The following is a 46,829-nucleotide window of genomic DNA, read 5'->3' on the forward strand; positions in this document are numbered from 1 at the left end:
ACGGGCGGGGACTGGCCACCAGCACGTGGACGGCGACGGTGTCCGCCACGAGCTTCACCACCGGCGGCGGCACGTCCGCCGAGACGATCACCACCTCGAATGTCTCGTACTGGTCCGGGGCCGCGACGAACACGAACGGAACCGTGACGGTAACCCCGGGGGAGAGCAGTGCCTCGGCCGCACAGTCGCTCAGCAGTTCGAGAACCGCCTTCGCCTCCACCGGCAGCGGGAACAACTCCACGAGCTGGGCCCCCACACTCGTGGTCAACGTCCCCGCCGCTGCCGTGCGCGGCACCTACACGGCCACCGTGACCCACTCCGTCGCCTGATGCCGCCATCCCCTGCCGGTGAACGCATTCGGGCCCGCCAGGTTCAGCGGACATCCGCGGTCGTGCGCCACAGGCCGGCTGGGCTACGCGACCGAATGAGTCACCGTCCCGGTGTAGGTGCCGTTCACCGCAGCGGCGGGGATCGCGACGACGAGCGTGGGGTTCCATGTCGCGGAGTTGTTGCCGGTACCCGCGGTGAGGCTGTAGGCGGTGCGGCTGACGTTGAGGCTCTGGGCCTGGGCCGACGTGGCCTGGCCGGGCGTGAAGACACCCACCCCGGTGGTGGAGCTCGCGGTCCCCGACCAGTAGGAGACCGAGCCGGCCGGGACCGTCTCCGGAGTCGTGCCGCCGCCCGTCGTGAAGCTGGTGGAGATCGCGGACGCGGTCCAGGCGGCCGTGAGCAGAGCTCGGGAGTCGGTGACCGTGACATTGCCCAGTTGTCCGCTGACGGAGTTTCCGGGCAGTCCGCTCCCCAGACCCACCGGACCGGCGGGGACCGAGATCGCTAACGAACCACCCGAGACAGAGAACGTGACCGCCGTGTCTCCGGGCGCGGCACCGGCCACTCCGGCGTTGGCGACAGCCATCGCGGCTGCGGCGGCTACGGAATATCGGATACGCATGGGCTCTCCTTCGTCGTCCAAGCCCGGAACGGCAACCGTCCGGGCGACGCGCACTGCGGCGAGTGGCCGAGCCGGCCATTGGTCCGGGCGTACTGAGCCCGTGTCAACGATCAGGCTGAGTCCTCGTCGGCTCCTCCAGCGGGCTGGGCCCGAGACCGCGCGTCTTGTCAGGGAGGCAGCCCCGGGGCCCAAAGTCATAAGATAGTGATGGTGCATGCAACGCCTCTTGGGACACTCCGCCCCGAGTCACCGGGTCACCCGATGAGTGGCTCCCGGTCTCACCGGAAGACCTGCGGACCCCGAGGCCCGCCACGTCCACAAGACCCGCACCCACCGCCAGGACGGCTACAAGGCCCACCTCGCCGTCGAGCCCGAGACCACGACCTACACCGACGTCGAGCTGACCCCCGGCAACGGGGGCGAGCACCACGAGGCCCAGGTCGCCCTCGACTTGCTCGCCGACGAGCCTGAACCGGTGGACGCGTTCGGCGATACTGCCTACTCCATGGGGCCGACCCGCAGGGCCCTGCGGGAAGCAGGGCACCGGCTGTTCCTCAAACCCCGCCCCACTGACGACCGCCGTCCCGGGCGGTTTCAGCCTCGACGACTTTGCCATCGACACCGCGGCCGGCACAGCGACCTGCCCCGCCGGTCACACCGTAGCCTTGTCCGCACCGTCCGGCCGACACATGCAGCGCAAGGCGGTCTTCACCCGGCCGTTGCACCGGATGTCCCCTACGCGAACGGTGCAGCCGGGCCAAGGCCGGCCGGATCGTCACCATCCGCCCCGACCACGACCTCATGTCCCAAGCCCGCCAGGCGGCGGGCACACCCGACTGGCAAGCTACCTACCGCCGCCGGCGCCCACCCGTGGAACGCGCCGTCGCCTGGCTCGTCGGCCACGGCAACCGGCGCCTGCGCTACCGGGGAACGATCAAGAACAACGCCTGGCTCCACACCCGCGCCGCAGCCTTCAACCTCCGGGCCCTGATCAACCTCGGACTCACCCACAACGGCACCACCTGGCAGATCGGGGCTGCCGCCTGATGACGGCAGCCCCGACCACAGCAAGATCTTCATCAGCCTTCTAGGTCTGTTGCGAAAGTGGATCAAGGTTTTCCTTCCGGAAATGCCCGGTCCGTCCAGCCTCGTGACAGCCCGAGAAGTGAAGTTCCACCCTGCGGTTGGACACTCTCCGTCTACGCTGCGAGGGTGTGACCTTGCCGGTGCCGCTGGCGGGTCTCGAGTGGCGTGAGGTAGCCCCACTCGGGGTGTTTGCGTAGGCGCCTGCGGTTGTAGAAGGTCTCGATGAAAGAGAAAACCTCCGCCCGGGCCGTGGCGCGATCGGGCCAGACCCGGGTGCCGATCTCCTCCTTCAGTACGGCGAAGAAGCTCTCGGCAACGGCATTATCGTAACAGGAGCCAACCCTTCCCATCGACTGCCTCATGTCCAACTTACTTATCTCAGTGCGGAATTCACTCGACGTATATTCGCTGCCGCGATCCGTGTGGAAGACGCAGCCGCGCTCAAGGGCGCCTCGGCCGGCGGCCATCCGCAGCGCGGCCACCGGCAGTTCGGCGCGGTGGTGGTCGGCCATCGCGTAGCCGACCACCTCGCGGGTGGCCAGGTCGATGCAGGTGGCCAGGTAGAGCCAGCCCTCCTCGGTCGGCAGGAAGGTCATGTCGCCGACCAGCCGCATCCCCGGGGGGGCGGTGAAATCGCGCCCGATAAGGTCCGGGGCGAACACCGGCTTGCGGGCCTGGCGGGTCAGACCACGACGCCGGCGGCGGGTGACGCCCGTGATCCCGCGCTCGCGCATGATCCGTTCCACCTTCTTCCGGTTCACCGCCCGGCCCTGGCGGCGAAGTTCCGCGTGAACGCGCGGGACCCCGTACGCGCCCCGCGAGGCGAGGTGGATCACGGTGATCTCGGCGGCGAGGAGGTCTTCGGCCCGTTCGCGGGCATGACGGTCCTGCTCGCCGGCCCGCCAGGCGTAGAAGGAGGAGCGGGCGATCCCCAGCGCCCGGCAGATCCGCTTGACGCCGAAGGCGTCGTGGTGGTCCTCAACGAAACGGAAGCGGATCACCGATTCGTCTCGGCCGCGAAATAGGCGGCCGCCTTGCGCAGAATCTCGATCGTCTTCTGCTGCTCGAGGTTCTGCCGACGAAGCCGGGCGAGTTCCTCGCGCTCGGGGCTGGTCAGGTCACCGGGCCGGCCCTCGCCCCGATCGGTGCGGTCCTGCTTGACCCAGCCCCTCAGCCCCTCCGGGCTGACCCCCAGCTCCCGGGCGATCTCGATGACATTCCGGTGCGGAGAAGACCGGACGAGCGCGACCGCGTCCCTCTTGAACTCCACCGTGTACCGCTTACTCATGTTGCTGTTGCTTCCCACCTGAAACTGCTTCCTCCGGGCTCACATGTCCCAGTCTCCAGGTGTCCAGCCCCAGGGTGGAACTTCAATGGTGGTCTTCCCCGAGCAACTGGAACCCGTCAGTTTGAGCAGCACCCGGCCAGAGTGGCAGGTCACCGCTGGACATTCCATGTGTTTCCCGGCTCCGCCCCGTCCTGCTCACAAGCCATTCGTTGATGACCGCGACCAGGACCGTCGCCTTGCAGCGCACGGCGAGCTGCGGTGAGCACGCCTGTGCCATCTCATGACATTGGGTCCTCGCGGTCAGGCTCGGCGGGCGTAGGACGTCAGGCGATCGGCGAGCGCGACGACGAGGTCGCGCAGCTCAGCGGGGCGCTCGATGACGAACGGCCGGTCGAGTGAGGCGAGTACCGGAGGCAACCGGTCGAGCCGCTCCGCCCGCAGCTCGACGCGCAGCCAGCGCTCAGTCGCCGGGCTGATCGGTGAAGGCGAGAGCTTCCAGGAGTATGTCGAGCCGGCGGGCGATGTGCTCGGGCAGCACTCGCCGGATCTTCGCCGATGCCGTCTCGTTTGCCGTGTGCTCCGTCGTCGTCAACCCTGCTCGGCGGCCGACGACCAGGCCGAGCAGCACGGCCAGTGCCTCGTCGTCGCTGAGCATGAGCGGAGGCAAGCGGTACCCGGGGGCGAGCCGGTAGCCGCCGTAGCGGCCGCGCGCACCGATTCCACGGGCACGTCGAGGTCGATCAGCTGGTCCACATACCGGCGCACGGTGCGCCCTTCGACGCCGAGCCGGTCGGCGAGTTCGGCCACTGTCCGGGTGCCGCCCGACTGCAGCAGCTCCAGGAGTGTCAGTACGCGGCCGGTGGGGCCAGGCATGTTCGCAGCCCCATGCGAATACAGGACCGATTCTGTCCACTATTTCTCCTAGCCTACGGCGTGCACGCTTTCAGCACAGCCAAGGAGATTCCCATGGACTTCGTCTCGATCCGCATCATCACCGGCGACGTGGCGCGCCTCGTCGAGTTCTACGAGCGAGCCACAGGGGCACGGGCGACGTGGGCCACCGAGGACTTCGCCGAACTCAGGACCGCGGGCGCCACCCTCGCGATCGCCGGGACCCGCACCGTCCCGCTGTTCGCCCCGGGCTCTGCCCATCCGGCGGACAACCACAGCGTGATCACCGAGTTCCTCGTCGACGACGTGGACCGCGTTCACCGGAACCTGACCGGCTTCGTCACCGACTTCGTCACCGAGCCCACCACGATGCCCTGGGGCAACCGGTCACTGTTGTTCCGCGACCCCGACGGCAACCTCGTCAACTTCTTCACCCCCGTCACCCCGGCGGCCATCGAAAAGTTCGCCCGCTGACGCCACGCACAGCCGCTCGCGCGGGAGCCCTGAGATCCCAGGGCTCCCGGTGAACGCGGCCGCCGAGTCCAGGAGCGCCACCAGCCGTGTACATCGGAACGCACCGCTGACCCCCGAAGGACGTCTGCGCTTGTGTCATCGGGTCCACGCCGGACGTCCGATCGCGCACGTCGCTGCGGGAGCCGGGATCTCCCGCCGCTGCCTGGCCAAGTGGTACGCCCGCTGGCGCGCGCACGGCGAGAACGGCCTGCTCGACCATCCCTCCCGCCCCGCCACCAGTGCCGCCCGCACCTCCGAGGACATCGCTGACCTGATGGAGGCGCTGCGGCGGCAGACCAAGCACGGACCAGCCCGGCTCGCCGCCGACCTACAGCGGCTGCACGGCGTCACACTCGCGCCGGCGACCGTGCACCGCATCCTGGCGAGGCGAGGACTCAACCGGCTCCGGGACCTGGATCCACCGACCGGCGAGCAGCTGCGCGAGGTCATCCGCCACGAGCACGACCGGGTCGGCGACCTGGTCCACGTCGACACCAAAAAGCTCGGACGCATCCCGACCGGCGGCGGCCGGCGTATGCACGGCATCGGCACCGAGTCCGCCCGCGCCTCCGAACGCACCGGTCCCGGCACCGGCAAGGTCGGATACACGTACCTGCATTCGGCGCTCGACGACCACTCCCGGCTCGCCTACACCGAGGCCCTGGACGATGAGAAGGCTGTCACCGCGGTCGCCTTCTGGCACCGGGCCGTTTCCTTCTTTGCCGCCCACAGCATCACACCGATCCGCCGCTGCCTCACCCACAACGGCGCGTGCTACCGGTCTACGACCTGGGCTGACGCCCTCGCCGCGACCGGTACGAAGCACAAGCGGACCAGGCCGTACAGGCCGCGCACGAACGGGAAGTATCACGGGACGCTCACACGCGAGTGGGCGAGGACTTCGCGTAACCAAGGTTCCGAGACACCACAGTTCGGTCGGCAGGGAGACATTGGTTGCTTCGGGGCGGCTCAGGGGTCAGGGCCTGGACGTAGGGCGTCACCTGTTTTTGCCGAATCGGCATGAGGCTTTGCCGGATCGTGGTGTCGGGTCGCAGGGTGGTGTCATGAGCGAACGAGAGATGATGCGAGTGGACGGGACTGACTGGGACGTGGTGGTGATCGGGGGCGGCGCGGCCGGCCTGTCGGCGGCGTTGACGCTGGGCCGGGTGCGTCGGTCTGTGCTGGTGATCGACGCGGGTGAGCCGCGCAATGCTCCGGCCGTCGGGGTCGGCGCGCACGGCATTTTGGGCCGGGAGGGCATTTCGCCGCTGGAGCTGCTGCGCCTCGGGCGGGAGGAGGTCGCCGCTTACGGCGGGCAGGTCGTCTCGGGCCGGGTTGCTCAGGTGCATCGGGACGGCGAGGAGTTCTCGGTGGTGACCGAGGGCTGGCAGCGGGTGCGGGCGCGGCGGGTGCTGGTGACCACGGGGCTGGTCGACGAGCTGCCGGATGTGCCCGGGTTGGCCGCGCGGTGGGGGCGCGACGTCCTGCACTGCGTGTACTGCCACGGCTGGGAGGTGCGGGACCGGGCGATCGGCGTCCTCGGCAGTTTCCACCAGGCGCTGCTGTTCCGGCAGCTGTCCGCGGACGTCACCCTGTTCCTGCACGCGGGCACGGAGCTGACGCAGGAGCAGTGGGAGCAGCTGGCCGGGTTGGGCGTCGGTGTGGTCGAGGGGCGGGTCGGCGGCCTGGTGGTCGACTCGGAGCAGGACCGGCTGACGGGGGTGCGTCTTGTGTCGGGTGTGACGGTGCCGGTTCAGGAACTGGTGGTGGCGCCGCGGTTCGTGGCACGGGCCGGGTTCCTCAGCGGACTGGGCCTGACGGTGCAGGAGCACCCCATGGGGATCGGCGAGCAGGTGAGGGCGGACGGTTCCGGCTTCACGGGGGTCGCCGGGGTGTGGGCGGCGGGCAACGTCAGCGACGTGCTGGCCGGTGTCCCGCAGGCCATGGCGGCCGGGGTCGGCGCGGCGGCGGCGATCAACATGAATCTGCTGCTGGACGACGCGGGCCGTGCGGCGGAGTCCCGTGCTGCGGTCCCCAGTGCCGACGTGTTCAGCGGGGCCATGGAGGCCGAGGTGTCGCGGCGGGTGCTGGGCACTCGTGTGCACGGGTTGGACGGCCTCGTGGACGGTGGCTGAGCGGCATTGTCGCTTCTGGTGCGGGAGGGAATCAGGTGGTGCGGGCCTTGAGATGGGCCCGCTCTCCCTGGCTGCCGAACAGGATGAGGAGCTCCACGGTGCGCTCGTCGTCGGAGCCGAGCCAGTGCGGGACGTGGGTGTCGAACTCGGCGGCTTCGCCGGGCTTGAGGATCACGGTCTCGTCGCCGAGCAGCAGGCGCAGGCGGCCTGCGAGGACGTAGACCCATTCGAAGCCCTCATGCGTCCTCAGGCGGGGTTCGGTGTCGGGTCGGGGCGGGATGAGCAGTTTGTGGGCCTGGACGCCGCCGGGTCGGCTCAGTGGCACGTAGGTCATGCCGTTGCGGGTGACGGGCTTGAGGTGGATGCGGGGGTCTCCGGTACGGGGGGCGCCGACGAGTTCGTCCAGGGGCACGGCGTAGACCTCGGCGAGTGGCAGGAGCATCTCCAGGGTCGGTTTGCGGGTGCCGCCTTCGAGGCGGGAGAGCGTGCTCTCGTTGATCCCGGTCTGTTCGGCGAGGCCGGCCAGAGTCAGTCCGTGACGTCGGCGCAGCTCTCGCAGCCGCGGCCCGACCGCGGCCAGCCGGTCCTTCTTCTCGGTGTGCTGTGCGGTGCTCATATCCATCATCATGCTGAAACGGCATGAGGTTTTGCAACTTCGGCAGGTGCTGTCGCAGTGTAGTGGCAGCGGGCCGACCCGGTGCCTGCCGACCGCCCCTGTCAAGGGCATCACCAGCCAGCTCCACACGCAGCGACACGACCTCGCCCAGTCGTTCCCCAACGGCACCTACGACCTGGTCACCGCCACCTACACCCACACCCCGGTCGCCATCTCCCGCGACCACGTCCTGACCCGCGCCACCCAGGCCGTCGCACCCGGCGGCCTGCTGATCGTGATCGAACACGCCTCCACCGCCCCCTGGTCCTGGCAGGGCATCCACTACCCCGCACCGCAGGACGTCGTCTCCTCGCTACAGCTCGACGACGCCTGGCACCTCCTACGGGCCGACGCACCCCAACGCACCGCCCCCGGCCCCGCCGGGCAGACCGCGGCCGTCACCGACACGGTCATTGCCGTACGTCGCCTCGCCTGACCTTCCGCACCCCGCGCACACTGCGCAACTCGCTTCAGGAGTTACCTTCATGACTGACCTCTTCGCGCCCGTCACGGTAGGCAAGTGGACGCTGAACAACCGCATCGTCATGGCCCCCATGACCCGCAACCGGGCCATCCCCGACGGCATCCCCACCAGCCTCATGGCGACCTACTACACCCAGCGGGCCACCGCCGGACTGATCGTTACCGAAGGGGTGCAGCCCAGTGCGGTCGGACAGGGCTACATGAACTCGCCGGGCCTGCACACCAGCGAACAGATCGAAGCCTGGCGCACCGTCGCCGCCGGCGTGCACCAGGCGGGCGGCCGAATCGTGGCCCAGCTCATGCACGCCGGACGCATCTCCCACCCCGACAACAAGCACCAGGCCGAAACCGTCGCCCCCAGTGCGATCGCCGCACCGGGCGAGATGTTCACCGCCGTCGGCCCCCAGCCCCACCCCACCCCGCGCGCCCTGGCCACCGAGGACATCCCCGCCGTCATCGACGAATTCACCCGCGCCGCCCGCGCCGCCACCGACGCCGGCCTGGACGGCATCGAACTGCACAGCGCCAACGGCTACCTCCTGCACCAATTCCTCGCCCCCTCCACCAACCAGCGCACCGACCACTACGGCGGTTCCCCCCAGGCCCGTGCCCGCTTCGTCATCGAGGTGGCACAGGCTGTCAGCGACGCCATCGGCAGCGAACGCGTCGGCATCCGCATCTCCCCCGCCATCAACCTCCACGGCGCGCTGGAGACCGACCCCCACCACACCGCGGCCACGTACCGCACCCTCGTCGACGCGCTGTCCGGGATGGGCCTGGCCTACCTGCACACCATCGGCGACCCCGCCTCCCCGCTGCTCACCGACCTCGCAGAGCGCTTCGGCGGTTCCCACATCGTCAGCAACGGCTGGGACCCCGTCACCGACGTCACCGCCGCACAGGAACTGGTCACCACCGGACAGGCCGACCTTGTCGCGGTCGGGCGTGCCTTCATCGCCAACCCCGACCTGGTACAGCGCTGGCAGACCGGAGCCCCGCTCAACCAGCCCGACAGCACCACCTTCTACGGCGGTGACCACCGTGGCTACACCGACTACCCACATTTGGCGCAGGGCGCCGACCTCTGATCCGCCTGGGATGCGCGCAGCTGCTCACGCATCCTGCACCGCCGAACATCCGGCGGTGCAGGAAAACGCACCGCGGCCCTCGCACTGCGCGGCGGGGAGCAGGCCCGGCGGACTCGTCCGAGCGTTCGCAGTAGCCGGTTCTGACAGGCCACAAGGCGCCGGTCACCTGGTGGCCGACGCCTTGTCCTGTTCCTGCTCGCGGAGCAGGCGCGAGGTCAGAGGGTCTAGCGTGCCTCTTCGGACGCGGCGGTCCGGACGAAGGCGTCGACGTCGAGGGCAGGGCGTCGGGGCCGCCACCACTGACCCAGTGGATGTTGGAGGCGAGCCAGCCGGCGGTGAAGTCCGTCGGAATGCCGTACCGGTTCAGGGCCGTGTAGGCGATCCCGCAGTGCGTCAGCGACCGGGAGGTGGAGGAACTGGGCCCGCTGGTGCTGCCTGCCCCCACCAAGCGCGAGCAGATGGCCGCCCTGGTCTCCGCCCCCACTGACCCGGGGTGGGAGGGCCGGCCGGTGCCTCCGCGAGGGTCGGGGGCACCGGCCGGCCGGCTCGGGCGATCAGGTGGAGAAGGTCGTCAGCGGCTCCAGGTCGTAGGTGCGGGCGTAGCCGTTCTCGGTGCCCACCAGGAGGTCGACGACGTCGAAGTAGCGGTCCCAGAACGGGGTTTCGCGCAGCGCGTCGATCAGCAGCCGGTAGGCGTTGTGGTCGTCGGCCTCCCAGACCCAGACGTCGGTGACCCGCGCCGAGTAGAACTCGGTGTCGTAGAAGCGGGAGCGGACGCCGCTGGTGCGGGCCTCGATCACCGGGACGACCTGGCTGGTGAAGGCGTGGACGCGCTCGGCGACGGACATCGCCAGCCACTCCGGCGTGGTCTTGACCAGCATGAACGCGGTGACCGGCGGTTCGGTTCGGTCAGTGGACATCGGTCACCCCCGGGGTGGCGAGGACGGCGGGCCTGAGGGTCTGCGCGCACCACCGGGCGAAGTCGATGCCCGCCAGCGGCGAGTGCTCGACGCCGGCGTCCAGGCCCTCGTCCTTGGCCCGCTTCATGTCGACGATGCCCTCGACAAACTCCGCGTTGAGGCCGTAGCCGAGCAGGGTGGCGCGCAGCTCGTCGAGCGGCTGGCGCTGGTAGCGGACCGGACGGCCCAGCTCCTCGGACATGATGCGCGCCAGGTCGTTCGGCGACAGGTCCTGCGGGCCGACCACCGGCACGCTGCCGACGCCGGTCCAGGAGCGGTCCAGCAGCAGTTCGGCCGCCGTCGCGGCGATGTCGGCGACGGCCACCATCGGGGCCGCCCGGTCGGCGGCCACGGTGTCGGTGAAGACGCCGTGCTCGCGGATCGAGTCGGCCTCCTCCAGCAGGTTCTCGTAGAACGAGGGGTTGGCCAGGGCGCGGTAGGCGACCCCGGAGTCGGCGATCAGGTCGTCCATGGCGAGGGATGCGGTGACCAGACCGGCCCGAGCGGCCTGCGGGGTGCCGCGGCCGAGCGCCGAGACGCCGACCACGTGGCCGACGCCGTGGGCGGCGAACGCCCGCGCGGCGGGGCGGGTGAAGTCGGTCCACACCGCCTCGGGCGTGGCCGAGGCGTCCGGCGGCACCAGCCAGAAGACGGCGTCGGCCCCGGCGAAGGCGCGCTCGACGGTCGCGGCGTCGCCGTGCGAGCCGACGACCACCTCGACCTGCCCGCGGACGGCCGCGGGGAGCCGGGCCGGGTCGCGGACCACGACCCGCAGCTCCTCCCCGCGCGCCGGCGCGGCCTCGACCAGCAGGGACAGCAGCCGGCGGCCGATGTTCCCGGTGGGGGCGGTAATGACGATCATGAAAACCTCACGGTCTGGATGCGGATCGGTACGACCCCCTCATCGTGTCGACCTGGGCGTCATTGCCACAATAGGAACCTCAGCAACCAATCATTGCCAGAAATGGAATAACGCCGGTGACCAGCCCAGACCCGAACCTCGACGCCAACCTCGCCGTCGCACTCGATGCCCTGCTGACCGAGCAGAGCGTCACCCGCGCCGCCGCGCGGCTGCACACCTCGCCCGCCGCGATGAGCCGTACCCTGGCCCGGCTGCGCCGGGTGCTGCAGGATCCGCTGCTGGTGCGGGCGGGTCAGGCGATGGTGCCGACCCCGCGGGCCGAGGCGCTGCGGGACGAGGCTGCCGCGGTGGTGCGCCGGCTGGAGGCGCTGCTCACCCCGAGCGGCGGGATCGACCCCACCGCGCTGCGGCGCACCTTCACCGTGCAGACCGCCGACCTGGTCGGCGCGGCGCTCGCGCCGGGCCTGCTCGGGCTGGCCCGGCGCCGGGCGCCGGGCGTCTCGCTGCGGGTGCTGGCCGAGGAGTGGGAGGCGGGCCCAGCGCTGCGCGAGGGCCGGGTCGACCTGGAGGTCGGATCGATCGGCCACGTCGACCCGGAGACCCGGGTCGAGGACCTGGTCACGCTCCGGATGGCCGCTGCCGTCCGGGCCGGGCACCCGCTCGCCGAGGCACCCCTGACCCCCGAAGGGCTTGCCGCGGCCGAGCACGTGGCGGTCAGCCGCCGGGGCCGCTTCACCGGCCCGCTCGACGCCGCGCTGGCCGAGCAGGGGCTCAGCCGCAGGGTCGGCGCGGTCCTGCCCGGCCACCTGGCCGCGATGGCCCTGGCCGCGACCGGCGACGCGGTCTGCCTGGTCCCCACCGCGCTGCCCGGCGAGCCCCCCTCCCCGCTCGGCGACGCGGCCCGCGCCATGGGCCTGGTCCTGCTGGAGATCCCGCTTCCGCTGCCACCCCTGACGATCGGTATGGCCTGGCACCCCCGCCACACCGCCGACGGCGCTCACCAGTGGCTCCGCGCCGCCGTCCGCCGCGTCCTGCGCCCGCCCGGGCCCGCGTAACCCGACGCAGCCGGGGCGCGCACCGAACCATCCTTCGGCCGCGGGCCCGCACCGCACCCGGTCCCCTGCCGCGCGGCGCGGCCCGCTGCGCCATCGCCATGCCGCGATTCTCGCGCACCAAGACCCGCTCTGTTCGACCGCCCCATGAGGCACCTGGACATCGACTCGACGGCATCGCACCGTGAGGTGTCTTGATGCCGCACACCCCGACCCGACCGCCGCTGTGCCCTACTGCTCCCAGGCCCCTCACAGGGGCCGTGTGTGGTCGGTGAGGGTGTGCCACACCGCCGCGCAGGTGCCGTGCTGCTCCAGATCGGCCAGGCGGGCCGCGCTGGCGGCGAAGCCGACCCGTCGTTCCGGCCCGGCACCTGGCTGGCAAGCAGGACAAGGCCCACACGGAGGGAAGGCTGACCGACCATCAGGCTGCGCTTCTGGACGCCCTCCACCGGCAGGCCGAGACCGTCGCCGGCTGACCCACCGCACGCCGATCCCGCGGTCTCGGCCCGGGACGGCCCACTTACCGGAGGAGTCGAATGACCACACCTACGACCCAGTCGCCCAGGGGCTCCTGGTACGCCCAGTGAGAATGCGGCGCCTGCGGCGACGGCGGCGACGCGCTGTTCGAGGACGGCACCCTGGTCGACGCTGATCACGACTGCGACAGCGACGACGGACCCGAGATCGGCTGGGACGGCCGCGCCGAATGCGGTGCCTGCGGCTGGGCCCTGGACACCCAGTTCGCCGACGGCGACTACGTCGAGGCCGACCACGACTGCACCACCGACCATTAGCACCATTGCCCCGGGGCGGCCCGCACATCGGGCCGCCCGCTGCTCGCTCTCGTGAAGGCCGCGCTGCACGGCTACGGCCGCACCCTGCTGACCCGGCTTCCACCTCACGCCGTCGAAACCGTTCGACTCCCCTCGCCAGCTTCACCTCGACCCGCTCGACCTGGCCGGCGCCCACGGCGGGCCTGCCCGCGCCGTCCACGGCTACGCCTTCGACGGATCGTCGGCGGTGACCGCGCTGAGCGGCGTGGCCAGCGATTCCAGGCTGCGCTGCTCGGCCTTGACCCCGATGACGGCCTCCACCAGCCCCGCCACGGTCATCAGCCCCGCGCCGATGCAGAACGCGAGGGTGGTGTCCGAGACCTTGCCGCTGCTCACCAGTCCGTTGAACAGCAGCGGCCCGCTGATGCCGCCGACGGCGGTACCGACCGCGTAGAAGAAGGCGATCGACAGGCCCCGGGTCTCCAGCGGGAAGATCTCGCTCACCGTCAGGTAGGCCGAGCTGGCGCCGGCGGAGGCGAGGAAGAGCACGCCCGTCCAGCAGGCCGTCATCGTCGTGGCGGAGAGGTCGCCGTGCTGGAACAGGGCGGCGGTGGCGAACAGCAGGAGGCCGGAGCCGATGTAGGTGCCCGCGATCATCGGTTTGCGGCCGACCGAGTCGAAGAGGTGGCCGAGCAGCAGCGGTCCGAGGAAGTTGCCGACGGCGATCACCGCGAAGTAGTAGCCGGTGTCGCCCTTCGCCACGCCGAAGTAGGTGGTCAGGATGACGGCGTAGCCGAAGGTGATCGCGTTGTAGAGGAACGCCTGGCCGATGAAGAGGGCCAGGCCGAGCGTGGTGCGGCGAGGGTAGCGGGCGACCACGGTGCGCACGACGGTGCCGAAGCCGAGAGCCGCCCGCTCGCGGATCCGGATCGGCTCACCGGTGACGGGAGGCAGCGGCCGTCCGGTCGAGCGCTCCTCGGCCTCCTCCGCCTCGGCCACGACCTCCTCGGCCTCCTCCGCCCGGCAGTGGGTGAACAGCCAGCGCGGGCTCTCCGGGACGTGCCGGCGCACCAGCAGGATCACCAGGCCCAGCACCACGCCGATCCCGAAGGCCAGCCGCCAGCCGAGGTCGGTGGCGAACAGCGAGGTGTCGAGCAGTGCGATGGACGCGAAGGCGCCGAGCGCCGCGCCCACCCAGAAGCTGCCGTTGATGACCAGATCGATGCGTCCGCGCACCCGGGCCGGGATCAGCTCGTCGATGGCCGAGTTGATGGCCGCGTACTCGCCGCCGATGCCGAAGCCGGTGAAGAAGCGGCAGAGGAAGAAGAACCAGGCCGTCCAGGAGAATGCCGTCAGCGCTGTCGCGGCGAGGTAGACGGCGAGTGTGATCATGAACAGTCTCTTGCGTCCCAGCCGGTCCGTCAGCCAGCCGAAGAACAGGGCCCCGGAGCAGGCGCCGGCCACGTAGACGGCGGCGGCGATGGTGGTGACCTGCGTGGTGGAGATGGCGATGCCGCTGCCGTGCTCGGCCAGCCGGGCCGCCAGGTTGCCGACGATCGTCACCTCCAGGCCGTCGAGGATCCAGACCGTGCCCAGGCCGATGACGATCCGCCAGTGCCAGGCGGACCACGGCAGCCGGTCGAGCCTGGCCGGTACGGAGGTCTCGACCACCCCTGGCTCCTGATCTCCCCGGACCGCCGTCGACTTCGCCGGATCCGCCATGACGGGTCTCCCTCCGCTCGTCCTGCCCCGCTCGCGAGTGCCCACCCGCCCCGGCACCGCTCGGCGAGCAGGTGACCGCGTGGACGTCACGGCCGCCGCACGGCGACCGTCAAGCCGACTGCGGGGCGGGGTGGTTGGGGTGACGTGGTCACCGCCCCGGGGTCGCGTATGCCCCGCACGGCACGTCCCATGCCCAGACGGTCCCGGCGGGGGCAGCGTCGCCGGGAGGGCCGGACCGGCCAGGCCGCGTTCCTTGCCGAGGGCTCGGCGGTCGGCGCGGCGCAGTACGGCCACCTGGCGATCCCGGCGACTGCGAAGCTGTACGACCCTGCGGTGGGCGCGTGGATGCGCCGCCAGCGCTAGGGCGGCAGCCTGACCCCCGACCAGGTCGCCAAGCTCGACGCGCTGGACGAGCTGTGGCGCCTGGAGCCGGACTGGAACCACTCCTACCGGCCTCTGCTCGCCTACCTCGCCGCCGGCGGCACCCTCGACGGCCCCGCCAACCGCACCGGCGGCGAGGCGGACCCGGCCTTCCGGCCCGGCACCCGGCTGCGCAGACGGGCAGGGGCCCGTACCGAGGGCGAACTGACCGACCAGCAGACCGCACTCCTGGACACGCTCACCCGCCACTCCGAGACCGTCGTCGGCTGACCAACGATCTTCGGTGCACGGGCCGGGCCGGATCCGAGCGCCGGGCGGTCGCGGTCACTGCCCGGAGGACTCCTGGGCGCCTGGCGCGGGGCTGTGGTGGCCGTCGGTGGGTGTCCGCAGGAGGGTGGCGAGGAGTTCGGCGACGGTGGGGCCGGCGTCGGCTGGGTGGCGCAGCTGTTTGGCGGCCAGGACGCTGTAGTGGTTGGTGCGGCCGCGGCGTTCGTGGCTGAGGTATTCGGCCTGTTCGAGGTCGGTGATGATGCGCTGGACGGCGCGTTCGGTGAGCAGGCAGCGGACGGCGATGTCCCGTACGCGGACGCCGGGGTCGCGGGCGATCTGGACCAGGACGCGGGCGTGGTTGGTCAGGAAGGTCCACTGTCGTTCCGTCGGTGCTGTGCCGTTGTCCATGCCCCCACGATAAGACCTTGGTTCATGACCGACGAAACACGACAGAAGATTCGTGCTTTGGTTGACAGGCCCGGCTGCGGGGGCGAACAGTAGAGGTACCGCAGCCCGCACAGGTGTCCGTGACGGGCTGTGCTTGATGACCCCTTCGGCGGGAGTGGTGTGCGTGGACTCGATGAGCAGGGAAGGCCTGGAGCGGCTGGCCGTCGCTCTGGCAGAGCGGATCGGCGCGCCCTGTGAGAGCGGGGAGGATGCCGGCCGGGCGGAGCCGCTGCGCCGGCAGGTGCGTCATGCGGTGACCGGCATAGATGCCTACCTCAGCGCGGTGGAGGCGGGCAACTGCTCCGCCGTGGGACTACGTGAGCGCGCCCTGGACCTCTGGGATGGGCTGGAGCGGATCGTGTCCGCCTTTCCCGCGCACGACACCGCCGGCACTGCGGGAGCAGACGTCCGTGAAGGCGGGAACCGGGTGCCCGTGCAGCCCGCCCCGTTGCCCTGAGGAGGAGGCCGTGTTGCCCCACCCCCTGCTGAACTCGGAGACCCTGCGGGTCGGCGGCGCGCTGGTGTGCACCTTCACCGGGGACATGACCCTCGACAGCGGACCCGTCGCCGACCAGACGCTGAACGCTGCCCTGGACCAGTGCCCCGTCCTGCTCGCCGTCGACCTGGCCGGCGTCGAGTTCCTCGCCTCCACCGGCCTCAACGTGCTTCTGACCGCCCGCCGGCGCGCCCTGGCCGAGGGAATCCCGCTCGTGCTGATCGCGCCCCCGCCCCAGACGTTGCAAGGTCCTCGATCTCACCGACACCACCGCGCTGTTCACCGTCTACGCCACCACCGAAGACGCTCTGCGGCACCACGCGCCACGCACACCTTTTATCTGAGCGCGTCGCCAAGGTCCCATCGGGTACCCGCCCGGGTCCGGGACGAGACCCGCCGAAGCGAGTAGCCCGGCACGACCGATACGCACCACCGACTCCCCTCCCGCACGCCGCCACCGCCGCCTGGCCCTCGCCACCACCCTGCCCGTGAGCGAGGGCCTCGCTGAACGCAATCCCTCGGGCGGGTCGTCAGCGGTGCGACCAGTACGGGTCGTCGGCGGTCGGGGGCACCACGGTCAGCTGGTGCGAGTAGTCGTCCAACTGGTGGCCGGGCTGGGAAGGGTCCTTGCCGTACACCTCGGTGCCCGCGTAGTGGACTCCCTCCATGGAGGCCTGGAGGCTCACGCCCGGGGTGTCCATCTCCAGGGTGATGAAGACGCCGTCGGGCGACGTGGCGGAGATCTGGCGCTCGTCGGTCACGAGGGTGTGGGTATTGGCACCGACAAAGTTCTGGAACGGCCCCACGCTGTAGCCGTGCGCCTTCCAGTACTGGGCGAGCTGGTCGGCGAGGATCTTGTACTTCGACTGGTCGATCCCCCGGGGGGGGCTCCAGCGCACCTTGGGCGGCGTGAGCTGCACGTTCGATTCTGGGGGTGTGGAGACGACGATCAGCGCCCTGGCGGCCCAGCTCCAGCCGCCCCGGCCGACACCTGCGGTGCCGGTCCTGCCTGCCCTGCGGGAGCTGCTCCCCGACCGCGGGCTCCGCCCGGGCACGGCGGTGCGGGTGGGCGGCAGCACGGCGCTGACCCTGGCGCTGCTCGCGGCAGCCACGACGGCCGGCACGTGGTGCGCGGCAATCGGCTGCGAGGGCCTGGGCCTGGTGGCCGCCGCAGAGATCGGCGTCGCGCTGGGGCTCCCGGATGCCGACGGCCGGGTCCGTCTCGACGACCCGACAGAGCGCCTGCACGGTGCCCGGGCGGGACGCGCACAGCTGGGGTCGCGCGATGACCGGCTCCGAGGTCGCGGCCGATTCGACGCGTGCCTCCGCACGCGGATGGGGCCAGACCGGGGCTCGCCCAAGACGCTCGTGACGCTCGTTCAGGTGGTCGGGCCGGGCCGGCCGGTGACCGGCGGCCGGGATTGAAGGTTCTGCAGGTGACCTTTCTCGTCGGAGACCTCCTGGAGGACCCCGGTGCGTCTTCGCCCCGTGCTCGCGGCCACCTTGGCCGTCACCGCCGCCCTGCTTCCCACCGCGCCGGCCCAGGCCGCTCCGGCGCTCCACCGGGTGGGGGAGACGGTGCGGGCGAGGATCGACTTCAAGCACACGCTCGCGCTGGAGCTGGGCGATGGTGGCCGCGCTGGTAGCGGTGGTCGTGGGTGTAGGGGCGATCGGGGCGGGTGGCAGTTCACCACATGCAGGCGGGAAACGCCCTGCCGGATGTCCGGCAGGGCGTTGTGGTGACGGGAAGCCAGGTGTCAGTCAGTGCAGGCTGACACCACCAGGCCCGGCGTGCCCGGTGTGAGGGTCTGCGTCACCGGACCCAGGGGGACGCTGACGGGGGTGCCGCTGGTGGTGGTGCCGGATATCGATCCGCTGACGGTGACGGTGACGGGGACGAGGCTGGTCACCTGCAGCGCCAAGCCCGTGCCGCCGTTGGGGCAGACGGTCGGCAGGAGGAGGACCATGGGCAGCGGGCCGTGCGTCACGGTCGCGGTGGCGGTGAGCGAGGCGCTGGTCAGCGGCGGGGTCGTCACGCAGGAGGAGTCGACGCAGGCGGTGACCGGGACCTGCGGGAGCGAGACCGGTCCGACGGACACGCTCACCGAGTGGCTGTCGGCGAAGGCGGGGGTGGCCGCGGTGAGGGGGATGGCGGCCAGGGCCAGGCTCGCGGTCGTCACGGCGACGCGGTTGGCCAGGCGGGAGAGGGTCATGGCGTTTCCTTCCATGTGATGGTGATCGTGACCCGGTGCGGCTGGTAGGCCGCACCGGGGGTCAGAGGGTCGTCCTCGAGGTGCAGGCCGAGACGGAGGACGAAGGAGATGGGATATGCATATGACAAGGTAGAAATCGCCCACCCGGAGCGATATCGGCCGAATGAGTGAGGGCAGCGCGCATGCCGAGCGCATGCGCGGCGGGCGCACGCCCGCCGGCACGCTGCGCGGAGTCCTCAGGTGATGAAGCTGCGGGCGTTCAACCCGCGCGCATCGAGTGGCAGCGGATGCACGGCCTGGCGACCCCTGTCAGCAAGCTCCACGCTCTGGGTGGTGCACGTGTGTACCCAGGCAGACCCCCGGTGATCACTGCGGCTCAACCGGAGGCCGAGCGCCGCCTGCGCCTGGCCGATCTCCTGGAACAGGACGCCGCCCGCCTCCCGCTACCGCCGCGAGGCCGCCCAGACCCTCCCCGTCCTCGAACCCCTCGCCCCACTCCTGCCCGCCGGCGGCCTCATCCGCGGCACCGCCGCGGAGACCGACGACGCCTCCCTGCTCCTCGCACTCGCCACAGGACCCCTCGCCGCCGACCCCACATGCTGGGCCGCCGCAGTAGACCTGCCCCAGCGCCGGCTCGCCGCCGCAGCCGGCTACGGCCTTCCCCTGCAGCGCCTCCTCCTCGTCGCCGACCAAGTCGGCGAGCAGCACTTCGGCGAGGTCCTCTCCGCCCTCGCCGACACCTGCACCATCCTCATGGTCCACCCACCCGAGCGCCTCGCCCCCGCACCACCACCCGCCTCGAGGCCCACCTGCGCCGCACCGGCACCGTCATGCTCTGCCACAGCCGCCCCTGGCCCTGGGCGAGGACGCGGACCTGCACCTGGCCGGCCTGAGCGACCGACTGCCACGTTCTGGCGTCGGCCGCTGCACGCGATGACCGATGCCTTCACCGCGGCCGGCTTCCGCCTCGTCGCCCTCAGTGAGCCCCAACCCGACCCGGCGGCCCGCGAGTTGTTCCCGAAGGACTTCCGGGCCCTGTCGACGAAGATGAGCTTCCTGGCCTTCGTCGTCGAGGTCCCGCCGGACGCCCCGGCCGAATAGCCGCGGTCAGCGGTCAGCGGTCAGCAGTCAGCGCCCGGCCGCCGCGGGCGCATGTACATGTCGGACGGGTGATCGGCGAGCAGCACCACGACCTCGTCCCCGTCGCGCAGCAGGGTGTCGTAGCGCGGGTCCGCCCCGCTGGTGCCGGTCACGACCCAGCGGGCGTCCTGTTCCTGGTCGGGCTGCAGGGTGGTGGGCACCTTCGGCACGGCGACGCGTACCGGGAGGTCGTCGGGCAGGTCTGCGAGGGCGCGGCGGAGTTCGCCGACGGTCCACTCGGGCACGTCGTGGTCGTAGCGTTCCAGTTCGTCGAGATGCGTCACGACCGGCAGCGTAGCGGCGTGTTCGGGCCGGGCGCAGCCGCCTTCGCCCGGCCGTCAGCAGTCGTCAGCAGCCGTCACGGCTGCTCGCCGGCGCGCAGTTCGACGGCGAGCCGGCGCCGGCCGGCGACCAGGGTCTCCAGGACGACGGCGAGGCCGACCAGCAGGGCGAGGGCTCCGGTGGGGAGCAGGACGGGCAGCGGCGCGGGAGTCAGGGCGTGGCCGACACGGGCGCCGACGAGGGTCGAGAGGTCGAGGGCGGGGCCGAGGAGGGCGACGGCCGCGAGTGCGGCGAGGCCGCCGCCGGCGGTGGCGCTGAGGGTTTCGGGGAGGGCTTCGGCGACGATCAGGGCGAGGCCCTGCCGGGGGCGCAGGCCCATGGTGCGCAGCCGGGCGAGGACGGCGGCGCGGTCGGGTGCGGCGCGCAGCAGTGTCAGGAGGACGGCGAGCAGGGCGAATCCGGCGGCGGCGACGGCGGCGTGGCGGAAGAGCCGGCCTGCGGCCTGCTGGAGGGGGTCGTCGGCGAGTTCGGCGGCGAGTTCGCGGCTGCTGCGGACGGTGTAGCCGGGCGGGAGGTTGTGGGTGCCGCGGCCGGCGGCGGTGGCGTCGGCCTGGATGAGTTCGAGGATGCCGGTGGGCTGGGTGAGGCCGTGTTCGCGCAGCAGGGACCTGACCCGTTCGGGGTCGGGGTCGCCGGCGGCGAGCCAGGTGGTGGCCGGTGCGAGTTCGGGCAGGCGGTGGGTGGCGGGGCCGGCGGGGACGACGACGAACGGCAGACCCGGGTCGGGCAGGGCGGGGGTGGCGGTGACGGTCCCGGCGACGGTGGTGCGCAGGTCGCTGCCGCTGGGCAGGTGCAGGGTGGGCGGGCCGGCGGCGAGGCGGGCGGCCAGGTCGCGGCTGAAGAGCGCGGGCACCGGGGTGTCGGGGCCGCCGGGGGTGCCGGTGAGGGCGGCCGGGTCGAAGGTGCCGGTTCCGGCGGCGCGGGCGAGTTCGGCGTACGCCTGTGGTTCGGCGACCACGGCGATGACCTTGGTGTAGTCGGCGCCCGCGCCGACGAACATGGCCCTGGGTTCGACCCGGACAGCGGTGGCGCTGCGGACGCCGGGCAGGCCGGCGGCGGCGTCGGTGAACGCCGCGGGCAGGGTGGCGTACTCCGGGACGGTGACGGCGATGTCGCCTCCGGTGGCGAGGCGTGCGGCGCGGATCCGGCTGTGGTCGACGGCGTCGAGCACGGTGGTGCCGAAGCCGGTGGCGGTGACGGCGATGAGCAGGGCGAGCAGCGGCAGGGCGGAGGGCCGGCGGCGGCCGGTGGTGCCGCGGGCGGCGCGGGCGAGGCCGAGGAAGCCGATCAGGCCGCGGCCCCGGCGGGCGAGTGCGGCCAGTCGGCCGACCAGCAGGGGGTGGAGGCGGGCCAGCAGCAGCCCGACGGTGACGGCGAGCAGCAGGGGCGCGGCGATCAGCAGCGGGTCGGATTCGGCGCCGGGGTGGCCGAGGCCGCGGCGGCGGGCTTCGGCCACGGCGACGGCGGTCACGGCCAGCACGGTGAGTTCGCCGACCAGCCGGCGCCGCCCGCCGACCGCCCACACACACGCCCACGAACGCGAACGCGGCAGGGAACCGGAACGCGACCGGGACGGCGGCCGGGACCACAGCAGCGCGGCCCGGACGGGGAAGGCCAGCAGGGCGAGCAGGCTCGCGGCGAGCGCGGCCGTCACCGCGTGGCCCCAGCGCGGGGTGGGCAGCAGCACCAGGGCGAGTGCGGTGCCGAGCGCCGCCGCGGGCAGGACGGTCACCGCGCCCTCGCCGAGGAGTCGCAGCAGGACGCCGCCGCGCGAGCCGCCTCGGGCGCGCAGCAGTTGGATCTCGGCTCGGCGCCGGTCGGTGGTGAGCGCGGCGGCCAGGCACAGCACCACGGCGGCGGCGCCCGCGACGCCGGCCGGGCCGATGGCGCCCAGCGGCATGGCGGCGCGGTAGCGGGCGTCGGCGCGGTCGAGGGTGTCCGGCAGGTAGGAGGCGGTGCGCAGGTCGGTGCGGCCGGTCGCGGCGACCAGAGTCTTGGCGTCGCGCCCGCTCAGGAAGGAGCGGACGGCGGCGCGGGTGCGGTCGAGCCGGTCGGCGCGCAGGGCGGCGGGGTCGACGGGCAGCCGCCAGAAGTCCTCGGCGCCCGCGCCCCAGCGGGCGAGGGCGGGCAGGTCGTCGGCGCCGGTGAAACCGGTGGTCTGCCACCAGTCGTGGCCCTCGCCGTCGAGGCGCAGGCAGGCGCGGTCGGGGCAGCCGAGGTCGTCCCAGAACGGGTCGGCCGGGTCGTTGACCCGGTAGAAGCCGACCACCGAAGTGCTGTGTGGCGCACCGGACTTGTCGGTGCCGTTGTCGATGGTGTCGCCGAGCCTGATGCCGATGGTGTCGGCGGCGCGGCGGTTCAGGACGATCGGCAGCGGGCCGTCCGCGGCGGCCGGTCCGGGCCAGGTGCCGTCGGTGAGGGTGACGCGGTCGGCGAGGCCGTGCAGGTAGAGCAGGTCCATCGTCGGGGCGGTGCCCGGGACGATCCGGGCGTAGCCCGGGTTGTTCAGCGGGGCCTGGCCGCCGGCCCGGGCGCCGTGGGCCTCGCCGGAGGGGGACAGGGTCAGCGCGGTGCCGAGGCGGTCGGCGAGGGCGTGCCGCATGGTGGCGAGGTCGGCGGCGGTGTCGGCCGGGCGGGTGCGGGAGGTGTACTGCAGGCTGGTCGTGTGGAGGCTGCGGTGGCTCACGTAGTCCTGCAGCGCGGCGTCGGCGCCGCGGTCCTGGAGCCGTGGGAAGGCCGCCGCGAGGAACACAGTGACAAGGGCGAGGGCCGCGGTGAGCAGCGCGGCCGGGAGGTCGGCGCGCAGTCTGGTGCGGACCCATCGCACGGGCCGGCCGGGCCGGGCGGGTCTGCCCGGGGCCTCGGTGGCGGGCGCGGTGGCCCGGGTGGGGCTGGTGGTCATGTCTCCTCCGGCCCCGTCCGGGCGCGATGGGGCCGCGCGTGGGCGTTCGGCGGCATGCTGAGGGCCCGTCGGGCGCGGGCCGCCGGCGGCGGTTCGCCGGACAGCGGACGATGCTGTCAGACTCGGCCGCGGAACGGAAGGGTCGTGTCCACACCGGCGGCGGGTCGACAGCGGGCCGTGCGGTGTCCGCAACTGTGCCGGTCCACCGGCAGTTTGGTTTCGTCGGGGAAAATTCGCCGGTGCGGTGAACCCGCTGGGCCGTGGCGGCCGTGGACAGGGGTGGAGCGGGTTCGCGGGCGTCGGCGTGCTGAGGGGCCGACGGACGCCCGGGGGCTTCCCGTACCGGCGCCCACACCCCTGAGGGCGCCGGTACGGGGACGAGGGCCCGTCACCGGCGGGGGCGAAGGAGGCTACGAGGGCTCCGGGCTCCGAGCGGGCCGCAGGCGCGAGATCGCCGGGGCGGCGGCGAGGAACGGCAGGGTGGTCAGCACGAAACGGCGCGGTCAGCACGGGCAGGCGCCGGGGGGGGCGGAGGCCGGCGGCCGGGTGCGGGCGCGGGTGTCGACCAAGGCCCCGCGGATCGCGGACCTGGTCGCCGCCGCGCGGCCGGGCGAGCCGGTCACCGTGTACGCCACCTACGCGTCCCTGGAACGCATCGTCCAGGCACAGGGGGAGTGCGGCCTGCCCGCCTGGGACTTGGTCGTGGTGGACGAGGCCCACCGCACCGCAGGGTCGCAGGGCAAGGCCTGGGCCGCCGTGCACGACGACGCCCAGGTCCCCGCCGCCCGGCGCCTGTACTTCACCGCCACCCCGCGCATCCCCGACGACCGCACCGCCAAGGACGGCCTGGCCGACCTCACCGACACATTGGTGGGGAAGCGGCTGCTGTTGTCCCCGCGGTACGGGTGCGGGGTCAGGGGTGGTGTGCCGCGGCCCGGGAGATCGGGACGACGGTGGCGGGCCGCCTGGCGATCTGTTCGCGGAGGGCGGCGTTCTCGGCGAGGAGGGTCGTGATCACGGTGGCCGCGCTGTCGAGACGCGCCTGGAGTTTGCGCTGTCCGTCCCGGCTGGTGCGGAGCCGGCGGCGCAGTTCGGCGGCCTCGTCGTCGCGGCGGCGGTGGTGGAGGGCGGCCGGGCTGGTGGCGGTTCGGGTGTTCCATTCGGCGAGGGCAGTGGGGGCGCGGTTCATGGTGGCGCGGCTGACGGCGGCCTCGTGGCAGAGATTGTTCTTGGTGAGCCTGCCGTCGGTGCGCTCGGGACGGCCGGCGAGGAGCCGTTCGGCTCCACCGGATGCATCGTCCCGTCCAGCAGGACCGGCATCCCGCGGACGATACCCGGCGGTCGAACAGTTTCTGGAGGTCTGAGTGACCGAGGCCTGGGACGTCCCTTGTTCTCAGGGCCTTCCACTGGTCCGCGAAGAAGAGGTACATGTCATCTCCGAGTGTTCACCCCCACCCAGATGACCAGCAGTTTTACGGACTAATGCAACGTCAGCAAGCGCCCTCGGCTGTTTCGTGTCTGGAGAACCGTCCCACTTCGGTTCCAGGCTCAAGCCGCCGCCGGACGGGAAGCCGGTGACCGGACGGGCGAGGGCGACGTCGTATCTGCGACCACCTGGGGCTGCCCGCACTGGACCGCGGCACCCTGACGGTGGACCACGACCTGATGGCCTCCCACCTCTAGCCGGACTCCCGCTTGGGCCTGGTCCGCTTCCGGAATGCTGTCACCCGGCTGAGTCAACGCCGCGGTTCCGCGGGGTCGTCGACTGAGCCCGGAGCATCGCTCCCTGAGTCGGTCCCGGGGTCCGGCTCAGACGGCACGCCGGACGTAGGGTGAGCTTGCTCCGCTTTGACGGACAACGAAGCCCGACCTTGAGGCGGCCTATGGGGCATCCGGGCAGGCCGATGGCCGGGACCGACGGCAGACCGCATCCAGGGCGGCTGCTGGGGGCCAAGGGCACGGAAGGCACCGAGGCCGCAGCGGTTCGAGCAGCTGGCCTTCGCCGCCGCTGGGAACAAGCCCCGCACGGCCCGGCCGCCCGTCGGGGCACCGCTTTGCGTGTTCGTGTCCATCGCGCCGGCTCCGAAGCACATGCGCGATGCTGGTTACGTCGTTTCGGCACCGGCGGAGGCCCGCGAACGCGGCTCTCGAAGGAGGAGTCGACATGGATCCGCTGCAGCCCGGCCCACTGCGCTGCCTGGTGACCGGTGCGACCGGCTACATTGGCGGCCGACTCGTCCCCGAACTGCTCGCCCACGGGCACACCGTACGGTGTCTGGTACGGGATCCCGGGCGACTGCGCGACCATCCCTGGCGGGCCCGGGTGGAGAGCGCCACCGGTGACGTCACCCGCCCCGCAACCCTCGCCGGGGCCTTCGACGACGTCGACGTCGCCTACTACCTCATCCACTCGCTCGGCACCGGGCCCTCGTTCGAGGCAACCGACCGCGCGGCCGCCCGCGCTTTCGCGGCCGCCGCGGCGGCCGCTGGCGTCACCCGGATCGTCTACCTCGGCGGCCTCGTCCCCGACCACGCGGCCGCCGACCTCTCCCCCCACCTGCGCTCCCGCGCCGAGGTCGGCCGCATGCTCCGAGCCGGCGGTGTCCCCACGGCCGAACTGCGCGCCGCCGTGATCATCGGCTCCGGCAGTGCCTCCTTCGAAATGCTGCGCCACCTCACCGAACGCCTGCCCGCGATGGTCACTCCGCGCTGGGTGTCCACCCGAATCCAGCCGATCGCCGTCCGGGACGTTCTGCGCTACCTGGTCGGCGCCGCTCACCTGCCGCCCGGACTGAACCGCACCTTCGACATCGGCGGCCCCGACGTCCTCACCTACGGACAGATGATGCAGCGCTACGCCCGCATCGCCGGACTGCGCCGCCGCCTCATCCTCCCCGTGCCGCTCCTCACTCCCCGCCTCTCCAGCCTTTGGGTCGGCCTGGTGACTCCAGTCCCGGGCTCCATCGCCCGCCCCCTCGTCGAGTCCCTGCGCCACGAAGTCGTCTGCGGCGAACACGACATCGCCCGATGGGTGCCCGACCCGCCGGAGGGCCTGACCGGCTTCGACCAGGCCGTCACGCTCGCCCTGCACCGGATCAAGGACGCCGACGTCGCCACCCGCTGGTCCTCCGCCTCGCTGCCCGGCGCCCCGAGCGACCCGCTGCCCACCGATCCCGACTGGGCCGGCGGCAGTCTCTACCAGGATGTCCAGGAACGCACCGTGACCGCGTCACCCGCCGCCGTCTGGAGCGTGATCGAAAGCATCGGCGGCGACAACGGCTGGTACTCCTTTCCACTCGCCTGGGCGCTGCGCGGCCGGCTCGACCGCCTGGTCGGCGGCGTCGGACTGCGCCGGGGCCGCCGCGACCCGACCCGACTACGGGTCGGCGACTCCCTCGACTTCTGGCGTGTCGAGGAAATCGAACCCGGCCGACTGCTGCGCCTACGGGCCGAGATGCGCCTGCCCGGGCTGGCCTGGCTCGAACTCTCGGTCACACCGGACGACGATCACGGAACGCAATACCGGCAGCGGGCACTGTTCCACCCCCACGGCCTGGCCGGACACGCGTACTGGTGGGCTGTCGCACCGTTCCACACCGCGGTGTTCGCAGCCATGGCCCGCAACATCACCGAACGCGCCCGCCAGGGGCCGTCGATGAATTAGTGGTGCGTGTCGTGTCAGCTCTCGGGTTGATGTCGTGTTCATGAGGCATCTGGTCGGCTCGCAGGGGTCGATGAGGCGGACGGGCAGGGGGGGGCGGCGCGGTGTCCGTGTCCGTGCAGCAGGGGCCGGGTCTGCTGGAGGAGGGCGCGCATCTGGTTCTCCCCGATGCGCAGGAGGCGGGCGGTCAGCGAGACGGGCAGGAACGCGCTTGGCGGCTGTCAGGAACGCCGGATATCCCTCGAGGGCAACACCGCCACGACCACCGGGAGACGCCCGTGAGCACCCGTCAGCGCCCCGCCGAGCCCGACGACAAACGACGACCAGGCCGACGCCGTCGAACCGGCCGAGCCGTCCCGGCCGGGACGCACCGCGTACCGGCGCGGCGCCGCCGACCCGAACGGGTCGACCACCGGGCTGCGCTCCGACGTCCTCGGCGCGCTCGGCGTCCTCAAGGTCGCCACCGCCGACCAGCTCCAGCGCCTGCTGCGGCCAGGGGCGGCGTCGAACAAGGCGGTCCGGCAGGCGCTCGGCGACCTCGCGCTGCATGGTCTGGGCGCCTCCGACGGCAACACCAGGGACCGGCACAAGACCTGGCGGCTGGAGGGCACGGCCGGGCTGGACGCGGCCGGGCAGGTGCTCGGGAGGGTCCGCTCGGAGATGGGCTCCTCGGCCCGGGGCGCCGGGCGTAGTGGTGCCCGGCACGCGATGGCCGTCAACGAGACGATCGCCGCGTTCGTCCTCGGCGGCAGCGCGCCCGGGGCCGCGGGCGGGGTGGGCACCGTGGCCGACTGGGCGACCGAGGTCGAGTTCCTGCTGCCGGGCGGGCGGCGCAAGGTGCGCCCGGACGCGGTGTGGCAGGCCCCTCAGATCGGGGTGCCGGTGCTGATGGTGGAGGTCGACCGCTCGACGATGTCGCCGGAGCGGGTGGCCGCGAAGTTCACCGCCTACCGCGAGCTGTTCCGCACCAAGGTCAAGAGCACCGACCCGGCGCTGTCCGACGAGGAGCCGGCCGACCGGACGGTGCACTGGTGCAGGGCCTTGAGGTTGCGGCCGTCGATGAGGCGGAGGCGGCCGTTGCGGTGGGCGAAGTCGTAGCCGGCCTTGCCGAACCACGAGGTGGTGACGGGGATTCCGTAGCCGGCGCCCTTGTCGTGCATGACGCCGGCCAAGGCCCGGACGGTGTTCACCGGGACCGCCTTCTTGGAGCACTTGGCCGGGATGGCGAAGACGCGGGAGCCCGTGGGGTCGTTCAGGGCCGCGACGGCGTCCACACCGTCGTCGCGGGAGCCCTGGGCGCGCCAGGCGTTTCACGTCGAGGTGCGTCCGGATCACGGCCAGATAAGCAGAAGTGCCTTCTGAACCGGCACGATGAGACGTGTTCAAGGTCTCCGTCGTACCGGCGGGAAGGCACTTTCTGCGTGCTCGCTACCCGGTCCGCCCCGAGCCCGTCGTCAGCGCTGACGGGCACGGGGTCGCCGGCCATGCCGGCTGGCGCCTGCCGTCGGGTCCGGCTGGGGCACCACGCTGACCGGCGCCTTCTCCGAGGCACTGGGCAGCTGCGCCCGGTGTCGTCGTCCGAGCCGGGCGCGTCCTACGGGTGATGGCTCCGTCGGGCCCAGGAGGGGCCTGTGCCCTGTTCCTCCTGCGGCGCGTACGGCCGGGGGTGGGGGTGGGTGTCCTGGTGCGGCGGCGCGGGCCACTGGGACCAGGGCGGCGACTGCAGTGAGTGCGGTGTGTCCGTGCGGTGCTGGGGGGTGGGCCGGGTGGTCGTGCGTCCGGGGCGCAGGGGCCACCACAGGCTGCGGCCGAGGATCGCGGCCAGGGCGGGCACCAGCACGATGGACAGCAGGAACGCGGAGAGCAGGATGCCGAGCCCGGTGGCGAAGCCGATCTGCTGGGTGGAGGGTTGCGGGGTCACCGCGAGGCTCGCGAAGGAGCCGGCCAGGACGACGCCGGCCGTCGCGATGGCCGGGGCGGTGTGCCGCAGGGCGCGCGAGACTGCTGCCCGGGGCGGCCCGGGGTGTTCCATCTCTTCCCGGATCCGGTCGCTGATCAGGATGTTGTAGTCGGTGCCGAGTGCGACCACGAACAGGAACAGGACCAGGGGCAGTGTGAAGTTGACGCCCGGCTTGTCCATCGCGTGCTGGAACAGCAGGGCGGCCGCGCCGAGGGTGGCCGCGAAGCCGAGGCCGACGGAGAGCATCAGGACCACTGGTGCGAGCAGGCTGCGCAGCAGCAGCAGGAGGATCACCCCGATCAGTACCGCCGCGACCGGGAAGACCAGCCGAAGGTCGCGGCCGACGGCGGTGGAGACGTCGGCGAAGACGGCCGGGGTGCCGCCGACGTGCGCGGTCAGGTCGGCGGGAGTGCTCTGGGCGACGGCTGCGCGGATCGGGCCGGAGACCAGGTCGCGGGCCTGCTGGGACTGCGGGTCATCGGTGAGGAACAGGTCGATCCGCGCGGCCTGCCGGCTCTCGCTCAGGACCGGCTTGGCGACCTGGCCGACGCCGGCGACCCGGGTGAGGCGCTGCGCCAGGCCGTCGAGTGCGCCGGGGGCGAGGGGGCCGGTGTTCTTGGTTTCGACGTAGACGCTGGTCGGGTCCGCCACGCCGGCGGGCAGGGCGCGGGAGATTTCGAGGGCGGTGGTCTGGGACGCGGTGCGTGCGCCGCCGCCCAGGCCGTAGTCCATCTTGATCCCGGCCAGCCCGCCGGCCAGGGCGCCCAGGAGGGCGATCGAGGCGACGACCATGGTCAGCGGCCGGCGGGCCACCAGGTCGGCGAATCGGGCTGTGGCGCCGTCGCGGGGTTCGGCCTTAAGGGCGCGTGAGGGCCAGAAGAGTTTGCGTCCGCAGGCCGCGAGCACGGCTGGCATCAGGGTGAGGCTGGCCAGCAGCATGACCAGGACCGAGACCGCGACGGCCGGGCCGAGCACCCGGAACTGGCCGAAGCTGGCGACCCCGAGGGTGGCGAAGGCGGCGACGATGGTCAGCGCGGCCGAGGTGACCGCGGTGCCGACCTTCTGACCGACCTCGGCGGCGGTGGAGCGGTGGTGGCGATCAGGTCGGATCCGCAGCTGCTCGCGGAAGCGGAACATCAGGAACAGGAAGTAGTCGATGCCGATGCCCAGGAGCACCACGCCGATGAGGCTCGGTACGGAGGGGTCGAGCTTGATGCCGGTAAGCATCGCGGTGCCCACGACCGCGCCGCCGGCCACGCCGCTGACGAGGGCCACCGAGATCAGCGGCAGTAGGGCGGCCAGGAGGCTGCGGAACACGAGGACGTGGAGCAGCACGATCAGGGCGACGGCGCCGGCGGAGGCGACGGTCGCGAGGGTCTTCCCGTCGTCGGCGGAGTCGACCTGCTCGGCGAGCGCGCCGGTGAAGCCGGTTCGCAGGCCCTGGGCGGCGAACTCCGCCCGGGCGTTGTCCCGGAACGTCCGGAAGGTGCTCTCCAGGCCCGGGTCGGCGGGGTTTCCGGTGAGGTTGGCGGAGAGCAGCTCGAAGGTTCCGTCAGGTGCCGCCATGGCCGCACTGATCCGGGGGATCTGCGAGTAGTCCCGCTGAAGGGGCGCCGCGTCCTTGGGCTTGGGCATGGTGACCTTCAAACGGCTCAGCCGCTTCGCCCCGGCGTCGATCTGCTCGTGGTCCGTGGGGGTCAGCGCCCGGCCGTCGGTCCGTGCGACCAGGACGGTCACCGGGTTGGCGTCGGGCTTCGTCCCGAAGTGGTCGTGGGCGATCTCCATGGCGGCGGCCGAGTCGTAGCTCTTCGGCAGGAAGTCGGCCGTCTGCGTTTGGGTCACCCGGTAGATCAAGGTCTGGCTCAGGACGGTCAGGAGTATTCCCAGGACCGCCCATACGGCGATCACCTTCCACGGATTCCTGGTGGAGAATCCGGTCAGGGCGCGGATCACGATGTCCTCCGGCTGTGGTGCTGTAGCCGGGGAGTTCCGGCACGTCTCCAGACCATCACGGCGTACCGGGCGTTCTCGTCCGAGCGGGGGAGGAGAACGCCGTCAGGACCTGGGCCCGGTACGCGGCCCTGACCAGGACCAGGGGCCTGGTCAGGGATCGGTCCCGGGTACCCGCCCGGGTCCGGAATCAGCTGTGAGAATGGACCGCGGACGCTCCCCCCCCGGGGGACCGCGGGCCGTTGCGGGAACAGCACACGGCTCACGGCTCACGGCTCACGGCTCACGGCACACGGACGACGGTCGCGGTGAACCGGCGAAAGGCGGTGCCGACCGGCCACAGAAAGGACCAGCACCAGAATGTCGACGCACCACCGGCCCCTGCCGCCGTCGCCGAGAGCCGACGGCCTGCCCTGGACGGCCAGCGACGCGCTGCTGGCCGTCGGGGCGGCCGCCCTGGACCTCCTCGGCTACACGGTCGACGGTCCGGACGGAAGCCAGCCGATCACCCTGACCGCGCTGGTCCTGCTCGTACTGGCGGCCATGCCGCTGCTCACCAGGCGCCGCTACCCGCTGGCGTCACTGGTGGTTGTGCTGGTCCTCGGCCTGGCACTGAACCTGAGCGGGCCGGTGCCGCACCACTTCAACTGCACGCTGTGCGTCGCGCTGTTCGCCGTGGCCCGCTCCCGCGGCATCGCGGTGGCGGCGCCGGCCGCCCTGGTGGCGGCCGCCGTGCCACTGCTGGGCCGGGGGCATCCGCTGCCCCCTCCGGCAGGGGACGTGGTGGTCAACGTGCTCGCCGCGGCGCTGGTCATCGTCGCGGCCGAGGCGCTGAAGCGCTGGCAGCACGAGGTGGAGGTCAGGCGCAGGCTGCTGGCCGACCGTGCGGTGGCGCAGGAACGGCGCCGTATCGCACGGGAGTTGCACGACATCGTGGCCCACCACATCACCACCATGCAGCTGATGGCCGGCGGTGCCAGAGCGAACCTCGGGGGTGACACCGAGGTGGTGCGCGACGCCCTGGTCACGCTGGAGGGCTCCGGGCGGATGGCGCTGCGCGAGATGCGTCAACTGCTCGACGTGCTCCGGGAGGGCGACGCGCCGGAGGAGGCGGACGGGGCGCCGTCCGCGCCGCAGCCCGGTGTCGGGCACCTCGGAGGGCTCGTCGAGGAGTCCCGCAGGGCCGGTCTGCCCACGGAGTTCGTCGTCCTGGGGGAGGAGCGTCCGCTGGCGCCGAGCACCGGCCTGGCGGTGTTCCGGATCGTCCAGGAGTCTCTCACCAACACCCGCAAGCATGCCGGCCGGGCCGAGGCGCGGGTCCAGCTGACTTACCACCGGGACCGGGTCACCGTCGAGGTGTCCGACAACGGCGCCGCCGCTGCGGCCGACACCCTGGTGGGAGCCCTGACGGGGGCGGGCGGTGCGGCCGGACCGAGGGCGGGCCGCACCGGATACGGTCTGCTCGGCATGCGCGAACGCGTCGCGCTGCAGGGCGGCAGCATCGTGGCCGGCGGCGTCGACGGTGGGGGCTTCCGGGTGCTGGCCAGCCTGCCGGTGGCGCCCGCCGACGGAGAGGAACGGCTCGGATGACGGACACCCCGGAGCGGATCAGGGTGCTGATCGCGGACGACCAGCCGCTGGTGCGGCGGGGCCTGGCCCTGATCCTGGCACCGGACCCGGCGTTCGAGGTGGTGGCCGAGGCGGACGACGGGCAGCGAGCGGTCGACCTCGCACACCGGCACCTGCCGCACGTCGTGGTGATGGACATCCGGATGCCGGTTCTCGACGGAGTCCAGGCGACCGAGCGGATCGCGCGGGAGCTGCCCGCATGCCGGGTCCTGGCGCTGAGCACCTTCGACATGGACGAGTACGTGGTGGCCGCCCTGCGCGCCGGCGCCTACGGGTTCCTGCCCAAGGACGTCTCCCCGGAGGAGCTCTCGGCGGCCGTGCGCACCGTGTACACCGGGGAGGCGGCGGTGGCGCCACGCCTGCTCACCCGGTTGATCTCCACTTACGTCACCGCGCCCTGCCTGCCGCAGTCGCCATCGCCGGTGCCGGTACCGGTGCCGGTTTCCGACCTGGGTGAACTGACGCCTCGTGAGATCGAGGTGTGGCGCCTGCTGGCCACCGGCCTCGACAACGCCGAGATCGCGTCGGCGATGGGCATCAGCGTCTCCACGGTCAAGAATTACATCACCAGCATCTTCGCCAAGCTGAGCGTCCGCGACCGCGCCCAGGCGGTGATCGCGGCCTACGAGTCGGGCCTGGTGGAGGCCCGGTGCGCGAACCCGGCGGGTTGAAGCGGGCCGGGTCAGGCCGGATCGGGCCGGGTTGAGCCGGCCCGGCCGAGAGGTCGCGCAGACAGGCGCCTCGGACGGTCGCGCAGCCAACCGGCTCCTGAGTGGCCCGGTCCGCCCTGACGGAAGCGGGCACAGGTCTCCCCGGCGACCCGGGACCGTCGCAACTCCGTTCTTGCCAAGGCCTGTGCCCGTTCCGCTGTCGGGTGCCGACACCCTGCCTGTCCGAGCGACCTCTCAGGTGATTTCGGCAGCGGTACCTCGCGGACGGCCTCGCGGCCCCGTCCACGGAAGCCGTGAGGCCGTCCGCCCGGTGTCCGGCACCCCGTACACGCCGAGGGGTGGGTCAGCGGCAGAGGGCCGCGTCCAGGGCGTCCGCCATGTGCTGCGCGCCGACCCCGCCCGGGATGGTGGTGACCGTGATGGCGGCGGCGCGACCGTCGTCGGTGGCCCCGTTGCGGGAGCGGTAGCCCGGGGAGGTTCCGCCGTGGCCCCAGGAGAGGCCGCCACAGGAGAGTGGCCTGCTTTGCAGACCCAGCCCGTAGCGGACCCCCGGGCCCAGGAGCTCGGCGGGGACGGTGGTACGCATCTCGGCGAGCTGCGCCGCGGGCAGGAGGCGGCCGCCGAGGAGCGCGGCGAAGAACGAGATGAGATCGGTGTTGGTGGAGACGATCGCCCCCGCCGCCCAGGCCATCGAGGAGTCCATCCCGGTGTAGTCGATCGGAGGCGCGTCCGGCGAGCTGCGGTAGTAGCCCTGAGGGTGGGCCTCGTGGATGCCGGTGTCCCCGGGGGTGGGGAAGTAGGTGTGGCGCAGGCCGATGCGGTCGATGACGCGCTTGGTGATCTCCTCGCCGACGGGCCGTCCGGTGACCTTCTGGATGAGGAGCCCGGCGACGATGTAGTTGGTGTTGCTGTACTCCCAGCTGGTACCCGCGGGGAACCTGGCCTTCTGGGCGAGGGCGCCGTCGAGGAGGTCGCGGGGCTCGAAGTAGCGGTACTGAATCGTGGTGAAGTCCGAGAGCGCGGGGGCGTCCATGTAGTCGGGCAGGCCGCTGGTGTGCTGGAGTAGCTGACGGACGGTGATGTGGCGCCCGTCGATGCCGTCGCCGCGCAGCAGGCCGGGGAGGTAGGTGTCGACGGACGCGTCGAGGCCGATCCTTCCCTCGGCGACGAGCTGGAGGACGACGACGGCGGTGAAGGTCTTGGTGTTGCTGCCGGCGCGTATCTGCCCGTCCACGGGGACCTTGGCCCCGGTGGCGAGGTCGCCGACGCCGGCGGTGTAGTTGCGGGGGCGGCCGTCGCGGCCCGTGACGGCCGCCAGCGCGGCGGGCAGGCCGTCGTCCTTCACCAGCGCGTTCAGGCCCGACTGGACACTGTCCGGCCTACCGCCCGCGAACGCCGCGGTCGGTGCCAGCGCCCCGGCCGCCACGACGCCGGCGGCCACGGAGGCCACGGCCACCGCCAACCCGCGCCGGCCACGGCGGCGTCGGTCGGCCCGGCTGTGCTGTACGTGCTCGTTCACGGAGTAACTCCTCTGCTGGAGGGCGGAAATCGGAAGGGGGGCGGGTTCTGCGCGCAGGTGCGCGCAGAACCCGCTGGTCGTGCCGGTGCGGACACTCAGGCCGGATCGGGGAGGGTCAGCGGCACAGGGCGGAGTCCACCGTGGCCCCCACGTGCTGCTTGGCCTCGTCGCCCGGGATCATGGTCACCGCGATGCTGACGGCGCGGCCGTCATCGGTGGCGCCCCCGGCGGTCTCGTAGCCCGGAATGGTCCCGCCGTGGCCCCAGTACAGGCCGCCGCACGACAGCGGCCGGCTCATCAGGCCCAGCCCGTAGCGGACGCCCGGACCCACCTCGTCGGCGGGGACGGTGGCGCGCATCTGGGCGAGCTGGGCCGCCGGGAGGAGGCGGCCGCCGAGCAGCGCCGTGTAGAAGCGGATGAGGTCGCTGTTGGTGGAGACGACGGCGCCCGCCGCCCAGCCCCAGGACGGGTCCAGTTCGGTGTAGTCGCGGAACGAGCCGTCGGCTTCCCGGTTGTAACCCTTGGGGTGGGCCTCGTGGATACTCATGTCCCCCGGGGTGGGGAAGTAGGTGTGGCGCAGGCCGATGCGGTCGACGATGCGCCGGTTGATCTCCTCGCCGAGCGGCCGCCCGGTGACCTTCTGGATGATCAGGCCCGCCATCAGGTAGTTGGTGTTGCTGTACTCCCAACGCGTGCCCGGGGCGAAGTGAGCCTTCTGGGCGAGGGCCGCGTCGAGCAGTTCACGCGGTTCGTAGTACCGCGTCGGACCGGCGAGGATCGAGTCCTTGTCCACGTATTCGGGCAGGCCGCTGGTGTGCTGGAGCAGCTGACGGACGGTGATGTGGCGCCCGTCGATACCGTCGCCGCGCAGCAGACCCGGCAGGTAGGTGTCAACGGGGGAGTCCAGGCCCACCTTTCCTTCGGCGACGAGTTGGAGCACCACGACGGCGGTGAAGGTCTTGGTGTTGCTTCCGATCCGTATCTGCCCGTCCACGGGGACCTTGGCCCCGGTGGCGAGGTCGCCGACGCCGGCGGTGTAGCTGTGGGGGCGGCCGTCGCGGCCCGTGACGGAGGCCAGTACGCCGGGCAGGCCGTCGTCCTTCACCAGCGCGTTCAGGCCCGACTGGACACTGTCCGGCCTACCGCCCGCGAACGCCGCGGTCGGTGCCAGCGCCCCGGCCGCCATGACCCCGGCGGCCACGGCGGTCACGACCGCGATCGCCCGGTGTCGGCTGCCCCGGCGGGAGAGCGGGAAGCGGCTGTGCGGTGCATGCTCGTACACGAAAGGACCCCTCCGATGAATGGTGCCGGTGATTCCCGGCCTTGATCAAGAGGACCATTCGGGGGCAGGGGAGTTCGTCCACACCGAGGACGAAACCGCACCCAGGAGCAGACTCCGGGAGCCGCCCCCGGCCAGGACCGTACTCCTGGCCATCGGAGCCGATCGGCCCGATGCTCCCCGCCCGCTCCCGTACCACGGCGGCGACCTCGACTTACCTTCCTGGGCCCGTGCCTGGTGGTGGTTGTGGTGGGTGGTTGGGGCGTTGGTCGGTGTGGTCGGGGCGCTGCGCTGTGCTTTTTGTTCTCGTGTCCGGCTGGTGCCGGCCGCTCGTGTGGGCGGGGTGAGGCGGGGGGTCTCCATGGCGTCAGGCGGGCTCTGGGGGGGAATTTTTTGTAGCGGGCGCGGGCGGCGTCCGCGCTGAGTCCGAGCGCCTCGCCGATTGTGGCCCTGTTTTCGACAGGTTGATTGATTGAGAGTCACTGGGTCAGCGAGGACGAGAGCTACCTGCTCCGCTCATGGAGTGACTGTCCGGGCCACCGCTTTCATGATCGGCGGTGAGTTTCGGAGCCACCCTGGTCGAGTGATGTCTCGTCACAACACGACGCGCACGTCCCTGACAGGCATGGCTCGTGAGGACCCGGCTCCGGGTGGCCGCGCTCGAGCGCGCGTCGGCTCCGTCAGCGGTGGTACGGGTGTCGGTTCACTCCATGGTGGCGAGACGGTCGGCGGCGCCGCCGTGCCACTCGATCATGAAAAGGGTGGCGTCGTCGCTGGTGCGCCCGCCTCTTTCTCTCTTCAGCGTGTGGGAGAGATGGCGCAGGTCCGCCCGCATCCCCTCTGACGGCTCTTCCCCCAGGCGGTTGACGCAGCCGATGAGGCGTTCCTCGCCGAACGGCTCCCCGCCGGCGACATGCTCCTCGATAATGCCGTCGGTGTAGCACAGCACCCGGTCGCCGCGCTGGAGCGTGTGCTCTCTGACCCGGGGCGCCTCACCTCCGAAGCCGACAGGCAGCGTTGTGGCGCTCTCCAGCTGCCGCACGACCCGGCCCTCGCGGATCAGCAGCGGCGCGGGGTGGCCCGCGTTGACCAGTTCCATCTCCCCGGTGGAGATGTTCAGGTGCATCAGCTGCGCCGTGACGAAGTGGTCGGGCCCGAACTGCCGGGAGATGGCATCGTCCATGAACGCGTACTTCTCGGACAGGCTGACGAACACACGCCGGGCATGGCGGTAGGCGCCGATGGCGATGGTCGCCATCGCGGCGGCGTCCAGGCTGTGACCCATCGCGTCGATGACGGCCGCGTGCAGGATGTTGTCGTTGAGGGCGTAGTCGAAGCTGTCACCGGCGACGCGGTAGGTGGGCTCCAGGATGCCGGCCACCTCGACCTGCGGCAGGGACATCGTCAGCGGCGGCAGCAGGCTCCACTGGATCTCCGCGGACAGGCTCATTGGCTCGCGACGCCGGGCCAGGAAGAACTGGTCGGTGTAGGCGTTCTTGGTGACCAGCATGTCGGCAACCAGGCCGGCGAGCTGGCCCAGCAGTCGCCGGTCATCATCGTCGACGGCGTCCAGAGTCAGGGCCATGACGCCCACCTGGTCGCTTCCGTCCAGCAGGGGCAGATGCATCCGGACGCTGCCGTCAGCCTGTGGTACCTCGACGACAGCCGCGCGCCGGAAGGCCCGGCCGGCGGGGGAGTCGGTCATCGGCTCGGGCTGGCCCACGTGCAGCTTCCTGCCCGGAAGCGGCACCAGCAGCTCCTGAGCGTAGTCCTGGAGCATGATGGAGACGTCACGGCCGCCGATCCCGGCCACCTCTTCCGCGATCAGGGGGGCGATCAGCTGCGGCGGCAACAGCCGCGCCCTGTCCAGCAGCCGGCCGAGCAGCCGCTCGGCAGAACCCTCCGACCGGTCCACCACGCCCTTGTCGGGCTGCCGCTCAACTTCCGCCATAGCTTCACCACAGCACAGCGGCGTGGACGACGCCAACATCGACAGCCCAACAGACGGTGGGTTACGCCGCCTGAATGTTGGACGCCTCGGAGCCCTTGGAACTCGTAACACGATCACGGTCATCGAGTGTTGCCGCCTATGCCAGGTGGGACCTGTAGTCGCGCCTCGTCGCATTGGTGGGCACGCCAGGCGTGTCCGGTCCGGACATCCATCCCTCGGGGCAGAGCAGCACGGATTTGATGAACGACGGCGGCGGAAGGTAGCTGTGGCTGGCGACGGAGTGGGCTAGCCCCGGCGCTCTCCGCGAACACCTACAGGCGCGGCAGGCATCTCCCCCAGATCCGCCCGGGTGACAGCCCTCCGGCACTACCTCCACTACGCGCCGCCGCCGGTCGTTGCCAAGGCCCTCGGCTACACCGAGGTCACCACCGCCTACGTCGCTGCCGAAGTCGGCACTCCGTGGAGCCGGTACGCACCCGGCAGCCACACACTGTGACACCAGTTCCCAGGCGGGAGCCGTCGGCTCACGAGGACGGGAGCGAGCTGGAGGAATGCCCGCTCCCCCGTCAGGTGACGGGGCTGCGATGCTGTTCAGCCAGTTCTGCCATGCCGTAACGCCGGCCGGGTGAAGAGAAGGGCAGCTAACTCTCGGCTGCGCAGGTGGGGTCGGCGGCGGCCTGGACGAGGTTGTGCTCCAGGCGTTCAAGGGTGTGCAGGGCCTCGGTGCGCTCCTCGGGGTTCAGGCCCGCAGCAACGAGGTCTTCGAGCTGGCTCCAGCTCTGTTCGACCTCGCGGCGTAGGGCGTGGCTGGCCGCGGTGGGTTCGATGAGGGACGCGCGTTTGTCGGTGGGTGAGGGGCGGCGGCGGACGAAGCCGGCCTGTTCCAGGCGCTGGACGGTGCGGGTCATGGTGGCGGCGTCGGAATCCAGGAGTCGCACCAGGTCGGTCTGGCGCTGGGGGCCGAGCTCCCACAGGTGCATCATGACCAGTTCCTGGCCCGGGTGCAGGCCGATGCGGCGCAGGAGTTGTCCGGCGAACATGCGGTGCAGGCGGGCTAGGCGGAAGATCGCGTGGCTGATGGGCCCGCCGCTGGCGGCGGCCGGCACTGGGACGCTCACCTCCTGCCCCGCTTCCGCGGGGTCCTTCCCAGCCGCCGGAGTGGACTGTGTCATCTCTTCCTCACTTTCCTGATCGGGCAGCTAATGCTATCGCTCGCCTCCGCCCTCAATGGGTGCTCCTCCCTTCGATCTGGAACTTTCCTGGCCAGCGCGCGTGATCCGCGTCACGTATCGACTGAAAGTAGCTCTCGGATATTTACCTGTCCGAGCAGGTATCTGTTACGTTGGGCGTGTCGAGGCCACCGCCCATCACTCCTTGCGAGGGAAAAGATCATGACCACTGCTTTCGATCCGATCGTTCTGGGCGGCCGCCGCCTGGCCAGCCGTATCGCCATGGCGCCGATGACCCGCAGCCGCGCCTACGGGCCGGGCGCGGAGCCGACCGCTCTGATGGCGGAGTACTACGCGCAGCGCGCCGGTGCCGGGCTGATCGTCACCGAGGGGATCCAGCCCTCGCCGGTCGGCCAGGGCTACCCGGACACCCCCGGCCTGCACACGGCCGGCCAGGTGGCGGCGTGGCGGAGCGTGACCGATGCCGTGCACCGCGAGGGCGGGGTGATCTTCGCGCAGCTGATGCACACCGGCCGGATCGGCCACCCGAGCCTGCTGCCTGAGGGCCTGGTGCCGGTGGCGCCCTCAGCGGTGGTGGCCACGGGCCAGGTGTTCACCCACGAGGGTCCGAAGGAGTACGTCACGCCGAGGGAGCTGAGCGAGGCGGAGATCCGGCAGACGATCGCCGACTTCGCCACCGCGGCCCACCACGCCGTCGAGGCCGGCTTCGACGGCGTGGAGATCCACGGCGCCAACGGCTACCTGGTCCACCAGTTCCTCGCCCCCAACACCAACCTGCGCACCGACGCCTGGGGCGGCGAGGTCGAAGGCCGGATCCGCTTCGCCGTCGAGGTCGTCACGGCCGTGACGGAAGCGGTCGGCAGCAGCCGGGTCGGGCTGCGGATCTCGCCCGGCAACCCCTACAACGACATCGCCGAGCCCCAGCCGGGCGAGGTCTACGAGGCGCTGCTCGAGCGGATCGCCGACCTGGACCTGGCCTACCTGCACCTGATGGAGGGCCCGGACCGCGACCTGACCGCGCGTCTGCGCAAGGCCTGGCCCGGCACATTCGTTCTCAACCCGTTCACCCACCCCCAGGCCACCGGGCCCGAGGCGCTGCAGCTGGTCGAGGACGGGGCGGCGGACATGGTCGCCTACGGCGCCCTGTTCCTGGCCAACCCCGACCTGCCGGCCCGCCTGGCCGCCGGCGGCCCGTTCAACACCCCGGACGCGGCCACCTTCTACGGCGGCGACCACCGCGGCTACACCGACTACCCCATCCTCAGCGCCTGACCGGCGTGGCCGCCAGTGCGGCCGCCTTCCCGGCCACACAGTGAGTCACAGCGCGTACCTTCCTCCATCCCCTCCTCCCTGGGAGTTTCCGATGTCCACTGCGATCACTTTCTCCGAGTACGGCGCGGCAGAGGTGCTGCGGCCGACCGAGGTCGCCCTGCCGGAGCCGGGACCCGGCCAGGTCCGGATCAAGGTCAAGGCCGCCTCGGTGAACCCGCTCGACATGAAGATCCGATCCGGCCTGATGGCCAAGGTCGCCCCGGCCCGCTTCCCGGTGATCCCGGGCCTGGACGCGGCCGGTGTCGTCGATGCCGTCGGTGAGGGAGCCGACGTGGCCGTAGGGGACGAGGTTCTCGGGTCCACGGCCGGCGGCAGCTACGCCGAGTACGCACTGATCGACCGGCCGGTGGCCAAGCCCGCGGCCCTGTCGTGGGAGGTCGCCGCCTCGCTGGTGACGGTCGGCCAGACCGCACACCGGGTCCTCGGCCAGCTGGGTGTGCAGCCGGGTCAGATCCTGCTCGTCCACGGCGCCGCCGGCAGCGTGGGTGTCATCGCCGTGCAGCTGGCCGCCGCCCGCGGCATCACCGTCATCGGCACCGCCGCCGAGCGCGACCTTGAGCGTGTCACGGCGCTCGGAGCCATCGCCGTCCGCTACGGCGACGGCTGGGTCGGGCGGGTGAAGGCCGCGGCTCCGGGCGGGGTGGACTTCGTCTTCGACGCCTCCGGCGCCGGCGTGCTCGCCGACTCCGTCGCCCTGACCGGCGATGCGGGCAAGGTCATCACCATCGCTGACATGTCCGCCCAGCAGCACGGCGTGCGCTTCAGCGCCGGCACCACCGACCAGGGCGGCCAGGCCCTGCCGGAGCTGGTTGAGCTGGCCGCCGCCGGAAAGCTCACCCTGCCGATCTGGCGCACCTACCCCCTGGCCGAGGCCGCACAGGCCCACGCCGACCTGGAAGCCCACCGCAACCAGGGCAAGGCCGTCCTCCTGCCCTGACTCCTCTATACCCCCGCCTCGCGTCGTCGGACGAGGCGGCCCCGGGGCCGCAGCCGGCATCCGCACCTCAGCCGGCCACGGCCCCACCCCAAACCCCCAACCAGCTGAACCGGTACGACGGGAGGCCGAACGCGATGGCACTCGCCACCATCCCCACGCCCGCACCACTCGCGGCCGACGCGAACCTCACCACCGCGTTCCAGGTCCTCGGCCAGAAGTGGAACGGCATCATCCTGCACACCCTGGCCACCCGCCCCGCCCGCTTCGGCGAACTGCTTATCGCCATCGACGGCATCAGCACCAAGATGCTCGCCGACCGGCTGCGCGAACTCCTCGACGCCGGCCTGGTCACCCACGACCAGCTCCCGCCCGGACCCGCCAGCTACACCCTCACCTCCGACGGCCGGGCGCTTCTACCCGCCTTGGAGCACATCCGCACCTGGGCCAAGAACCGCACCACCTGACCATCCGAAATACCCCAACGAACAACGGAACGTCATGTCAGAGCGCACCCTCCCCGAAGCGACCTTCGCCCGCACTGTCCTGGGCTCCGGCCCCGGCCTCGCCCTCGCCCACGGCGCCGGCAGCAGCATCGACAACACCTACGGCCCGATCCTCGAAGGCCTGGCCGCCGGCCACACCGTCGTCGGCGTCGACTACCCCGGCAGCGGCAACACCCCCCGCTCCACCACGCCCCTGCAGCTGGACGACCTCGCCGACCAACTCGTCGCCGCCGCCGTCGCCGAAGGCCTGGACACCTTCGCCCTGCACGGCTACTCTCTCGGCGGCCCCGTCGCCATCCGCGCCGCCGCCCGCCACCCCGAGCGCGTCACCGCCCTCGTCCTGACCGCCACCATGGCCCACGCCAACAACCAGCAGGCCCTGACCATCAGGGTGTGGGGCAAGCTCGCCGCCACCGGCGACCGCCGCCTGGTCAGCGAGTTCCTCTTCCCGCACGCCCTCAGCCCCCAGGCCATCGAGGCCATGCCCGCCGAGCAGCTGGAGGAAGTCATCACCTACGCCGCCGGCGAAGTCGCCGACGGCACCGTCGAGCACGCCGACCTCGCCGGCCGGATCGACGTCCGCGACGACCTCGCCGCCATCCATGTCCCCACCCTGGTTATCTCCACCACCGCCGACCACCTGGCGCCCCCCGCCCTGCACCGCCACCTCGCCGAGAACATCCCGGGCGCCCAGCTCACCGAGATTCCCACCGGCCACCTGCCCATGGTCGAGCGGCCCGAGGAATGGCAGAAGCTCATCACCGACTTCCTCGCCAAGCACAACGCCTGACCACAGACCGGTGTGGGGCGGCGCCGACAGCGGCGAAACGGGCCCCACACCGCTGTGTGCTCCACAGAAATTCCACAAGAAGCGACCGTAGCCTCAGCCAGGCATACCGGGTCGACGAGCCGACGGCGCACGGACGTCATATTTCCGCGCATACGCGCGCAATCGGCCGCCGACCCAGAAGGGGGAAACACATGTCGAGGAACAGGGCTCGTCATGGGCGCGGACTTTCAACGGCAGCCGGCACCATCGCCGCACTTTTGCTAACCGCGTGCAGTGCGAACACTCCAGCCGCGTCCACACCGACCGTTCCACAGATCCCGGGCAGTGCTCCCGCCAGCTTCACCGTCTACGACACGACGTTCTACGCGAATCTCAACCTCGAACGGGCCGGTGCGGTCAAAGCCGACATCATCTACGGATCCGCCGTCGCCGACCTGGCCGACCAGCCTTCCCCCGGCGGCCCGTACGGCGGCCCCAAAACCGAACTGGCCCTGCCCCCGCAGCAGGCATATGAACAGCTGGTCCGCCAGCACCTGAGCACACCAGGACCACTCGTCCTGGACTACGAAACGCTCTACCTCACCGGCACGCCCGACGAAGCCCAGCGGCACTTCCAGAAGCTCTCAACATTGCTGCAGTGGACACACGAGGCCGCGCCGGGAAAACAGATCGGCTTCTGGGGCCTGCTCAACAACACGCAACCCGCGTACTATCCGCTGGCCCGAAGCCTCGCCGAACACGAGGACGCCTTCTTCCCCGACCTCTACACCTTCTCCCTGGACCGCAACCTCTGGCAGGCAAGACTCGACCGAGACCTGGCCGAGGCAACGCAGATCAACCCGAATTTGCCCGTTTACCCGTTCCTCTGGCCCCAATATCCTGAGCACACCCCGAATGCTGGACAATACCTACCTGCAGACCTGTGGTCATACGAACTGGCGGCATGCGCGAAAGCAGTCAAGGGAGTCGCGATCTGGGGAGGAAGCACCAGGGGCAACAGCGACCAGACATGGGTCGACACCCTCAAGCGGTTCACGGCTCGGTGACACCGTCAGTCAGGATCCGCCACCAACTGCGAGCGCTCCACCCACGCCGAGGCTCTCTGGCACTACGTCCCACACGTGCCACCCCTGATCGCCCACTGCCAACGTCGCCGCGACGCCTACGGAGCCGAAAATCCCCCCGGCTACCACTCGCAGTGACTACTTGCACCGCCGCGCCCCTCGAATACGTGACACAGGAACATGCGGGCCTACCAGTCGAACGGGCCTGGTTAGGCGCTGTCAGGCCAGGGAAACCCGAGTTCCTCGGCGCGCTCACGGCTGCCGCCGCATACCCGCGCGTAGGACCTCGGGTCCTCTTCGGCCGGCCGGCGCAACGCGTTGGCGGAGCCCTGGACGGCCCCGCCGACCGCACTGGCCTGGGCGACGACCCGACGTTCCGGCCCGGCACTGGCAGCGCAAGCAGGACAAGGCCCGTACCGATCGAAAGCTGACCGAGCGACAGACCGCGTTCCTGGACGCGCTCCGCCGCGACACCGAGACCGTTGCCGGTTGACCCGCCCTGTACTCCAGCCGGCCTGCCCGGCCGGCTGGAGTACAGGGCGGCCGGGCTGGCTGCGCTCAGTCGTGCGACCGTGTGCGGCGTGCCGGGAGTTGCTGCGGTCGGGCCGGCCGTTGCGGGCGGGATCGGCGGGGGCGGGCCTGCTGGGGTTGTACGGATGCTCGCGTCCAGTCGGCGATGAGCTGCGCGAGCTGGACGGTGCGGCGGTGCCCGGTGGCGCTGAACGACATCACGAGGAGCGCGGGGAGGTTGACCGCGATGAGCGGGAGCAGGAGCGCGGCTCCGAATACCGTGGCGACGGTGGCGGTTCCGGCTGCGCGGAAAAGCGCGGGAAGGTACATGGCTGGATTTTCCGTTCTCGATGTTCGGCCCGCTTCTGTCGGGCTTGACGGAAATCCTGTCTCGTCGTGTGCCGGTTGCGGAAGTGAAACCTGTTCCGGGGTTTTCCGGGCGGGGTCTGCCGGAATGGTTGCGGGCGCGCGATTCCCGCTCCGCCTGGGTGTTGCAGCCCTTGGGAGCCGGCGCGGTTGCCGGGGCCCGCAACCGCGCCGGCGGGCGGGCAGGCCGGCGCTTCACGGCCGGGTTGCGCGGCCGCAACGCGCGGAACTGCGGCGCTTCGCCGGCTGCGACTAGTGGGTCTAGGGTCGTGCGACAGGCACGACGGGGGCGTAGGAGTCGGTGCCGGACGAGAGTGGGGGCCGCACGGATGGGCAACGAGGTCGGGCCGATCGACAATGGCGTCGTCGACGGGACACAGGGGAGCGCCAGGGGAGGGCCTGAGCGGACGGATTTCTCCAACCGCGTTGCGGAACTGATGACAAACAGCGGCGTCAAGGGTGTCGATATCGCTCATCGGATGAACGTTAACAAGGCCACGGTCAGCAAGTGGAGGAAAGGGGAGCATCTCCCTCCGCCGGATTTCGTTGAAATCCTCCTCAATATGGCGGAGGAGTGGACCGGGAAATCCCTCGCGGTGGAGTTCCGCGATGACACGCACCGCTTATACAACGCGGCTGTGTACGCTGACCGCTACCACCGCGACGTACAGCCCAGACTCCAGCAGGCAGCCCGGGAGCAGGCCCTGCGCCACGACCGCGACTCCCTGGCGACGCAGCTGGCTCTCCTGCGCGATGTGCTCCTCAAAAGCCTCACAGGATTCCTCGATCTGTACGCCCAACGCGGACACCTGACCGCCGAGCTCTCCCAATGCCACTACGAGATCGACGGCCTCCAGCGGCAGATGACGCTACTCCAGCAGACCAGGCAGCCGACGGTCGAACTCGAGGAGCGGCTCCGGCGACAGCGGGCCCGGGCCGAGGCCCTGCGCGCCGACCGGCAGGCGGTCGCGATCAGCGCCGATCAGGCCGAGCACATCTTCCTGTCGATGGCCACCCCGTCGCCCGAGGAGGAGACCCCCGAGCACCGGATCGTGCGCGCGCGGCTGCGCGCGGCGGCCGATAGCCCCCGACAGCAGTGGTGGCCGCAGCCGCCCGCCGTCGCCACCGGACCCGCCGGCGTCCCCGTTCAAGTACCGCCCCTCCTGACGCCCGCACCACCCCCGTCGTCGGGACGGCTGCTGCGGGGCAGCGTGGCCGTCCTGGCCGTCGCCGTCGCCGTCCTGGCGGTCGCAGTCATCGTCATCCTCGGCCGCACGACCGCAACCGGCACCACGACCGCGGGCACCGCGGCCCCGACCGTCACCACCGACGCGCACCCCAGCCTCGCGGCCACACCATCCAGCACCTCCCCCGCGCAGCCCGCCGCTCCGACCGGCGCCACCGCGCCGCCTGCCGCTCCGACCGGCGCCACCGCGCCGCCTGCCGCTCCGACCGGCGCCACCGCGCCGCCTGCCGCTCCGACCGGCGCCCCCGTGCAGCCCGCTGCTCCGACCGGCGCCACCGCGGCGCCGCCCGGCTCAGCGGGGTGGACGGCCCAGTACCGTGACACGACTATCAACGTTCCCCCGCCAGGGGGGATGTGCCAGCAAGCCATCATGGACTTCAATCCGGCTCGCGGGGCCGCGTTGGACCCGGATGACGTCATGAATGTCGTGAACTCCCCGGCGGACCTGACGATCCGGCAGCCCTGCTACACCCTCAACTCGGTCACCATGGTCTACCCGAACCTCAAGGCCTGGGGGACGTCCTCGGCGCAGGAACCCGCTCCGGACCAGTGCCGCGAGGACGCCATGCGCCAGGGAATGCCCAACCCCGCGCCGCTCAGCAAAATCACCGTCGGCTCCGCCTACTGCGCGATCACCGCGAAGGACTCGGTGGCGTGGTTCAAAGTCATAGCCAAGCCCGGCAGCGACCAGCAGGGGATGACCGTTACCGCCACCCTGTGGACTGTGACCGGCTGATCCGTCGACCGACCCCTGCCCGACTATGCGCGGGTCTTCCTCGCCGAGTTCGCCGGAGTGCGGCCGAGATTCCCCAACCCTCGTCAGCTAGAGGTCATCACGGGCATCGACTTCGGCGTGTCCCCGTCCGCGTTGAGCAAGTTTGCCTTGACCAGGTTCTGCACGGAGATGGGGGAGGACCTCTGCCAGGTCGGCAAAGGCATCAGAGGCAGCGACGGGTTCTATCTGCTGGGTGAATCGGGCGCACTGTACTGGGCCTGGGAGAATGTCAGCCGTGTCGGCCAGGACTTCGCCGAGGGCCTGCTGCGGATGATGACCGAGAAACGGCCGCTTATGCTCTGACCCCGACCCACCAACGCAGCCCCGACTCGACACTTCGCTCCTCGCGAGACACAGGCCGTGGCTACGTTGAGGGTCCAGCCCTCCCAGCCGAAGCCGTGCTGGTCGTTGGAACCGATGTGCGACGGCTTCGCGCGCCGGGCCGACACTGTGGCCGGGCGCCTTGCGAGCCGGCAGCGCCGCGCCCACACCGCCGCTTCGTGGCGCCACCGGTCGGGAGGAGGAGTGAGGAAAAGGGCCTGGACGGCCAGCGATCCGGCGAGCCCGACGACAACGACGACCAGGGCGACGCCATCGAACCACCGCAGCCGTCCCGGCCGGGCCGCACCGCGTTCCGGCGCGGCGCCGCCAACCCGAACAGCTCGACCACGAGCTTGCGCGCCGACGTCCTCACCGCTCTCGGCGTCCTCAAGGTCGCCACCGCCGACCACCTTCGCTTGATGCGCCGCGAGGGTGGTGCACCCCGGCGGGGCCCCCCCGGCGACCGACACCAAAACCGAACAGAGAGGCCGGGCGCCGGGTGAAAGACGAGTGGTGGGCGACTAA

General features: G+C 71.6%; 44 protein-coding genes and 4 pseudogenes. 27 read left to right on the plus strand and 21 right to left on the minus strand.

Annotated elements, in window-relative coordinates; genetic code table 11:
- Window positions 1-143 precede the first annotated feature (143 nt).
- Window positions 144-329 carry a hypothetical protein gene (locus ACIBEC_RS42030; protein WP_360508359.1) on the plus strand — a complete coding sequence of 62 codons (186 nt, stop codon included), beginning with the start codon at window positions 144-146 and terminating at the stop codon, window positions 327-329.
- Between the two features lie 83 nt (window positions 330-412).
- Here the strand turns inward: ACIBEC_RS42030 and ACIBEC_RS42035 are convergent, their stop codons facing one another.
- A complete protein-coding gene (locus ACIBEC_RS42035) occupies window positions 413-952 on the minus strand; it encodes a hypothetical protein (RefSeq protein ID WP_360508357.1) in 540 nt (179 codons plus the stop codon).
- 265 nt (window positions 953-1,217) lie between these two features.
- Between ACIBEC_RS42035 and ACIBEC_RS42040 the strand changes: the two are divergent.
- Both ACIBEC_RS42040 and ACIBEC_RS42045 read left to right on the plus strand, forming a co-directional pair.
- Window positions 1,218-1,490, plus strand: a pseudogene (locus tag ACIBEC_RS42040) (transposase); the annotation flags it as partial.
- 233 nt (window positions 1,491-1,723) lie between these two features.
- Window positions 1,724-1,999, plus strand: a complete 276-nt coding sequence (locus ACIBEC_RS42045; RefSeq protein WP_396290341.1) for a transposase — start codon at window positions 1,724-1,726, stop codon at window positions 1,997-1,999.
- A gap of 152 nt (window positions 2,000-2,151) precedes the next feature.
- Here ACIBEC_RS42045 and ACIBEC_RS42050 read toward each other — a convergent pair whose 3' ends face one another.
- The 3 genes and pseudogenes from ACIBEC_RS42050 to ACIBEC_RS42060 form a co-directional block, all read right to left on the minus strand.
- Complete coding sequence (locus ACIBEC_RS42050; RefSeq protein WP_360508354.1) at window positions 2,152-3,039, minus strand: IS3 family transposase; 888 nt, start codon at window positions 3,037-3,039, stop codon at window positions 2,152-2,154.
- On the minus strand, window positions 3,036-3,326 hold the full coding sequence (locus tag ACIBEC_RS42055) for a transposase (protein ID WP_360508351.1): 291 nt from the start codon (window positions 3,324-3,326) through the stop codon (window positions 3,036-3,038). Before ACIBEC_RS42055 ends, ACIBEC_RS42050 begins: the two co-directional genes overlap by 4 nt.
- A 300-nt stretch (window positions 3,327-3,626) precedes the next feature.
- Window positions 3,627-4,199 (minus strand): annotated as a pseudogene (locus tag ACIBEC_RS42060) (helix-turn-helix transcriptional regulator).
- Window positions 4,200-4,292: 93 nt separating this feature from the next.
- Between ACIBEC_RS42060 and ACIBEC_RS42065 the strand changes: the two are divergent.
- Genes ACIBEC_RS42065 through ACIBEC_RS42075 form a run of 3 tightly spaced genes read left to right on the plus strand, consistent with a single transcriptional unit; the run spans window position 4,293 to window position 6,865 of the window.
- Window positions 4,293-4,691: a VOC family protein gene (locus ACIBEC_RS42065; RefSeq protein WP_360508348.1), complete on the plus strand. Its 399-nt coding sequence runs from the start codon at window positions 4,293-4,295 to the stop codon at window positions 4,689-4,691.
- A 49-nt stretch (window positions 4,692-4,740) separates the two neighbouring features.
- Complete coding sequence (locus ACIBEC_RS42070) at window positions 4,741-5,754, plus strand: IS481 family transposase (RefSeq protein ID WP_360508345.1); 1,014 nt, start codon at window positions 4,741-4,743, stop codon at window positions 5,752-5,754.
- 40 nt (window positions 5,755-5,794) lie between these two features.
- On the plus strand, window positions 5,795-6,865 hold the full coding sequence (locus tag ACIBEC_RS42075; RefSeq protein ID WP_360508342.1) for an NAD(P)/FAD-dependent oxidoreductase: 1,071 nt from the start codon (window positions 5,795-5,797) through the stop codon (window positions 6,863-6,865).
- Between the two features lie 31 nt (window positions 6,866-6,896).
- Here the strand turns inward: ACIBEC_RS42075 and ACIBEC_RS42080 are convergent, their stop codons facing one another.
- Entirely contained in the window at window positions 6,897-7,481 is a 585-nt protein-coding gene (locus ACIBEC_RS42080) for a helix-turn-helix domain-containing protein (protein ID WP_360508339.1), read from the minus strand.
- A gap of 46 nt (window positions 7,482-7,527) precedes the next feature.
- Between ACIBEC_RS42080 and ACIBEC_RS42085 the strand changes: the two genes are divergently transcribed.
- Entirely contained in the window at window positions 7,528-7,956 is a 429-nt protein-coding gene (locus ACIBEC_RS42085) for a hypothetical protein (protein ID WP_360508337.1), read from the plus strand.
- Between the two features lie 49 nt (window positions 7,957-8,005).
- Complete coding sequence (locus ACIBEC_RS42090) at window positions 8,006-9,091, plus strand: alkene reductase (protein ID WP_360508334.1); 1,086 nt, start codon at window positions 8,006-8,008, stop codon at window positions 9,089-9,091.
- 554 nt (window positions 9,092-9,645) lie between these two features.
- On the opposite strand, the gene ACIBEC_RS42095 is transcribed toward ACIBEC_RS42090, so the two are convergent.
- A complete protein-coding gene (locus tag ACIBEC_RS42095) occupies window positions 9,646-10,011 on the minus strand; it encodes a darcynin family protein (protein WP_360508332.1) in 366 nt (121 codons plus the stop codon).
- Window positions 10,001-10,912 carry an NAD(P)H-binding protein gene (locus ACIBEC_RS42100; protein ID WP_360508329.1) on the minus strand — a complete coding sequence of 304 codons (912 nt, stop codon included), beginning with the start codon at window positions 10,910-10,912 and terminating at the stop codon, window positions 10,001-10,003. Before ACIBEC_RS42100 ends, ACIBEC_RS42095 begins: the two co-directional genes overlap by 11 nt.
- A gap of 107 nt (window positions 10,913-11,019) precedes the next feature.
- Here ACIBEC_RS42100 and ACIBEC_RS42105 point away from each other — a divergent pair, with 107 nt between their 5' ends.
- Window positions 11,020-11,967, plus strand: coding sequence for a LysR family transcriptional regulator (locus ACIBEC_RS42105; protein WP_360508365.1), 948 nt, complete (start codon window positions 11,020-11,022; stop codon window positions 11,965-11,967).
- Window positions 11,968-12,959: 992 nt separating this feature from the next.
- On the opposite strand, the gene ACIBEC_RS42110 is transcribed toward ACIBEC_RS42105, so the two are convergent.
- The gene (locus tag ACIBEC_RS42110; RefSeq protein WP_360508326.1) at window positions 12,960-14,459 is read right to left on the minus strand and encodes an MFS transporter; all 1,500 of its coding nucleotides are present in this window, start codon (window positions 14,457-14,459) and stop codon (window positions 12,960-12,962) included.
- A 189-nt stretch (window positions 14,460-14,648) separates the two neighbouring features.
- Between ACIBEC_RS42110 and ACIBEC_RS42115 the strand changes: the two genes are divergently transcribed.
- Window positions 14,649-14,822 (plus strand): helicase associated domain-containing protein, encoded by a 174-nt coding sequence (locus tag ACIBEC_RS42115; protein ID WP_360508323.1) that lies wholly within the window; start codon window positions 14,649-14,651, stop codon window positions 14,820-14,822.
- A gap of 342 nt (window positions 14,823-15,164) precedes the next feature.
- On the opposite strand, the gene ACIBEC_RS42120 is transcribed toward ACIBEC_RS42115, so the two are convergent.
- Window positions 15,165-15,518, minus strand: coding sequence for a helix-turn-helix domain-containing protein (locus ACIBEC_RS42120; protein ID WP_360508321.1), 354 nt, complete (start codon window positions 15,516-15,518; stop codon window positions 15,165-15,167).
- A gap of 163 nt (window positions 15,519-15,681) precedes the next feature.
- On the opposite strand from ACIBEC_RS42120, the gene ACIBEC_RS42125 reads away from it, so the two are divergent.
- Both ACIBEC_RS42125 and ACIBEC_RS42130 read left to right on the plus strand, forming a co-directional pair.
- Complete coding sequence (locus ACIBEC_RS42125; protein ID WP_360508318.1) at window positions 15,682-16,014, plus strand: hypothetical protein; 333 nt, start codon at window positions 15,682-15,684, stop codon at window positions 16,012-16,014.
- Window positions 16,015-16,024: 10 nt separating this feature from the next.
- Window positions 16,025-16,462 carry an STAS domain-containing protein gene (locus tag ACIBEC_RS42130; protein WP_360508316.1) on the plus strand — a complete coding sequence of 146 codons (438 nt, stop codon included), beginning with the start codon at window positions 16,025-16,027 and terminating at the stop codon, window positions 16,460-16,462.
- A gap of 121 nt (window positions 16,463-16,583) precedes the next feature.
- Here ACIBEC_RS42130 and ACIBEC_RS42135 read toward each other — a convergent pair whose 3' ends face one another.
- Window positions 16,584-16,973, minus strand: coding sequence for a hypothetical protein (locus tag ACIBEC_RS42135; protein ID WP_360508313.1), 390 nt, complete (start codon window positions 16,971-16,973; stop codon window positions 16,584-16,586).
- Window positions 16,974-16,989: 16 nt separating this feature from the next.
- Here ACIBEC_RS42135 and ACIBEC_RS42140 point away from each other — a divergent pair, with 16 nt between their 5' ends.
- Window positions 16,990-17,478: a hypothetical protein gene (locus ACIBEC_RS42140; protein WP_360508310.1), complete on the plus strand. Its 489-nt coding sequence runs from the start codon at window positions 16,990-16,992 to the stop codon at window positions 17,476-17,478.
- Between the two features lie 332 nt (window positions 17,479-17,810).
- Here the strand turns inward: ACIBEC_RS42140 and ACIBEC_RS42145 are convergent, their stop codons facing one another.
- Window positions 17,811-18,266 carry a hypothetical protein gene (locus ACIBEC_RS42145; protein ID WP_360508307.1) on the minus strand — a complete coding sequence of 152 codons (456 nt, stop codon included), beginning with the start codon at window positions 18,264-18,266 and terminating at the stop codon, window positions 17,811-17,813.
- Window positions 18,267-19,175: 909 nt separating this feature from the next.
- Here ACIBEC_RS42145 and ACIBEC_RS42150 point away from each other — a divergent pair.
- Window positions 19,176-19,367, plus strand: a pseudogene (locus ACIBEC_RS42150) (SAM-dependent methyltransferase); the annotation flags it as partial.
- 20 nt (window positions 19,368-19,387) lie between these two features.
- On the opposite strand, the gene ACIBEC_RS42155 reads toward ACIBEC_RS42150, so the two are convergent.
- On the minus strand, window positions 19,388-19,690 hold the full coding sequence (locus ACIBEC_RS42155; RefSeq protein WP_360508304.1) for a DUF6225 family protein: 303 nt from the start codon (window positions 19,688-19,690) through the stop codon (window positions 19,388-19,390).
- Window positions 19,691-19,764: 74 nt separating this feature from the next.
- On the minus strand, window positions 19,765-22,650 hold the full coding sequence (locus ACIBEC_RS42160; RefSeq protein WP_360508301.1) for a hypothetical protein: 2,886 nt from the start codon (window positions 22,648-22,650) through the stop codon (window positions 19,765-19,767).
- A 54-nt stretch (window positions 22,651-22,704) separates the two neighbouring features.
- Here ACIBEC_RS42160 and ACIBEC_RS42165 point away from each other — a divergent pair, with 54 nt between their 5' ends.
- Window positions 22,705-23,664, plus strand: a complete 960-nt coding sequence (locus tag ACIBEC_RS42165) for a DEAD/DEAH box helicase family protein (protein WP_360508298.1) — start codon at window positions 22,705-22,707, stop codon at window positions 23,662-23,664.
- Here ACIBEC_RS42165 and ACIBEC_RS42170 read toward each other — a convergent pair.
- A complete protein-coding gene (locus ACIBEC_RS42170; RefSeq protein WP_360508296.1) occupies window positions 23,564-23,839 on the minus strand; it encodes a hypothetical protein in 276 nt (91 codons plus the stop codon). The genes ACIBEC_RS42165 and ACIBEC_RS42170 overlap by 101 nt on opposite strands.
- A 975-nt stretch (window positions 23,840-24,814) precedes the next feature.
- Here ACIBEC_RS42170 and ACIBEC_RS42175 point away from each other — a divergent pair.
- On the plus strand, window positions 24,815-26,314 hold the full coding sequence (locus ACIBEC_RS42175) for an SDR family oxidoreductase (RefSeq protein ID WP_360508293.1): 1,500 nt from the start codon (window positions 24,815-24,817) through the stop codon (window positions 26,312-26,314).
- A gap of 414 nt (window positions 26,315-26,728) precedes the next feature.
- Entirely contained in the window at window positions 26,729-27,409 is a 681-nt protein-coding gene (locus ACIBEC_RS42180; protein ID WP_396290343.1) for a replication-relaxation family protein, read from the plus strand.
- Here the strand turns inward: ACIBEC_RS42180 and ACIBEC_RS42185 are convergent.
- Both ACIBEC_RS42185 and ACIBEC_RS42190 read right to left on the minus strand, forming a co-directional pair.
- Window positions 27,406-27,585 (minus strand): annotated as a pseudogene (locus tag ACIBEC_RS42185) (restriction endonuclease); the annotation flags it as partial. The gene ACIBEC_RS42180 and the pseudogene ACIBEC_RS42185 overlap by 4 nt on opposite strands.
- Before the next feature lie 320 nt (window positions 27,586-27,905).
- Window positions 27,906-30,224, minus strand: coding sequence for an MMPL family transporter (locus ACIBEC_RS42190; RefSeq protein ID WP_360508288.1), 2,319 nt, complete (start codon window positions 30,222-30,224; stop codon window positions 27,906-27,908).
- Window positions 30,225-30,581: 357 nt separating this feature from the next.
- Between ACIBEC_RS42190 and ACIBEC_RS42195 the strand changes: the two genes are divergently transcribed.
- Both ACIBEC_RS42195 and ACIBEC_RS42200 read left to right on the plus strand, forming a co-directional pair.
- Window positions 30,582-31,811, plus strand: a complete 1,230-nt coding sequence (locus ACIBEC_RS42195; RefSeq protein WP_360508287.1) for a histidine kinase — start codon at window positions 30,582-30,584, stop codon at window positions 31,809-31,811.
- Complete coding sequence (locus ACIBEC_RS42200; RefSeq protein ID WP_360508284.1) at window positions 31,808-32,521, plus strand: response regulator transcription factor; 714 nt, start codon at window positions 31,808-31,810, stop codon at window positions 32,519-32,521. Before ACIBEC_RS42195 ends, ACIBEC_RS42200 begins: the two co-directional genes overlap by 4 nt.
- 343 nt (window positions 32,522-32,864) lie before the next feature.
- On the opposite strand, the gene ACIBEC_RS42205 is transcribed toward ACIBEC_RS42200, so the two are convergent.
- From ACIBEC_RS42205 to ACIBEC_RS42215, 3 genes are all read right to left on the minus strand, one after another.
- A complete protein-coding gene (locus ACIBEC_RS42205) occupies window positions 32,865-34,040 on the minus strand; it encodes a serine hydrolase domain-containing protein (protein ID WP_396290327.1) in 1,176 nt (391 codons plus the stop codon).
- Between the two features lie 115 nt (window positions 34,041-34,155).
- Entirely contained in the window at window positions 34,156-35,322 is a 1,167-nt protein-coding gene (locus tag ACIBEC_RS42210) for a serine hydrolase domain-containing protein (protein WP_396290329.1), read from the minus strand.
- Window positions 35,323-36,022: 700 nt separating this feature from the next.
- Entirely contained in the window at window positions 36,023-37,270 is a 1,248-nt protein-coding gene (locus tag ACIBEC_RS42215; protein ID WP_360510001.1) for a GAF domain-containing SpoIIE family protein phosphatase, read from the minus strand.
- A 349-nt stretch (window positions 37,271-37,619) separates the two neighbouring features.
- Between ACIBEC_RS42215 and ACIBEC_RS42220 the strand changes: the two genes are divergently transcribed.
- A complete protein-coding gene (locus ACIBEC_RS42220; protein WP_360509990.1) occupies window positions 37,620-37,766 on the plus strand; it encodes a hypothetical protein in 147 nt (48 codons plus the stop codon).
- Between the two features lie 145 nt (window positions 37,767-37,911).
- Here ACIBEC_RS42220 and ACIBEC_RS42225 read toward each other — a convergent pair whose 3' ends face one another.
- Window positions 37,912-38,442 (minus strand): MarR family winged helix-turn-helix transcriptional regulator, encoded by a 531-nt coding sequence (locus ACIBEC_RS42225; RefSeq protein ID WP_360509991.1) that lies wholly within the window; start codon window positions 38,440-38,442, stop codon window positions 37,912-37,914.
- A 219-nt stretch (window positions 38,443-38,661) separates the two neighbouring features.
- On the opposite strand from ACIBEC_RS42225, the gene ACIBEC_RS42230 reads away from it, so the two are divergent.
- The 5 genes from ACIBEC_RS42230 (at window position 38,662) to ACIBEC_RS42250 (ending at window position 43,068) form a co-directional block, all read left to right on the plus strand.
- Window positions 38,662-39,732, plus strand: coding sequence for an alkene reductase (locus ACIBEC_RS42230; protein WP_360509992.1), 1,071 nt, complete (start codon window positions 38,662-38,664; stop codon window positions 39,730-39,732).
- A gap of 91 nt (window positions 39,733-39,823) precedes the next feature.
- Window positions 39,824-40,729 carry an NADP-dependent oxidoreductase gene (locus ACIBEC_RS42235; RefSeq protein ID WP_360509993.1) on the plus strand — a complete coding sequence of 302 codons (906 nt, stop codon included), beginning with the start codon at window positions 39,824-39,826 and terminating at the stop codon, window positions 40,727-40,729.
- A 134-nt stretch (window positions 40,730-40,863) separates the two neighbouring features.
- On the plus strand, window positions 40,864-41,193 hold the full coding sequence (locus ACIBEC_RS42240; protein ID WP_360509994.1) for a helix-turn-helix domain-containing protein: 330 nt from the start codon (window positions 40,864-40,866) through the stop codon (window positions 41,191-41,193).
- Between the two features lie 34 nt (window positions 41,194-41,227).
- Window positions 41,228-42,022: an alpha/beta fold hydrolase gene (locus tag ACIBEC_RS42245; RefSeq protein ID WP_360509995.1), complete on the plus strand. Its 795-nt coding sequence runs from the start codon at window positions 41,228-41,230 to the stop codon at window positions 42,020-42,022.
- Window positions 42,023-42,213: 191 nt separating this feature from the next.
- Entirely contained in the window at window positions 42,214-43,068 is an 855-nt protein-coding gene (locus ACIBEC_RS42250) for a hypothetical protein (protein WP_360509996.1), read from the plus strand.
- 576 nt (window positions 43,069-43,644) lie between these two features.
- Here ACIBEC_RS42250 and ACIBEC_RS42255 read toward each other — a convergent pair.
- Window positions 43,645-43,926 carry a hypothetical protein gene (locus ACIBEC_RS42255; RefSeq protein ID WP_360509997.1) on the minus strand — a complete coding sequence of 94 codons (282 nt, stop codon included), beginning with the start codon at window positions 43,924-43,926 and terminating at the stop codon, window positions 43,645-43,647.
- Between the two features lie 365 nt (window positions 43,927-44,291).
- Here ACIBEC_RS42255 and ACIBEC_RS42260 point away from each other — a divergent pair, with 365 nt between their 5' ends.
- Both ACIBEC_RS42260 and ACIBEC_RS42265 read left to right on the plus strand, forming a co-directional pair.
- Entirely contained in the window at window positions 44,292-45,944 is a 1,653-nt protein-coding gene (locus ACIBEC_RS42260) for a hypothetical protein (protein WP_360509998.1), read from the plus strand.
- Window positions 45,945-46,112: 168 nt separating this feature from the next.
- The gene (locus ACIBEC_RS42265) at window positions 46,113-46,286 is read left to right on the plus strand and encodes a hypothetical protein (protein ID WP_360509999.1); all 174 of its coding nucleotides are present in this window, start codon (window positions 46,113-46,115) and stop codon (window positions 46,284-46,286) included.
- The last annotated feature ends 543 nt before the right edge of the window (window positions 46,287-46,829 follow it).

The organism is Kitasatospora sp. NPDC051164, assembly GCF_044455625.1.
GTDB lineage: Bacteria > Actinomycetota > Actinomycetes > Streptomycetales > Streptomycetaceae > Kitasatospora.

Coding starts and splice junctions, on each gene's coding strand:
- ACIBEC_RS42195 (WP_360508287.1), top strand. CDS start 30,582: ATGTCGACGCACCACCGGCCCCTGCCGCCGTCGCCGAGAGCCGACGGC.
- ACIBEC_RS42250 (WP_360509996.1), top strand. CDS start 42,214: ATGTCGAGGAACAGGGCTCGTCATGGGCGCGGACTTTCAACGGCAGCC.
- ACIBEC_RS42240 (WP_360509994.1), top strand. CDS start 40,864: ATGGCACTCGCCACCATCCCCACGCCCGCACCACTCGCGGCCGACGCG.
- ACIBEC_RS42075 (WP_360508342.1), top strand. CDS start 5,795: ATGAGCGAACGAGAGATGATGCGAGTGGACGGGACTGACTGGGACGTG.
- ACIBEC_RS42255 (WP_360509997.1), bottom strand. CDS start 43,926: ATGTACCTTCCCGCGCTTTTCCGCGCAGCCGGAACCGCCACCGTCGCC.
- ACIBEC_RS42080 (WP_360508339.1), bottom strand. CDS start 7,481: ATGAGCACCGCACAGCACACCGAGAAGAAGGACCGGCTGGCCGCGGTC.
- ACIBEC_RS42115 (WP_360508323.1), top strand. CDS start 14,649: ATGCCCAGACGGTCCCGGCGGGGGCAGCGTCGCCGGGAGGGCCGGACC.
- ACIBEC_RS42120 (WP_360508321.1), bottom strand. CDS start 15,518: ATGGACAACGGCACAGCACCGACGGAACGACAGTGGACCTTCCTGACC.
- ACIBEC_RS42215 (WP_360510001.1), bottom strand. CDS start 37,270: ATGGCGGAAGTTGAGCGGCAGCCCGACAAGGGCGTGGTGGACCGGTCG.
- ACIBEC_RS42165 (WP_360508298.1), top strand. CDS start 22,705: ATGCTGAGGGCCCGTCGGGCGCGGGCCGCCGGCGGCGGTTCGCCGGAC.
- ACIBEC_RS42035 (WP_360508357.1), bottom strand. CDS start 952: ATGCGTATCCGATATTCCGTAGCCGCCGCAGCCGCGATGGCTGTCGCC.
- ACIBEC_RS42065 (WP_360508348.1), top strand. CDS start 4,293: ATGGACTTCGTCTCGATCCGCATCATCACCGGCGACGTGGCGCGCCTC.
- ACIBEC_RS42235 (WP_360509993.1), top strand. CDS start 39,824: ATGTCCACTGCGATCACTTTCTCCGAGTACGGCGCGGCAGAGGTGCTG.
- ACIBEC_RS42175 (WP_360508293.1), top strand. CDS start 24,815: ATGGATCCGCTGCAGCCCGGCCCACTGCGCTGCCTGGTGACCGGTGCG.
- ACIBEC_RS42110 (WP_360508326.1), bottom strand. CDS start 14,459: ATGGCGGATCCGGCGAAGTCGACGGCGGTCCGGGGAGATCAGGAGCCA.
- ACIBEC_RS42225 (WP_360509991.1), bottom strand. CDS start 38,442: ATGACACAGTCCACTCCGGCGGCTGGGAAGGACCCCGCGGAAGCGGGG.
- ACIBEC_RS42200 (WP_360508284.1), top strand. CDS start 31,808: ATGACGGACACCCCGGAGCGGATCAGGGTGCTGATCGCGGACGACCAG.
- ACIBEC_RS42145 (WP_360508307.1), bottom strand. CDS start 18,266: ATGACCCTCTCCCGCCTGGCCAACCGCGTCGCCGTGACGACCGCGAGC.
- ACIBEC_RS42055 (WP_360508351.1), bottom strand. CDS start 3,326: ATGAGTAAGCGGTACACGGTGGAGTTCAAGAGGGACGCGGTCGCGCTC.
- ACIBEC_RS42095 (WP_360508332.1), bottom strand. CDS start 10,011: ATGTCCACTGACCGAACCGAACCGCCGGTCACCGCGTTCATGCTGGTC.
- ACIBEC_RS42100 (WP_360508329.1), bottom strand. CDS start 10,912: ATGATCGTCATTACCGCCCCCACCGGGAACATCGGCCGCCGGCTGCTG.
- ACIBEC_RS42230 (WP_360509992.1), top strand. CDS start 38,662: ATGACCACTGCTTTCGATCCGATCGTTCTGGGCGGCCGCCGCCTGGCC.
- ACIBEC_RS42090 (WP_360508334.1), top strand. CDS start 8,006: ATGACTGACCTCTTCGCGCCCGTCACGGTAGGCAAGTGGACGCTGAAC.
- ACIBEC_RS42245 (WP_360509995.1), top strand. CDS start 41,228: ATGTCAGAGCGCACCCTCCCCGAAGCGACCTTCGCCCGCACTGTCCTG.
- ACIBEC_RS42170 (WP_360508296.1), bottom strand. CDS start 23,839: ATGAACCGCGCCCCCACTGCCCTCGCCGAATGGAACACCCGAACCGCC.
- ACIBEC_RS42260 (WP_360509998.1), top strand. CDS start 44,292: ATGGGCAACGAGGTCGGGCCGATCGACAATGGCGTCGTCGACGGGACA.
- ACIBEC_RS42265 (WP_360509999.1), top strand. CDS start 46,113: ATGGGGGAGGACCTCTGCCAGGTCGGCAAAGGCATCAGAGGCAGCGAC.
- ACIBEC_RS42160 (WP_360508301.1), bottom strand. CDS start 22,650: ATGACCACCAGCCCCACCCGGGCCACCGCGCCCGCCACCGAGGCCCCG.